47 protein-coding genes, 3 rRNA genes and 3 pseudogenes (1 of these 53 running past the window's edge) are annotated in these 57671 nt (G+C 59.7%); 46 read left to right on the plus strand and 7 right to left on the minus strand.

Going from position 1 to position 57671, the window contains the following annotated elements:
• Positions 1-9: 9 nt before the first annotated feature.
• Positions 10-510 (plus strand): annotated as a pseudogene (locus tag HW450_RS00005) (transposase); the annotation flags it as partial.
• Here the strand turns inward: HW450_RS00005 and HW450_RS00010 are convergent.
• Positions 484-855 (minus strand): hypothetical protein, encoded by a 372-nt coding sequence (locus HW450_RS00010; RefSeq protein ID WP_182386002.1) that lies wholly within the window; start codon positions 853-855, stop codon positions 484-486. The pseudogene HW450_RS00005 and the gene HW450_RS00010 overlap by 27 nt on opposite strands.
• A gap of 96 nt (positions 856-951) precedes the next feature.
• Here HW450_RS00010 and uvrB point away from each other — a divergent pair, with 96 nt between their 5' ends.
• Together uvrB and HW450_RS00020 are read left to right on the plus strand one after the other, a co-directional pair.
• Positions 952-3024 carry an excinuclease ABC subunit UvrB gene (gene uvrB / locus HW450_RS00015; protein ID WP_182386003.1) on the plus strand — a complete coding sequence of 691 codons (2073 nt, stop codon included), beginning with the start codon at positions 952-954 and terminating at the stop codon, positions 3022-3024.
• A gap of 53 nt (positions 3025-3077) precedes the next feature.
• Positions 3078-3521, plus strand: a complete 444-nt coding sequence (locus HW450_RS00020; protein WP_182386004.1) for a universal stress protein — start codon at positions 3078-3080, stop codon at positions 3519-3521.
• Here the strand turns inward: HW450_RS00020 and HW450_RS00025 are convergent.
• Genes HW450_RS00025 through HW450_RS00035 form a run of 3 tightly spaced genes read right to left on the minus strand, consistent with a single transcriptional unit; the run spans position 3518 to position 7111 of the window.
• Positions 3518-5635 (minus strand): HelD family protein, encoded by a 2118-nt coding sequence (locus HW450_RS00025; protein WP_182386005.1) that lies wholly within the window; start codon positions 5633-5635, stop codon positions 3518-3520. The genes HW450_RS00020 and HW450_RS00025 overlap by 4 nt on opposite strands.
• Positions 5636-5693: 58 nt before the next feature.
• Positions 5694-6464, minus strand: coding sequence for a DoxX family protein (locus tag HW450_RS00030; protein WP_182386006.1), 771 nt, complete (start codon positions 6462-6464; stop codon positions 5694-5696).
• A 50-nt stretch (positions 6465-6514) separates the two neighbouring features.
• Complete coding sequence (locus tag HW450_RS00035; RefSeq protein WP_182386007.1) at positions 6515-7111, minus strand: MBL fold metallo-hydrolase; 597 nt, start codon at positions 7109-7111, stop codon at positions 6515-6517.
• Positions 7112-7168: 57 nt separating this feature from the next.
• On the opposite strand from HW450_RS00035, the gene uvrA reads away from it, so the two are divergent.
• On the plus strand, positions 7169-10000 hold the full coding sequence (gene uvrA, locus HW450_RS00040) for an excinuclease ABC subunit UvrA (RefSeq protein ID WP_182386008.1): 2832 nt from the start codon (positions 7169-7171) through the stop codon (positions 9998-10000).
• On the opposite strand, the gene HW450_RS00045 is transcribed toward uvrA, so the two are convergent.
• Positions 9997-11760: a DUF2339 domain-containing protein gene (locus HW450_RS00045; protein WP_182386009.1), complete on the minus strand. Its 1764-nt coding sequence runs from the start codon at positions 11758-11760 to the stop codon at positions 9997-9999. The two genes, uvrA and HW450_RS00045, sit on opposite strands and share 4 nt — an antisense overlap.
• 324 nt (positions 11761-12084) lie before the next feature.
• Here HW450_RS00045 and infC point away from each other — a divergent pair, with 324 nt between their 5' ends.
• From infC to HW450_RS00065, 4 genes are all read left to right on the plus strand, one after another.
• Entirely contained in the window at positions 12085-12588 is a 504-nt protein-coding gene (gene infC, locus HW450_RS00050; protein ID WP_232843397.1) for a translation initiation factor IF-3, read from the plus strand.
• 28 nt (positions 12589-12616) lie between these two features.
• Positions 12617-12811 (plus strand): 50S ribosomal protein L35, encoded by a 195-nt coding sequence (rpmI, locus tag HW450_RS00055; RefSeq protein ID WP_182386010.1) that lies wholly within the window; start codon positions 12617-12619, stop codon positions 12809-12811.
• Between the two features lie 54 nt (positions 12812-12865).
• The gene (rplT, locus tag HW450_RS00060) at positions 12866-13246 is read left to right on the plus strand and encodes a 50S ribosomal protein L20 (RefSeq protein WP_182386011.1); all 381 of its coding nucleotides are present in this window, start codon (positions 12866-12868) and stop codon (positions 13244-13246) included.
• A gap of 214 nt (positions 13247-13460) precedes the next feature.
• Positions 13461-13883, plus strand: coding sequence for an NINE protein (locus HW450_RS00065; RefSeq protein ID WP_232843277.1), 423 nt, complete (start codon positions 13461-13463; stop codon positions 13881-13883).
• A 50-nt stretch (positions 13884-13933) separates the two neighbouring features.
• On the opposite strand, the gene HW450_RS00070 is transcribed toward HW450_RS00065, so the two are convergent.
• On the minus strand, positions 13934-14473 hold the full coding sequence (locus tag HW450_RS00070) for a hypothetical protein (protein ID WP_182386012.1): 540 nt from the start codon (positions 14471-14473) through the stop codon (positions 13934-13936).
• A gap of 174 nt (positions 14474-14647) precedes the next feature.
• Between HW450_RS00070 and HW450_RS00075 the strand changes: the two genes are divergently transcribed.
• The 36 genes and pseudogenes from HW450_RS00075 to HW450_RS00245 all read left to right on the plus strand — a co-directional run bounded on the left by HW450_RS00075 (position 14648) and on the right by HW450_RS00245 (position 53553).
• Positions 14648-15325 carry a YPDG domain-containing protein gene (locus HW450_RS00075; protein WP_182386013.1) on the plus strand — a complete coding sequence of 226 codons (678 nt, stop codon included), beginning with the start codon at positions 14648-14650 and terminating at the stop codon, positions 15323-15325.
• An 18-nt stretch (positions 15326-15343) separates the two neighbouring features.
• Positions 15344-16153, plus strand: coding sequence for a TrmH family RNA methyltransferase (locus HW450_RS00080; protein WP_182386014.1), 810 nt, complete (start codon positions 15344-15346; stop codon positions 16151-16153).
• A complete protein-coding gene (locus HW450_RS00085) occupies positions 16150-17256 on the plus strand; it encodes a pyridoxal phosphate-dependent aminotransferase (RefSeq protein ID WP_182386015.1) in 1107 nt (368 codons plus the stop codon). Before HW450_RS00080 ends, HW450_RS00085 begins: the two co-directional genes overlap by 4 nt.
• 121 nt (positions 17257-17377) lie before the next feature.
• Positions 17378-18799 (plus strand): DUF222 domain-containing protein, encoded by a 1422-nt coding sequence (locus HW450_RS00090; protein ID WP_182386016.1) that lies wholly within the window; start codon positions 17378-17380, stop codon positions 18797-18799.
• Between the two features lie 60 nt (positions 18800-18859).
• Positions 18860-19894 carry a phenylalanine--tRNA ligase subunit alpha gene (gene pheS, locus HW450_RS00095; protein ID WP_182386017.1) on the plus strand — a complete coding sequence of 345 codons (1035 nt, stop codon included), beginning with the start codon at positions 18860-18862 and terminating at the stop codon, positions 19892-19894.
• 16 nt (positions 19895-19910) lie between these two features.
• The gene (gene pheT / locus HW450_RS00100) at positions 19911-22403 is read left to right on the plus strand and encodes a phenylalanine--tRNA ligase subunit beta (RefSeq protein ID WP_182386018.1); all 2493 of its coding nucleotides are present in this window, start codon (positions 19911-19913) and stop codon (positions 22401-22403) included.
• A gap of 40 nt (positions 22404-22443) precedes the next feature.
• Positions 22444-23283 carry a formate/nitrite transporter family protein gene (locus HW450_RS00105; RefSeq protein ID WP_182386019.1) on the plus strand — a complete coding sequence of 280 codons (840 nt, stop codon included), beginning with the start codon at positions 22444-22446 and terminating at the stop codon, positions 23281-23283.
• A gap of 112 nt (positions 23284-23395) precedes the next feature.
• Positions 23396-24430, plus strand: coding sequence for an N-acetyl-gamma-glutamyl-phosphate reductase (gene argC, locus HW450_RS00110; RefSeq protein ID WP_182386020.1), 1035 nt, complete (start codon positions 23396-23398; stop codon positions 24428-24430).
• 11 nt (positions 24431-24441) lie between these two features.
• Positions 24442-25593 (plus strand): bifunctional glutamate N-acetyltransferase/amino-acid acetyltransferase ArgJ, encoded by a 1152-nt coding sequence (argJ, locus tag HW450_RS00115; protein ID WP_182386021.1) that lies wholly within the window; start codon positions 24442-24444, stop codon positions 25591-25593.
• 10 nt (positions 25594-25603) lie between these two features.
• A complete protein-coding gene (gene argB, locus HW450_RS00120; protein ID WP_182386022.1) occupies positions 25604-26533 on the plus strand; it encodes an acetylglutamate kinase in 930 nt (309 codons plus the stop codon).
• Positions 26534-27718: an acetylornithine transaminase gene (locus HW450_RS00125; RefSeq protein WP_182386023.1), complete on the plus strand. Its 1185-nt coding sequence runs from the start codon at positions 26534-26536 to the stop codon at positions 27716-27718.
• Entirely contained in the window at positions 27719-28663 is a 945-nt protein-coding gene (gene argF, locus HW450_RS00130) for an ornithine carbamoyltransferase (RefSeq protein ID WP_182386024.1), read from the plus strand. It abuts the gene before it with no gap.
• The gene (locus HW450_RS00135; protein ID WP_182386025.1) at positions 28656-29135 is read left to right on the plus strand and encodes an arginine repressor; all 480 of its coding nucleotides are present in this window, start codon (positions 28656-28658) and stop codon (positions 29133-29135) included. The genes argF and HW450_RS00135 overlap by 8 nt, the downstream gene beginning before the upstream one ends.
• Positions 29136-29169: 34 nt before the next feature.
• On the plus strand, positions 29170-30366 hold the full coding sequence (locus tag HW450_RS00140; RefSeq protein ID WP_182386026.1) for an argininosuccinate synthase: 1197 nt from the start codon (positions 29170-29172) through the stop codon (positions 30364-30366).
• Positions 30367-31794 (plus strand): argininosuccinate lyase, encoded by a 1428-nt coding sequence (argH, locus tag HW450_RS00145; RefSeq protein WP_182386027.1) that lies wholly within the window; start codon positions 30367-30369, stop codon positions 31792-31794. It begins immediately after the preceding gene.
• Between the two features lie 91 nt (positions 31795-31885).
• Entirely contained in the window at positions 31886-33004 is a 1119-nt protein-coding gene (locus tag HW450_RS00150) for a hypothetical protein (protein ID WP_182386028.1), read from the plus strand.
• Between the two features lie 173 nt (positions 33005-33177).
• Positions 33178-33735: pseudogene (locus tag HW450_RS13015) on the plus strand (VWA domain-containing protein); the annotation flags it as partial.
• Between the two features lie 89 nt (positions 33736-33824).
• Positions 33825-34574 carry a vWA domain-containing protein gene (locus HW450_RS13020; RefSeq protein ID WP_232843279.1) on the plus strand — a complete coding sequence of 250 codons (750 nt, stop codon included), beginning with the start codon at positions 33825-33827 and terminating at the stop codon, positions 34572-34574.
• A 49-nt stretch (positions 34575-34623) separates the two neighbouring features.
• Positions 34624-35166, plus strand: a complete 543-nt coding sequence (locus tag HW450_RS00160) for a hypothetical protein (protein WP_182386030.1) — start codon at positions 34624-34626, stop codon at positions 35164-35166.
• A 39-nt stretch (positions 35167-35205) separates the two neighbouring features.
• A complete protein-coding gene (locus HW450_RS00165) occupies positions 35206-35385 on the plus strand; it encodes a Trm112 family protein (RefSeq protein ID WP_182386031.1) in 180 nt (59 codons plus the stop codon).
• A gap of 11 nt (positions 35386-35396) precedes the next feature.
• Positions 35397-36656 (plus strand): tyrosine--tRNA ligase, encoded by a 1260-nt coding sequence (tyrS, locus tag HW450_RS00170; protein ID WP_182386032.1) that lies wholly within the window; start codon positions 35397-35399, stop codon positions 36654-36656.
• A 437-nt stretch (positions 36657-37093) separates the two neighbouring features.
• Positions 37094-38611, plus strand: a 16S ribosomal RNA gene (locus tag HW450_RS00175).
• 342 nt (positions 38612-38953) lie between these two features.
• Positions 38954-42028: ribosomal RNA gene (locus HW450_RS00180) — 23S ribosomal RNA — on the plus strand.
• Between the two features lie 112 nt (positions 42029-42140).
• Positions 42141-42258, plus strand: a 5S ribosomal RNA gene (rrf, locus tag HW450_RS00185).
• Together the 16S, 23S and 5S rRNA genes form the textbook arrangement of a ribosomal RNA operon.
• Positions 42259-42421: 163 nt before the next feature.
• Positions 42422-43285 (plus strand): annotated as a pseudogene (locus HW450_RS00190) (tetratricopeptide repeat protein); the annotation flags it as partial.
• 33 nt (positions 43286-43318) lie between these two features.
• Positions 43319-44305: an HAD-IIA family hydrolase gene (locus HW450_RS00195; protein ID WP_182386037.1), complete on the plus strand. Its 987-nt coding sequence runs from the start codon at positions 43319-43321 to the stop codon at positions 44303-44305.
• A complete protein-coding gene (locus HW450_RS00200; protein ID WP_182387573.1) occupies positions 44296-44463 on the plus strand; it encodes a hypothetical protein in 168 nt (55 codons plus the stop codon). The genes HW450_RS00195 and HW450_RS00200 overlap by 10 nt, the downstream gene beginning before the upstream one ends.
• A 21-nt stretch (positions 44464-44484) precedes the next feature.
• Positions 44485-45306 (plus strand): TlyA family RNA methyltransferase, encoded by an 822-nt coding sequence (locus HW450_RS00205; RefSeq protein ID WP_182386039.1) that lies wholly within the window; start codon positions 44485-44487, stop codon positions 45304-45306.
• Entirely contained in the window at positions 45303-46205 is a 903-nt protein-coding gene (locus HW450_RS00210) for an NAD kinase (protein WP_182386041.1), read from the plus strand. The genes HW450_RS00205 and HW450_RS00210 overlap by 4 nt, the downstream gene beginning before the upstream one ends.
• 11 nt (positions 46206-46216) lie before the next feature.
• The gene (gene recN / locus HW450_RS00215) at positions 46217-47932 is read left to right on the plus strand and encodes a DNA repair protein RecN (protein WP_182386042.1); all 1716 of its coding nucleotides are present in this window, start codon (positions 46217-46219) and stop codon (positions 47930-47932) included.
• A gap of 51 nt (positions 47933-47983) precedes the next feature.
• Entirely contained in the window at positions 47984-49177 is a 1194-nt protein-coding gene (steA, locus tag HW450_RS00220; protein WP_232843350.1) for a putative cytokinetic ring protein SteA, read from the plus strand.
• A gap of 15 nt (positions 49178-49192) precedes the next feature.
• A complete protein-coding gene (locus HW450_RS00225) occupies positions 49193-50137 on the plus strand; it encodes a copper transporter (RefSeq protein WP_182386044.1) in 945 nt (314 codons plus the stop codon).
• Positions 50138-50139: 2 nt separating this feature from the next.
• On the plus strand, positions 50140-50781 hold the full coding sequence (locus HW450_RS00230) for an NUDIX domain-containing protein (protein WP_182386046.1): 642 nt from the start codon (positions 50140-50142) through the stop codon (positions 50779-50781).
• A complete protein-coding gene (gene xerD / locus HW450_RS00235) occupies positions 50778-51692 on the plus strand; it encodes a site-specific tyrosine recombinase XerD (protein WP_182386047.1) in 915 nt (304 codons plus the stop codon). The genes HW450_RS00230 and xerD overlap by 4 nt, the downstream gene beginning before the upstream one ends.
• 147 nt (positions 51693-51839) lie before the next feature.
• Positions 51840-52727, plus strand: a complete 888-nt coding sequence (locus tag HW450_RS00240; protein ID WP_182386049.1) for a ParA family protein — start codon at positions 51840-51842, stop codon at positions 52725-52727.
• Positions 52711-53553 carry a segregation and condensation protein A gene (locus HW450_RS00245; RefSeq protein WP_407926251.1) on the plus strand — a complete coding sequence of 281 codons (843 nt, stop codon included), beginning with the start codon at positions 52711-52713 and terminating at the stop codon, positions 53551-53553. The genes HW450_RS00240 and HW450_RS00245 overlap by 17 nt, the downstream gene beginning before the upstream one ends.
• 617 nt (positions 53554-54170) lie before the next feature.
• Here HW450_RS00245 and HW450_RS00250 read toward each other — a convergent pair.
• The gene (locus tag HW450_RS00250; RefSeq protein ID WP_182386051.1) at positions 54171-55829 is read right to left on the minus strand and encodes an LGFP repeat-containing protein; all 1659 of its coding nucleotides are present in this window, start codon (positions 55827-55829) and stop codon (positions 54171-54173) included.
• Between the two features lie 192 nt (positions 55830-56021).
• Here HW450_RS00250 and scpB point away from each other — a divergent pair, with 192 nt between their 5' ends.
• Together scpB and HW450_RS00260 are read left to right on the plus strand one after the other, a co-directional pair.
• Entirely contained in the window at positions 56022-56561 is a 540-nt protein-coding gene (gene scpB, locus HW450_RS00255) for an SMC-Scp complex subunit ScpB (RefSeq protein WP_182386052.1), read from the plus strand.
• A 31-nt stretch (positions 56562-56592) separates the two neighbouring features.
• On the plus strand, positions 56593-57671 hold the 5' portion of the coding sequence (locus tag HW450_RS00260) for an adenosylmethionine--8-amino-7-oxononanoate transaminase (RefSeq protein WP_182386053.1). It continues 193 nt past the right edge of the window; the window shows 1079 of its 1272 coding nt (coding positions 1-1079); the start codon lies at positions 56593-56595; its stop codon lies off the right edge, out of view.

Consider the following 57671-nt stretch of genomic DNA (forward strand, 5'->3'; position numbering starts at 1 on the left):
ACCGGGTGCCGGCAACGACTCCAACGAGAGACCACCGGACGCCGCGGACGCAAAGATGATCCGCTGTATAAGTACCGTCGCACCCTGTTGACCAGGACGAACTACCTCACCGAGCGGCAGAAACAACGCCTGGACATGCTGTGGGCCACCGACGATGACTACGTGGCACTCGAGGTCACCTGGATGTTCTACCAGGACCTGATCACAGCATACGGGCACCCGCAGAAATCAGAAGGCAAGAAGTTGTTGGAACGGATCATCACCACCCTGCGCAAAGGCTTGCCGAAAGGTCTGGAGGAGCTGGCTCAACTCGGGAGAACCCTGTGGCGTCGGCGGGAAGATGTGCTCGCCTACTTCGATATCGGGGCGTCCAACGGGCCGGTCGAGGCCATCAACGGCAGGCTCGAGCACCTACGGGGGATCGCCCTGGGATTCCGAAACCTCAACCACTACATCTTGCGGTGCCTGATCCACTCCGGACAACTACAGGACAAGATCAACGCACTCTAAAACCGGAAGAGCCGGTTTGCCATATTCGTTGACGGCGGCGCGGAGGTGGTCTTCGGCTTCGTCGTAGGAGCGGCCACGGACGGCTGCGAGGAGGGTGGGGATGGCTTCGGGCTGCATCTTCTTGGCCCAGCGGGCGACGAGGACGAGGATGTGGACGGGGATTCCGGTGGCGGCGTCGGCGTGGTCTTTGAGGCGTTTGTAGGTGCTCAGGAGGCTACGGATGTAGGTTTCCGACATGCCGGATTGGTGGGCGAGGTCCGAAATGCCGATGAGGCGTGCGTGGCGGGCGCAGTCTTCGAGGATGGCGATGCCTGGGGCATGGGCTGCGGCGAATTCGGAGAACATGGCTGTGAAGGTAGCCGAGCGGGAGGGGAAGTGGGCGTCGTAAAGCGTGGCGCCTGTGGATAACTTCGGTTTTCCACAGAGGGTAGGCTAAACGGCATGGCTTTCCCTGCAGAACATCCTTTGATTCCGGTATCGGAGCATCGGCCCGAGGACATTGAGCGTAGTGATGCGCGGTTTGAGGTTATTTCGGAGTTTGAGCCGAGTGGTGATCAGCCGCAGGCGATTAAGGAGCTGAGTGAGCGGCTGAATCGTGGGGAGCGGGACGTTGTCCTGATGGGCGCCACGGGTACGGGTAAGTCGGCGACGGCGGCGTGGTTGATTGAGAAGATGCAGCGGCCGACGCTCGTGATGGCGCCGAATAAGACGCTGGCGGCGCAGCTGGCGAACGAGTTGCGACAGTTGTTACCGAACAACGCGGTGGAGTATTTCGTGAGTTATTACGACTACTATCAGCCGGAGGCGTATATCGCGTCGAGTGATACGTACATCGAGAAAGACTCGTCGATCAATGAGGATGTGGAGCGGCTGCGGCACTCGGCGACATCGAGCCTGCTGAGCCGTCGCGACGTCGTCGTGGTGAGTTCGGTGTCGTGCATTTACGGCCTGGGCACGCCGCAGTCTTATTTGGACAGGTCGGTTCAGCTGAAAACCGGGGAGGAGATTGAGCGCGACAGGTTCCTCAGACTCCTCGTTGATATCCAGTACGCCCGCAACGACGTCGCATTCACCCGCGGCACGTTCCGCGTGAAAGGCGACACGGTGGACATCATCCCTGCCTACGAGGAACTCGCGGTGCGGGTCGAGTTCTTCGGCGACGAGATCGACACCCTTTACTACATCCACCCGCTGACCGGCGACGTCATTCGCCAGGTCAACGAATTGCGCATCTTCCCTGCAACCCACTACGTGGCCGGCCCGGAGCGGATGGAAAAAGCGATTCAGGCGATTAAGGAGGAACTGGCCGAGCGCCTCGCGGACTTCGAAAACCGCGGGAAACTCCTGGAAGCCCAACGCCTCCGGATGCGCACCGAATATGACATCGAAATGATCGAGCAAGTCGGCTTTACCAGTGGCATCGAGAACTACTCCCGCCACATCGACGGCCGCCCGGCGGGATCCGCACCGGCCACCCTGATTGATTACTTCCCGGAAGACTTCCTCACCATCATAGACGAATCCCACGTCACCGTCCCCCAAATCGGCGCGATGTATGAGGGCGATGCGAGCCGGAAACGAAATCTGGTCGATTTCGGCTTCCGTCTGCCGAGCGCGCTGGATAATAGGCCCCTCACTTGGGAAGAGTTCGACGCGCGCAAAGGCCAGTGCGTGTACATGTCGGCGACCCCGGGCAAGTATGAGCTAGCGGCCACGGGCGGCGAGTTCGTGGAGCAGGTCATCCGCCCGACGGGCCTGGTGGATCCGAAGGTGGTGGTGAAGCCGACGAAGGGCCAGATCGACGACCTCATCCATGAGATTCGGCTGCGGACGGAGAAGGACGAGCGCGTCTTGGTCACCACGCTGACGAAGAAGATGGCCGAGGATCTGACAGAGTACCTGTTGGAAAACGGGGTACGGGTGCGCTACCTGCACTCGGACATCGACACCTTGCAGCGCGTGGAGCTGCTGCGCCAGCTCCGCCTCGGCGAATACGACGTCCTGGTCGGCATCAACCTGCTCCGCGAGGGCCTCGACCTGCCGGAGGTGTCGCTCGTCGCAATTTTGGACGCGGACAAGGAGGGGTTCCTGCGTTCCACCACCTCCCTCATCCAGACGATCGGCCGCGCGGCCCGCAACGTCTCCGGCGAGGTACACATGTATGCAGACCGGATCACGGAGTCGATGCAGTACGCTATCGAGGAGACGGAGCGCCGCCGGGAGAAGCAGATCGCCTACAACACCGAGCACGGTATTGATCCGCAGCCGTTGCGCAAGAAGATCGCGGACATCCTGGAGATGGTCGAGGAGAGCACGGGTGACGCGGCAGTGGTCGTCGAGAAGCGCGACACGTCGTCGATGGCGCAGAGCGAAATTAAGCAGCTTATCGACGACCTGACCGCCCAAATGGGAGCCGCTGCGCGTGAGCTGAAATTCGAGCTCGCGGGCCGGCTACGTGATGAAATTCTCGATCTGAAAAAGGAGCTACGCGGTTTGAATGAAGCCGGAATCTAGTCCGTATGTAAAATCAGTTTAAGTACATTCTCCTATCCGAATGAGGTCAACATATGAGCCAGTACACCAAGATTGTCGTCGGCACTGACGGATCGAAGTCTTCCCTTTTGGCTGTGCAGCGGGCAGCAGCAATCGCCGCCGCATTTGATGCGACGTTGATCATCGGCTGTGCCTACTACGAGACCAAAGAAGACGCCAACAAGACCCTCCGCCAGGATTCCGTCACCGTCCTCGGTAACGACCCTGCGCAGGAAAACCTGAACAAGGCTGCCGAGGCAGCTAAGGAGATCGGCGCGACGAAGATTGAAACTGTCATCAAGCCGGGCACCCCGGTGGAGGCGCTGATGGCGATCGTCACGGACAACGATGCTGACCTGCTGGTCGTCGGCAACCGTGGCATTAACTCCCTGACCGGCCGCCTCCTGGGCTCCGTCCCGGCGGACGTAGCACGTCAGTCGAACTGCGACGTCATGATCGTTCACACGGTCGCCGGCTAAGTAAGCACCGTTAAAGTCTGCGTGGCGCGCGTGAGAGCCACATACAGATTCTGCGTGCCCTGCGTGCCAGCGGCAATGAGGTCTGGATTCACCACGATTACGTGGTCGAACTCCAGGCCTTTAACTTTTTCCACCTCGCCAGGGCGGATCACAGCATAAGACCGGCCATCGGAAGGGAGGTAATCAGCCAAGTCAGCAATAGCCCCGAACCGCACCGGCTCCCCCTCCCGGATCGACGTCGCCGGAGTTCTCGATGGGGCGTATTGGGCCGCATAGTCCGCGATAGCCCGCGGCGTCCGGTAATTCACCGTCAGCTCGCGGCGCACGAACCGGGAGCCGACGAAGGGCTCCAACGTCTCGGCCCAGGAGTCAACGCCCGCGGGTGATCCGGTCTGGGCGGTGTCGCCGACGAGCGTCATCCAACGAGACGGGCAGCGGCGCATGACCATCCGCCACTCCATCGGCGAAAGTTCTTGTGCCTCATCGACGATGACGTGCCCGTACGCCCAGGTGAGGTCTTCGCGGGCGCGCTGTGCGGTGGAGCGGTAGTCGCGGGTGCGCTGCCGGGCGGCGAGGGTTTCGGCGTCGATGACGTCGTGGGCGAGGAGGACTTCGGCGTCGAACCCGTCGTCGATGTCCTGGACGGCGGAACCTTGCAGGATGTCGAGGGCTTCCTGTGCTTCTTCGATCTTGGCGGCCCAGTCGGCGTCGTCGGCATCTTCGGCGGGGAGGCCGATGAGCTGGGTGAGTTCGTCGAGGAGGGCGGCGTCGGTGGGGGTCCAGTCGGGGGTGTCGCGGTAGAGGGCTTGTTGGGTTTCTTCGTCGTATTCGTCGGCGACGGTCGCGATGCGGTCTTTGTCGGTGAGGAGCTCCAGGAGGACGTCGTGAGGGGTGAGGGTGGGCCAGAGGGCGTCGATGAGTTGCTGGATGGCGGGCTCATCGGCAAGTTCGTCGTGGAGCTCAGCGATGTCGCCGGCGGAGAGGAGGTTCTTACCGCCGAGGGGGTCGGCGCCGATGTGGTCGCCGAGGGCGCGGGCGAGGTGATCGAGGAGGGTGTCGGTGAAGATGGGGCGGGCGTCGTTATGCGGGCGTCGGCTGCGGCGGGCGCGGGTGCGGGCCGACTTCATCATCGCGGTAGTGCAGGTGAGGGTGATGCTGCCGATGCGTAGGGGCTGGTCGGGGAGGACTTGCTGGTACTGCTGGACGGCTTTTTTGAGAATATACACCATCTCCAGGCTGCCCTTGACCTCGCGGGCGATGTCGGTGTCGGTGGCGGTGGGGGTGACGCCGGGGAAGAGGTCGCCGATGGTGGACAGAACGACGCCCGTTTCGCCGAGTTCGGGGAGGACGTGTGAGATGTAGTCGAGGAAGACTGGGTTGGGGCCGATGACGAGCACGCCGGTCTTCGCGAGTTGTTCGCGCCAGGTGTAGAGCAGGTAAGCGACGCGGTGCAGCGCCACGGCGGTTTTCCCGGTGCCCGGCCCCCCTTCGACGACCATGACGCCGCGATGCGGGTCGCGGATGATCTCGTCTTGTTCGCGTTGAATCGTCTCCACGATGGAGTTCATGTGGGCGCCTCGCGCCGCGTTCAGGGCCTTGGCCAGCGCTGATTCGCTGGCTACGCCGTGGTCGTCGCCGCCTTCGGTGAGGTCTTCGTCATCGACGGACACGACGGTGCGGCCGGTCGTGCGGATATGTCGCCGCTTCTCGACGCCCAGTGGCTGAGCCGTGGTAGCCAAATAGAATGGCCGTGCCATGGGAGCGCGCCAATCCAGCAGCAACGTCCGGTAGTTGTCCTCCCTGGCATCGATGCCCATGCGCCCGATGTAGCGGCGTTCGAGGTCGGGGCGCCCCGGGACGGGATTCTCGATGTCGTCGGAGGCGATGTCGATCCGGCCAAACACCAGCCCCAACTGCGCGAGCGTCAGCTTGTCCAGTTTGGCGTTCAGGGCGTGATATTCGGTTTCGCGTTCGACGAGGGCTTCGGCGTCGGGTTCGGCGCGGTCGACGCGCAGCATGACTTCTTTGAGCTTGGCGTCGGATTGGGCGACGTCGTCGTCGATGCGCTGGAACAGCTCATCCACATAGCGTTGCTCTGCTGCGATTTCGCTCATGACCTTCCCTTTAAAGCTAAAAGCCGCCCGGGCGGGCGGCTTTAAAAGAGTAAAGCTGTTAGATATCGTACTTCTTCAGCTTCTTCTGCGCCTTCTTCGTCGCCTTTTCTGCCTTCTTCTGGTAGACGGCGGCGGACTTAGCGGCCTTCTTCTGGGCCCTGCCAGCTTCCTCGGCGGCGATCTTCTGCAGCTCGTTGGCCTTCTCTTGTGCAGCTGCGGCTGCTGCGACCAGCTTGTGCTTAGCTACCTCGGAGTTCTTTTGGGCGCGGGCGAGCCAGTCATCCTTGTTGTCGTCGATGTAGTCAACGATGTCGTGGAACTTTTCTGCCAGCTCATTCTGCTCGGACTTCGATGGCAGCGCGGCCTGGATCTTCTTGTTCGCCACCTTGGTGGCGTGTTCTGCGCGCCAGGCCAGGCCAGGCTTGCCCTGGGTGTCGGCGGAGGCAATCATCAGGCCACCGAGCAGGGCGGTGTTGGTGATCAAGCCGTTGCGACGATCCAACTTTTCCTTAGCGTCCTGGGTTTCCCAGAAAGCGTAACGGGACAGCATGGTCGGGACGGTGATCGCGGCGAGCACAGCGGAGGACAAGCGAGGAGCCTTGCCGATGGCCAGTAGGGACGCGGAGGCAGCCTGGGCGCCACCGAGCGCCTTGGTCACAGTGTCCGCATCCTTGGGAAGGTACTTGGCGTACTCGTTTGGCACGACCGCACGCAGCTTAGCCAGCATCTCTTGGGTGCCCTCACGGTGTTCATCGGAGTTCACCACCATGTCGGCGCCGGAAGCGATGAAAGCGGAAGCGAGCATGGGGCGGGCAATTTTTCGAATCATTAGTTGGTTAGCTCCTTTTCTTGTTGCGTGGTCCCCATGATAGCCACGTTTTACCAGCCGCGTTCGGCCCACTCGGCCAGATGTGGGCGTTCAGCGCCGATAGTGGTGTCTGATCCGTGCCCCGGGTGGACGATGGCGTCGTCGGGGAAGGCGTCGAAAAGCCGCGTGGTTACGTCGGTGAACAGCCGCTGAAATTCGTTTTCGTTGTTGGTTTTGCCGACCCCACCGGGGAAGAGGGAGTCGCCGACGAACAGGTGCGTGGCGCCGTCGATGGTGGCGGCGAAGGCGAGGCCACCGGGGGTGTGTCCGCGCAGGATGATGGCGGTGAAGTCGTGGCCGGCGAAGCTAAAGGTGTCTCCGTGGTTGAGCTCGATGTCGGCGGGCGCGGGTAGGGCCGGGGCGTCGAGGAAGGAGGTGATGTGGGTGGCGCCCGTGGCCTCCAGGACGGCTGGCAGGGCTCTGACGTGGTCGGCGTGCCGGTGCGTGGTCACGACGTGGGTGATGCGGGCGCCGTGTTTGTCCGCGAGTGCGAGGAGGGCTGGGGCGTCATCGGCGGCGTCGATGAGCATGGCGTTGGTGCCGTCAACCAGCAGGTAGCAGTTGTTGTCGAAGTCGGAGACGGAGATGCGGTCGAGGATTAGGGTCATGGTTCAACAGGGTACTGTTGGTCTGAGTACTAGACAACGAATGAAGGGTATCCACAAGTGGCTGATCGCCTGATCGTACGCGGCGCGCGGGAACACAACCTCAAGGGCGTCGACATCGACCTTCCTCGGGACAACATGATTGTGTTCACGGGCCTATCGGGTTCGGGGAAGTCTTCGCTTGCGTTCGATACGATCTTCGCGGAGGGACAGCGTCGCTACGTGGAGTCGCTGTCCTCCTACGCCCGCATGTTCCTGGGGCAGATGGACAAGCCGGACGTGGAATTCATCGATGGCCTGTCGCCGGCGGTGTCAATCGATCAGAAGTCGACGAACCGCAACCCCCGCTCGACTGTCGGCACGATCACCGAAGTGTATGACTACCTGCGCCTGCTGTTCTCGCGGGCCGGTACCGCGCACTGCCCGGTGTGCGACGCGACGATTGAGCGGCAGACCCCACAGCAGATCGTGGACCAAGTCATGGCCATGGAGGAGGGGCGGAAATTTCAGGTGCTCGCGCCGGTGGTGCGCACCCGAAAAGGTGAGTTCGTTGACCTGTTCGCGGATCTGGCCGCCCAGGGCTACTCCCGCGTGCGCGTCGATGGTGAGGTGCACCAGCTGTCGAACCCGCCGAAGCTGGAGAAACAGATCAAGCACGATATTGAGGTGGTGGTGGACCGCCTGCAGGTCAAAGCAAGCCAGCAGCAACGCCTCACCGATTCGGTGGAGACGGCACTGCAGCTTGCCGACGGCGTTGTCGCAATCGAGTTCGTCGACACGGGCGAATTCCGTCGCTTCTCTGAGAAAATGTCCTGCCCCAACGGCCACATCCTGACCGTGGACGAGCTGGAGCCTCGCGCGTTCTCCTTCAACTCGCCCTACGGCGCATGCCCGACCTGTGACGGCCTCGGCACCAAGCAGGAGGTGGACATCGAGCTGATCATTCCGGATCCGGACGCCCCGTTGAACTCCGCGATCCAGCCCTGGACCTCCTCGCCTAATTCCAAATACTTCGACAAACTGATCGCAGGGTTCGCTGAGTCCATCGGGGTGGATCCCACGACGCCATATTCGGCGCTCACCGCGGCGCAGCAGAAGAAGGTCCTGCACGGTTCCAAGGACGTGGTGTCGGTGCGGTACAAGAACCGCTACGGTCGGGTCCGCAACTGGTCTGCCCCGTTCGAAGGCGTCATCCCGTTCCTGCACCGCAAGGCGGAGGAAACTGAAAGCGCTTGGTCCAAGGAGCGCTACCAGAGCTATATGCGGGACGTGCCGTGCCCCACCTGTAACGGGGCACGCTTGAAGCCGGAAATTTTGTCCGTCCGCTTGGCCTCTGAGGAAGGGGAAAAATCCATCGCGGGGCTAACGGACCTGTCCATCGCCGACGCCGCCCAGTTCCTGTCCACCCTGCGTTTGAACAAGCGGCAGGAGATTATTGCCGGCGCGGTGCTGAAGGAGATTAATGCCCGGCTGAAGTTCCTGCTGGACGTGGGGCTGGAATATTTGACCCTGTCGCGCTCGGCGGGGACGCTGTCGGGTGGTGAGGCGCAACGCATTCGCCTCGCCACGCAAATCGGTTCCGGACTGGCAGGTGTGCTCTATGTCCTTGACGAGCCCTCCATCGGCCTGCACCAGCGGGATAACCAGCGGCTGATCGCCACGCTGCAGAGGTTGCGCGACATCGGCAACACCCTGATTGTGGTGGAACACGATGAAGACACCATCAAGGCGGCGGATTGGTTGGTCGATATCGGGCCGCGTGCTGGCGAGTATGGCGGAGAGGTCGTCTACCAGGGCGACCCAGAAGGAATTCTCACCTGCGAAGAATCACTCACGGGTGCCTACCTGTCTGGGCGCCGAATCCTCGGGGTTCCCGAGCAGCGGCGCGAGGTGGACCCAGAGCGCATGCTGAAGATTGTGGGGGCGCGGGAAAACAACCTCGATGACATCGACGTCTCCATCCCGCTCGGTGTCCTCACCTGCGTTACTGGCGTGTCCGGCTCCGGAAAATCCACGCTCATCAACCGAATCCTGGCCAAGACCCTCGCTAACGAGCTCAACGGAGCGCGGCAAGTGCCGGGTCGTGCCAAGCGCGTCGAAGGGCTCGAACACCTGGACAAGCTGGTGCAGGTTGACCAGAGTCCGATCGGCCGGACGCCGCGTTCTAACCCGGCGACGTACACGGGCGTATTCGACAAGATCCGCACCCTGTTTGCGGAAACCGCCGAAGCTAAAGTTCGCGGGTACAAGCCGGGCCGGTTCTCCTTCAACACCAAGGGCGGGCGCTGCGAGGCGTGCCACGGCGACGGCACCATCAAGATTGAGATGAACTTCCTGCCCGACGTATACGTGCCGTGTGAGGTGTGCAATGGGGCGCGCTACAACCGCGAAACGCTGGAAGTGCGCTACAAGGGCAAGAACATCGCCGAGGTGTTGGACATGTCAATCTCCGAAGCCGCGGAATTCTTTGAGCCGATCTCGTCCATTCACCGCTACCTGAACACGCTGGTGGATGTGGGGCTGGGATATGTGCGCCTGGGCCAGTCGGCTACCACGTTGTCGGGTGGCGAGGCGCAGCGAGTGAAGCTCGCTTCGGAACTGCAAAAGCGTTCCAAGGGGCGGACGATCTACATCCTGGATGAGCCGACCACCGGCCTGCATTTCGAGGACATTCGCAAGCTCATGCTGGTGATCCAGGGGCTGGTGGATAAGGGCAACTCGGTGGTCATCATCGAGCATAACCTGGACGTGATTAAAGCCGCCGACTGGGTCATTGACATGGGGCCAGAGGGCGGCTCGGGCGGTGGCACAGTGGTGGCCGAAGGAACCCCGGAGGACGTCGCCCAGGTGGAGGGCTCGCACACCGGTAGCTTCCTGAAGGAACTGCTCTAAGCGTTCAAGGATTTCGTTTTCTTTGCCCGCAGCGACGCAATCGCCAGCAGCGCAAGTCCGGAGATCAAGAAGGCGATCACGCGTGGCACGCCCTCCAGGGTGCCCAGGTCGAAGAACACCAGCTTCACGACGGACGCGATCGCCAAGATCAAGCCGACCGCCAGGGACGTGGAACGGCTGAACGCATTGGTGACCACCAGGATGTAGGCTGCGAGCAGCATCCAGGAGATGGATACCAGTGCGTGGCCCACTAGGTAGCCCAGCCACATGCTGTTTTCTCCCAGCAAGCTGAACAGGTAGGTGGTAACGGTGACGATGACGAGGGCACTTAAGTGGAGGCCGGCGATTCCGATGATGACCTGAGCTGCGATGGGGTACCGCTGGAACGCGTGGCGCACCAAGAAGATGGTCACCATGAACACCAGGATTGCGATGGCTTGCACCAGCGCGATGTGATCAGTGAGCCACAGTGGTTTCTTGAAGAGGACGGCTTTGCCAAGTTCGCTGGTCAAAAGGATGCCGATGCCAAACATCGACGCCCACGGGTACCAGTTGTAGTTGTTGTGTCGGGATATCCACCATGCGAGCCCAGAAAAGACCACAAAGTACACAGCCACCAGGGTTGGGCGTTCCAGGATCACCCCAGCGCCGAGAGCTGAGGCACGGGACCACCACAGGAGATATACCAGTGGCAGCATTGTCAGTGGGAATACTGCGTATTTGTTGTAGAACAGCACTGCAAGGATGGTGAAGCCCGCAATGGTGGCCACCATGACGGTGAGTTCGAGGAAGGATTCGGATAACAGGGCACCGATGCCGAGCATCACCATGGGGGAGGTAAACCCAAGGTTGAGGTCGGATGGATCGCCCCACTCGTCGAGGAGAGCCACACTGACAAACACGGCTACGCCGATAATCACGGTCATTGAGAGAGGGAATCCGTCCTGATACAACGCAGCGGGGATAGCCACCGGACCAATCAGCGCAGCGAGGTTTCGGGAGGAAGTCCAACGCTTCTGCATGGAGCACACCGCGATAAACAGTGCTGGTGCGATCACCGGGAATGTGAAGAAATCACCACTGGTGAGGTACAAGAAGAACATGATGAACCCTGAGACGATGGTTATGTTCAACATCATCTCGTCGTCCCAGGCCCTGGCCAGGCTGGAAAACAGCGCCAACAGCACGACGAGCACGCTGGCACCAACTATCGGTGGCCACCACCCCAACATGCTCACGGTAGCCATAGTGGTGAGTGAGCTTGTGAGCAGCGACGCTGTGGTCAGGGCGTACAGACCTTCTTTCGCCAGGCCACGACGCCGCACGACCACAGCGCCACCCAACAGCAGCGCAGCAATCAGCCATGCACCGATGACGCGGCCGAGTGGTCCCAACCACCCGTTTTGGATCGCTAGTGCGATCAGGAGGCTCACACCCGCGAGGGTGATCAGCACACCACCGACAGCGACCGCCCTGATTACGAATTGCTCGTCTTGCCAAAAAGGAGGAGGTGCTTCTTTCGCGACGGGCGCAGGCTTGTCGACGGCCAGTGCCACGGGTTCCGGTTCCGGCTCCGGCTCAGGTGCAAGTTGGGGTTCTGGTTCTGGCTGGACCGGTGGCGCGTTCATTTCCTCTTCAGGCTGTGATGACTCGTACATAGTAAACAGGTCCTTACGGATGTCGTCGAGGGCAGTTTCGGCGTCATTGAGCTTGTCGGCAATGTTGCGCAATCGCTCCTGGTCGGAATCATTAAGTTTCATGAGGGAAAGTTTAAATCAGCTAATGCGAAGCTGCAGTGGAATGATTTGAACTGTTACAAACCACGTGCTAAGTTATGAGAGCTACCGCCTCGCACCCATTCTTGCTTGGGTGCAGGCCGCAAGTGGAGGTCCCTCCCACCAGAAGCCGCCTGACATCAGGTTGGATAATGGTCACAAATGAGCTTTCAGCTCGCGGATCTCCCGCACGACGTTTCAGTCGCGCGGGTATTTGTCGTGAGTGCTCGGGGGAATCGACACTTCAAGCCACGCGGTACCACGTTATTTACTGCTACTTGAGGAGTACACATCAGCGCTGAAGTTCGCATCAACGATCGTATCCGGGTTCCCGAGGTACGTCTTGTAGGTCCAAACGGTGAACAGGTCGGTGTCGTCCGCATTGAGGACGCACGCAAGCTTGCTTACGATGCAGACCTCGATCTCGTCGAGGTTGCACCAAACGCGAAGCCACCTGTGGTCAAGATCATGGACTTTGGCAAGTTCAAGTATGAGCAGGACCAGAAGGCCCGCGAAGCTCGAAAGAACCAGCAGCAGACTGTGGTCAAGGAGCAGAAGCTTCGTCCAAAAATCGACGATCACGATTACGAGACGAAGAAGAATAACGTGATCCGATTCCTGGAAAAGGGATCCAAGGTCAAGGTCACCATCATGTTCCGTGGTCGTGAACAATCCCGACCTGAACTTGGCTTCCGGCTCCTGGAACGTCTGGCCGACGACGTTGCTGAATACGGCACCATCGAGGCTCGGGCGAAGCAGGACGGCCGCAACATGACCATGGTCATCGGCCCACTGCGCAAGGGCAAGAAGTAACCGAATCTTTCTGGTAAGGACAACTTAAATGAAGAACAAGACCCACAAGGGCACCGCTAAGCGTGTGAAGATTTCCGGCTCCGGCAAGCTGCGTCGTGAAAAGGCAAACCGTCGCCACCTGCTCGAAGGCAAGCCGTCCACCCGTACCCGTCGTCTGAAGGGCACCACGGATGTTGCTAAGTCCGACGAAAAGCGCATGAAGCGCCTGCTGGGCATGGCTTAAGCCCAGACCACTTTTCACCCCATACACTTTTTCGACAGTTAAGGAAGTAATTCAATGGCACGTGTCAAGCGGTCAATGAACGCCAAGAAGAAGCGCCGCGAGATCCTGAAGTCCGCCAAGGGCTACCGTGGTCAGCGCTCCCGCCTGTACCGTAAGGCTAAGGAGCAGTGGCTCCACTCCATGACCTACGCTTACCGCGACCGCCGTAAGCGCAAGTCCGAGTTCCGTCGCCTGTGGATCACCCGCATCAACGCAGCTGCACGCATGAACGACATCACCTACAACCGCCTCATCCAGGGCCTGCGCCTTGCTGAGATCGATGTCGACCGCAAGATCCTCGCCGAGCTCGCCGTCAACGACTTCGCTGCATTCTCCGCAATCTGCGAGGCTGCCAAGGCCGCACTGCCTGAGGACGTTAACGCTCCTGCAGCTTAAGCTCGCTAACAAACCCGCCCCGATTCTAACGAGGGCGGGTTTTTCGGGTATAGGTGCGAAATTTGGCGTACGGATGGGACGATCCGAGCGTTGAGAATCCCATCGGTACGCTAAATCCGGGGGCCTACTAATGCCCGGTGGTTTGCCCACTGGGAGGTTGTAAGGTTGAATATCTCTGTCAAAGAAAACATGTAACAGGAAAGTGGTTTAGGTCGTGACTTACCCTCAGAACCCCTTCGATGGCTATGACAAAGACGGGCTGCCGATTCAGAACACGCCCAACCCCTTCCAGCAGCAACAACAATTCCAGCAGCCTGCGGTTCCACAACCGCAGCAATTCCAGCACATGCCGATGCAGGCGCAACAGTACGCCCCAGTGCAGAAGAGCATGTTGGCTGCTGCTCTCCTGGCGTTCTTCCTGGGAGGCCTCGGTGTCCACAACTTCTACTTGGGCTACTCCAGCAGGGGAGTGACTCAGCTGGTCCTGACGCTGATCGGCGTTTTTACTTCCTGGCTCTTGATTGGATTCTTGTTCATCTTCGTGGTTGGGATTTGGGCGTTCATCGAATTCATCCTGATTTTGGTTGGTAACTCGCCCTACGACCGGGATTCCCAAGGGATTCCGCTGAAGCGTTAACAACTACATAAAAATTCGGAAAGCACAGTCTGCTTTCCGATTTTTTGTTGTTAGGCCCGTTTTGTACGTAGAACGAAGAATCCGAGGATGGCTAGGATGACGGCGATCGCGATGAGGCCGACGCCGGCCCAGATGGCGATGGACCCCACGAGCCACCAACCGTAGGCATTGAGCAGGATTCCGCGGAGGGTATCGCCCTTGAAGAGCTGATCGCGGGTGTCGTTCAGTTTCTTGATTTCCTCTTCCGATGCTCCGTTTTTCTTCGCTTCCTTAATGACGTCGCCCATTTCCTGGTAGGTCTTGCCATCGGAGGAGTTCATCATGTGCTGCCAGATGAAGTTGTCGGCGTACACCTTTGCCTGGGGGCCGGTGGACATCATGTCACCCTGGTGTGGCTTGAGTGCTTCCTGTGAAGCCTCGTCTTTGAGGGCGCTGATGGCCTGTTCGCCAGGCATGCTGATCTTTTCTTGGAGCAGCTGATCGGTGACGAAGCCGTGTGCGAACACACCACCGTAGATGGCAGCGATGCCGATGAGGGCTAAGACCACGGTAAACACGCGCGCGAGGACTCCGTACATTTCCTTGACCATGGGCGGTCTTTTCAAATGTTGGCGAAAAACTAATACAACAGTAATCCTGCATTAGTTGACGCGTGAACCTAAAATTCAGTGACGTGAAATACACAGAATATTGCCAGCCTAATGAAAACGAGTTGCAGTAAGGTAGTGTGTGTTCCGACATCAAGACCAGAAAGGACCAGTTATATGTCGAAACTTCACAAGCTTGCTGCAGCTGCACTCGCGCTGGGCATGTCCGCACCGATCACCGGCGGGTTCGTGGCTCCAGCCATGGCCGTCGAAAAGCAGGTGCACTATGAAGACCAGCAGGTTCGCCCTGGTCACTCCGTCTCCGTCGCGCCGGCCACGCCTCTTCCTGAGGATGCGGGTGCCGACTTTGACCAGTCCGGAATTCCCGAAGGTTGGTACGTCTCCATCAACGAGGACAACGGCGAACTCACGGTATCGGCCGCACCGAATGCCAAGAATGGCGACAGCTACACGGCTCGCGTGAAGATTGTTGACATTGACGGTCACGTCGAGTGGACCGAAGTTACCTTCACGGTCTCGGAGGACGGCAACGCCGACTCAGCGCTGCCACCCGCTGACTCCGATGGGCCACAGGTCACCTATGAGGACGCCACCGTGGAGCCGGGACGCTCTGTGCAGGTCAACCCGCAGGGAGACACCAATCCAGACCTCGGCTACGACATTTCCCAAGCCGGTATCCCTAAGGGCTGGTACGTCACCATTGCTGAAAATGGCATCCTCACCGTTAGTGCGGGCGGGGACGCTAAGAGCGGCGACTCCTACACGGTGAAGATCAAGGTCGTGGATGGCGACGGTAAGCTCACCTGGACCGACTCTACGATCACCGTGAAGTAGCCTGCTACCCTGGAGTCCATGAATCTGGACTTTGAGCAGGCGTTCACGGAACGCACTCCGCGCGTCGTAAATGCAGCTAAGTTGCTGAAAACGGCCGGCCGAAAAAAGGCCGGCCTTTTCCTCGTTGAGGGAGAAAACTCCGTCGAAGCAGCAGTCAGTACTGGCGCGGCGCAGGATGTGTTCGTGACGGAAAAAGCCGCCGCGCGTTTTGAGGAACTGCTCACCGCTGCCGGTCACATGAATGTGTACATGCACCCGATTACGGAGCGGGCGGCGAAAGCCCTCGCCGACACTGTCACCACCACTGGAATCTTCGCCGTATGTAAACCCGTGCTGTGGCCAATGAAGGAGGTCATGCGGGGTAAACCGCGCCTGGTGATGGTGCCGGTGCACACCGCGGAACCTGGCAACGCGGGCACGCTGATCCGCGTGGCCGACGCCATGGGGGCCGACGCCGTCCTCTTCGCCGGCGACTCGGTAGACCCACAGGGGCCCAAAGCGGTACGTTCGTCCGCGGGTTCGCTGTTCCACATCCCCGTGATGCGGGAGAATAACTTCCAGGCGATTTTCGACACGCTCAAGGCGCGTGACCTGCAGGTCATCGCTACCTGCGCGGACGGGGAGCTCAGCCTTGACGACGCCCAAGAGATCCTCACTAAGCCCACCGCCTGGCTCTTCGGCAATGAAGCCCACGGCCTGCCGCAAGAAATCTTGGACAAGGCAGACTACCGGGTCCGCATCCCTATCCGCGGTCGTGCTGAATCCCTAAATCTGGCCACCGCAGCCTCGATCTGCATGTACGAATCCGCGAAGGCGCAAGCGCAATGACCGTATCTCGATTGCAACCTTTTGGAGAGACTATTTTCGCCACCATGACAGCCGAAGCTGTCAAACATGGCGCCATCAACCTGGGTCAGGGGTTCCCAGACTCCGACGGGCCGGCTCGCATGCTGGAGATCGCTCGGGAAGAGATCGCGAACGGCAACAATCAATACGCGCCTGGCATGGGGGTGCCTGAGCTGCGTGAAGCGGTAGCCGACGCCAGGGCAGTGGCAGTAAACAACGTCCTGATCACGGTGGGTGCCACCGAAGCGATCACCGCCACCGTGCTCGGGCTGGTGGAGCCGGGCAAAGAAGTGATCGTGCTCGAGCCCTACTACGATGCCTACGCCGCCGCGATTGCGCTGGCAGGAGCCACCCGCGTGGCCGTGCCGCTCGCTGAATCAGGTAACACCTGGATGATTGACGTCGCCGCCGTCGAAGCTGCGATCACCGACAACACTGCGATGATCATCGTGAACTCGCCCCACAACCCAACCGGCGCCGTGCTGGATATGCGGCAGCTTACAGAAGTATGCGTGCGCCATGACCTGCTCGTTCTCTCCGATGAGGTGTACGAAAACCTCGTATTCACCGGCTCCCAGCACACCCGAGTAGCCGAGCTGCCGGGCATGTGGGAACGCACCATCACCGTCTCCTCCGCGGCCAAGTCCTTCAACTGTACGGGATGGAAAACCGGCTGGGCGATAGCGCCAGAGGAACTGTTGGACGGCGTCGTCAAGGCGAAGCAATTCATGTCCTACGTCGGCGCCACGCCGTTCCAGCCCGCCGTCGCCCACGCCCTGCGCGAGGAAGGCGAGTGGGTGCGCGGGATGGTCGCCGACCTGGAGCGCAAACGCACGCTGCTTGCCGACGGCCTGTCCGCCAGCGGATTTCGTGTCTACGATACCGCCGGAACCTACTATGTGGTGGCCGATGTGGGGTGCGACGGCGTGGAATTTTGCATGAATCTACCTGCGAAAACAGGGGTCGCGGCAATCCCGCTCCAGGTGTTCACCGACCACCCAGAGCAGTGGCGCACCAAGGTGCGGTTCGCGTTCTGCAAACAGGACGAGGTGCTGGAAGAAGCGGTGCGGCGGCTCGGAGGTTAATGCATGTTCTAAATCTGGCAGGATTGTTCGAACGAACGGGGGTAGCCGTAAATGGTAGTTTACCAGCAGTGTTCGAATGGATGGGGGTGGCCATGTCTGGGCCTTGCTTTATGTTGAGGTCATGCAGAACGCAACGCAGATGAGTACCTTACTGGGCCAGGCGCGCCACAGCCTGGCCCAGGCACAGGCTCTGCTTTGCGACCAGTCAGCCAGATTCGATGATCTCACGGAGATGCTGCTGGAGCTCCGTCAGATTACGCGGTTGGCGGAGCTGACCACGGTGGGCATGATTAGGCTGCTGCGGGAAGAAGAGACGTTAAAACCTGGAAATCGCAACAGCTTCAATAACTTTATGCATGCCGGTAGGTTCAGTCGTCGTGAGTTGAAAGACGCGGTGAAGCTATCTGAAGAACTGTTTGATACGCCCGCAGGACTAGACAACTCCGATCCGATCACTGCTCGGATGCCGGAGACAGCCCAGGGCTTTGCACAGGCGAGTTTCGGCATGGCCTCGGCTATCGAAATTTCGAAGGTGCTTGACCAGGTTCCAGAACACACGCCGGATGAGTCTGTGGCACAAGTCGAACGGATGCTTGCGCAGCTCGCTGAGACACTCGCACCGGATGACTTGCGCAAAGCGGGTATCAAGGTGCTACAAGGGTTAAACGCAGAGCACCCACCGAGTGATGCGGACCGCCAGCGTCGACGCAATATTAAGGTCTCTCCCCAAAAGGCCGATTTAATGTCCACGCTCAGCGGCGATATCACACCAGAATTAAAGAGCCTGCTTGATCGGCTTTTTGCCGACTATGCGGGGCCGGGCGATTTGCTGCCAGAAGGGGAGAAGGAAGCCGACTCCCGCACCGCTGGCCAACGGCGTCACGACGCCCTAGTGGCAGCACTCAAGACAGCATTGCATCGTAAAGGTGGCATGCCACCTACTCGGGGCTGCTCCACGGTGGTCGCCACTATGACACTCGAACAGCTTCACCGGGCAGCGGGGATCGTGCCGACCGACGTCGGAACGTTGCTGCCTATTCCGGACCTCATTAGGCTCGGCGCGGACTCGAACGCTTTCCTCGCCATCTTGGACGACGGCACCGGGAACCTGATTGAGCTCGGTCGTACCAAACGAGCTGCCGATGTCTACGCATACCTCGGGCTGGTTGCCTCCCAAGGCGGCGACATGACCCCGGGTTCTGATCTCCCGGCCGCGTTGTGCGAGATTCACCATTGGTGGGCGTGGAGCCGTGGGGGACGCTCGACTGCCGCCAACATGGGGTTGCTCGGACACCGTACCCACAGAAACACTGATGACCAGCAGAACAATCCAGGAAAATACTGGACGATCTGCTCCGAGACCGGACACTTGTTGTTCATACCACCGGACAGTGTGGACCCGCAGCGAAGACCGCGGGCGAATTTCAACCCCGCCACCTGGTTCAATCCTGGAAGCATGATCAGGTATGGACTCTTCCAGCCGGATAAGGATCCCCCGTTTTCCGGTTTCGCCTGCCCAGGCTGCGGTCGGTCATCGGCATAATCAGGCTCGCGGTATAGTACTTGGGTTAGCACTTTATTTTTCGAACCAAGGGGATTTTTGGTGAGCGACATCGAGTTGACGGAAAGCAACCTCACAGCCTTAGCTGAGGCCGCTGAAAAGGCATTCCAGCAGGCACAGGACCTGGAGGAGCTCGCGGTGGCTCGCAAGGAGCACCTCGCCGACGACGCACCCATCCCAATGGCGCGTCGCTCCCTGGGGAGCATCCCGAAAGAGCAGCGAAAAGACGCTGGTCGGTTAGTGAACATGGCCCGAGGCCGCATGGAGAAAATCTACGGTGAGGTGAAGGCCAAACTCGAGGAAAAGCGCAACGCAGAGGTGCTGATCGCGGAGCGGGTCGACGTTACCGTCCCAACCACCCGTCGTCAGGGCGCTATGCACCCCATTACCCAGCTGTCGGAGAAGATTGCTGACATCTTCGTCGGCATGGGCTGGGAAATCGCAGAAGGCCCAGAGGTCGAGGCAGAGTACTTCAACTTCGATGCCCTGAACTTCCTCCCGGACCACCCAGCGCGTACTCTGCAGGACACTTTCCATGTTTCTGTCGAGGGTTCTAAGCAGGTGCTGCGTACCCACACTTCTCCAGTGCAGGTCCGCACCCTGCTGTCCCGCGATGTTCCGGTTTACATTGCCTGCCCAGGACGCGTATTTCGCACTGATGAGCTGGACGCCACCCACACCCCGGTGTTCCACCAGATTGAAGGGTTAGCCGTCGATAAGGGCCTGACGCTGGCTCACCTGCGCGGCACCCTGGATCACCTGGCCAAGACCCTCTTCGGCCCAGAAACTCGCACCCGGATGCGTACCAACTACTTCCCGTTCACCGAACCTTCGGCCGAGGTGGATGTGTGGTTCCCGAATAAGAAGGGCGGCGCCGGATGGATTGAGTGGGGCGGCTGTGGCATGGTTAACCCGAACGTGCTGCGTGCCGCGGGTATTGACCCTGAAATCTACACCGGTTTTGCGTTCGGTATGGGGCTAGAGCGCACCCTGCAGTTCCGCAACGGACTGTCCGACATGCGAGACATGGTCGAAGGCGATGTCCGTTTCACCCAGCCATTCGGCGTACAGGCATAAAAGGAGTTTGTGAACAATGTTGCTGTCCCAAAACTGGGTAACCTCCCTGCTGCAGGCTAAGAACCCGGGCTGGTCTGTCACCGCTGAAGAGATGGATGCGGGCTACGTTCGCGTCGGCTTTGAGACTGAAGGCTACGCGCCGATCGAGAAGACCACCGGCCCGCTGGTGCTGGGCATTGTGGAACACATCGAAGAGCTGACCGGGTTTAAGAAGCCGATCCGCTACTGCAAGGTCAACGTCGGCAATCCCGAGCCACAGGGCATCGTGTGTGGCGCCCGGAACTTCGCCGAAGGCGACATGGTAGTGGTGTCATTGCCCGGCGCCGAGCTGCCTGGCGGGTTCAAGATCGCAGCCCGCAAGACCTACGATCACATTTCCGACGGCATGATCTGCTCTGCAGCGGAGCTCGGCATGGCCGACAAGCAGACCAAGGGCATCATCACCCTGCCGAAGGACGCCGGGAAGCCTGGCGACGACGCCCGACCGGTCCTCGGCCTCGACGACACAATCTTTGATGTCAACGTCACCCCGGACCGCGGCTACGCGCTGTCTGCCCGCGGCCTGACCCGCGAGTTGGCCTCCGCCTTCGACTTGCAGTTCGCTGATGTGGCACTGGAACCGTCCATCGCTGGTGTGACCGTTGACGTTCCCGAGGTGTCCGGCGAAGCACTGCCAGTGACCCTTGAACCTGACACCAAGGCCGTCCGCTTCGGCCTGCGTAAAGTCACCGGCATTGACCCAACGGCGAAGACGCCGTTCTGGATGGAACGCGAACTGCTGCTGTCCGGCCAGCGCCTGGTAAACCTGCCGACCGACATCACCAACTTCGTGATGATCCTCCTCGGCCAACCAATGCATGCTTTCGACGCCACCAAGATCCAGGGCTCGCTCACCGTGCGTAACGCAGCAGCAGGGGAGAAGCTCACCACCCTCGACCACGTTGACCGTGAGCTACACGAGGAAGACGTCGTTATCTGCGACGAGCAGGGCATCCAGTCCCTCGCCGGCGTCATGGGAGGCTCCACCTCCGAGATTGCTGACGACACTACAGACGTCTACCTCGAAGCTGCTATTTGGGACCCGATCACCGTGGCCCGCACCTGCCGACGTCACAAGCTGTCCTCCGAGGCTTCCCGCCGGTTCGAACGCGGTGTGGATCCCACCCTGCCGGAAATCGCGCTCGACATCGCCGCATCCTTGCTGGTCCAGTACGGTGGCGGTACCATCGAAGCCGGCCGCACCATGGTTGGTGCCACGCCAGCTGCAGCATCTGTCGTGATGGATGTCGACTTCCCAGGAAAAATCGCGGGCGTTGAGTACCCGCGGGAGAGCGTCGTTAAGCGCTTGCAAGAGGTCGGCTGTGAGGTCTCTGGTGAGGAAATTCTGCAGGTCACTCCGCCCGCGTGGCGCGCTGACCTGACCTACAAGGAAGCGCTCGTGGAGGAGGTGCTGCGTCTGGAGGGGCTGGAGGACATCCCGTCCATCGTCCCGACCGCCCCCGCCGGCCGCGGTCTCACCCCAGCACAGCTGCGCCGTCGCGCGATCACCCACGCGCTGGCCTACAACGGTTACTTGGAAATCCTGCCAACGCCATTCATTGCCAACGACGTGTTCGATGTGTGGGGCCTGGACGCAAACGATCCGCGCCGCCAGGTTGTGAAGGTACAGAACCCGCTGGAATCTGATCATGCGATCCTCGGCACCACGCTGCTGCCGTCCATGCTCGAAGCCATCAAGCGCAACGTTGCCCGCGGCCAGCATGATATCACGCTGTATGGCGTGGAGCAGGTGTCCTTCGCTCGGGGCAAGGGAGTCTCGCCAATGCCGTCGGTCAGCGAACGTCCAGCTGAGGAGACCATCGCCGAGCTCATCGAGTCCTTGCCACACCAGCCACTCCACGTTGCCGTGGTAGGGTGCGGCGCATTGGAGCCGGAAGGCCCATGGGGAGAAGCCCGCGCATACACCTATGCCGACGCTATCGAGGCGGCCCAGGTAGTTGCTCGCGCTGCAGACGTGAAGCTCGAGCTGGAAAATGCCGAGATGCTGCCGTGGCACCCTGGGCGTTGCGCAGCGCTGAAGGTGGACGGGAAGGTAGTCGGTTACGCCGGCGAGCTGCACCCGCAGGTTATGGAGCGCGCCGGACTTCCGGCCCGCACCTGCGCGATGGAGCTCGACATCACCGCGCTGCCGTTCGCGCCAAGCTTCCCTGCACCGGCGCTGTCTGCGTTCCCGGCACTGTTGCAGGACCTCGCTCTGGTCGTTGACGAAGACATTCCGGCCGAGTCCGTGCGCACGGTCGTCGCGGAGGCCGCGGGCGAGCTGCTCGAAAAGGCACAGCTTTTCGACGTCTACCGTTCCGAGCAGCTTGGCGAGGGCAAGAAATCTTTGGCGTTCTCTCTTGTCTTCCGCGCTGCAGACCGCACGCTCACCGACGAAGAATGCAATGAAGCACGCCTGGCCGCTGCCGATGCTGCAGCTCAGGCCTTCGGTGCGCAAATGCGCGCCTAGCAATTGTGGTGTCATGGAACAGACGCGATAAGTTTGTTCCATGACTATGATTGCCTCCCCCGTCGAGACTATCGACGCCGCAAAGCAGGGCCTGCTGAAAAAGGCCCACGCTGATCTAGCCACCATGGTGATTTCGGCGCTGTTTGCTGGCGCGATGATCGCGATGGGGTTCATTTTTTACGTAACCTCGCAGGTCGGTTGGGCTGGATTCCCCACCGGCCTGGCGAAGGTGCTCGGTGGCGTGGTGTTTTCTACCGGCCTGGGTTTGGTCATTATCACCGGCGCTGACCTATTCACATCCACGTCTATGACCACATTCCTGGTCAAAGAAAAAGCCCTCACTGTCGGGGCGATGCTCCGGCACTGGGCCATCGTCTACTTGTCCAACATGATGGGCGCCTTTTTCATGGCCCTGCTGATTTTCTTCGGCGGTGTTGCCCACCAGTCCCACGGTGGCTGGGGAGCGGTGGTGTTGCAGGTTGCGGTGTCAAAGACCTCGCACAGTGCCGTGGAGTCCATCTGCCTGGGGATTCTTTGCAATGTCATGGTGTGCCTGGCGGTGTGGCTCGCCTTCGCCGGTAAGACGCTGGTGGACAAGATTGTTGCTGTCGCATTTCCCATCGCGCTGTTTGTGGCCTCGAGTTTTGAACACTCAGTGGCCAATATGTTCATGATTCCGCTTGCCCTCATGCTGAAGGCACAAGGCGATCCGACGGTGCTGGAAGCAGTGGCTGGGACCGATGTGTCTGGTTTGACCGTGTCTTCGTACCTGTTGCACAACCTGCTGCCGGTGACTGTGGGCAATATTATCGGTGGGTCTGTGGTTGCGCTGGGAATGGCGTACTGGCATCGCAATCGGGTGACCTTGGCGACGCAGTAGCCGGTAGCCAGCGGTTTTCTCCAGCGTCGTTGGTGAAGTGGCGCTCGGGAGAGCTTTCAAAAATTTCCTGCATACCTTTCATTTATGCGCATAATGTGCTATGATGGAGGGTATGACTCTTAACGTAGCTATCGCTGGGGCTTCCGGCTATGCGGGCGGCGAAATCTTGCGCCTGCTGCTGAATCACCCGGCGTATATTTCCGGTGACCTGACCATCGGCGCGCTCACAGGGGGCTCGAACGCGGGCCAGTCCCTGGGGGACTTGATGCCACACCTGCCACAGCTACGTGACCGACGCCTGGTCGATACCAACAAGGATACGCTCGCTGGCCACGACGTGGTGTTCCTCGGCCTGCCACACGGCCACTCGGCTGAGATTGCACAGCAGCTTGGTGAAGACACCGTCATCCTGGATTGCGCCGCCGATTTCCGGCTCCAAAACAGTGCTGACTGGGAGAAATTCTACGGTTCCCCACACGCTGGGATCTGGCCATACGGCATTCCAGAGATGCCAGGCCACCGCGAGCAGATCACAAACGCTAAGCACATTGCTATCCCAGGGTGCTTTCCAACCGGCGCTACGTTAGCCCTTCTCCCGGCCGTACAAGCTGGCCTGATTGAGCCGACGATCAACCTGGTGTCCATCACTGGCGTCTCTGGCGCAGGCAAGAAAGCAAACGTAGCGATGCTCGGCGCGGAAACCATGGGCAACGTCAAGGCCTATAACACCGGCGGCAAGCACCGCCACACCCCAGAAGTAATCCAGAACCTGAAAGAGGTCACGGACCAGGACGTAACCGTCAGCTTCACTCCGGTGCTTGCACCTATGCCACGCGGAATCCTCACCACCGCGACCGCACCCCTGATTTCCGATCAGGATCCACACGAGGTGTACGAGGCGTTTTACCAGAACGAACCATTCGTGGAGGTCCTGCCGGTGGGAGAGCAGCCACAAACCAAGAACGTGGTGGGATCCAACAGCGTCCACATCCAGGTGGAGGCGAACCGTGACGCGGGCGTGCTGCTGGTGACCAGTGCGATCGATAATTTGACCAAGGGCACCGCGGGGGCTGCCGTGCAGTGCATGAACTTGGCAGTTGGCTTTACTGAAACTGCAGGCCTGCCGCTTACCGGCCTGGCACCTTAAGGAGGAACGAGATGTCTATTACCACGCCACAGGGCTTCCTCGCCGCCGGTATTACCGCTGGCATTAAACCATCCGGGAACCCGGACATGGCCCTCGTCGTCAACGAAGGCCCGCACTTCGTCGCCGCCGGCGTCTTCACCCGCAACCGCGTCACGGCCGCCCCGGTCAAGCTGTCAAAGCAGGCGCTTGCCGACGGCCAGCTCCGCGCAATCGTGTACAACTCCGGCAACGCTAATGCCTGCAACGGCGCCCAAGGTGACGCGGACGCCCAGGCCACGGTGGAAGCTGTCGCTCAGCAGCTCGGCGTGCAGGTCACGGACGTTGCAGCGTGCTCTACTGGTTTGATCGGCGAACCAATGCCCATGGATCTGGTGTTGGACGGTGCCCGGAAGCTGTGTGAGAACCTTGGGGACTTCGGTAGCGCCGCGGCTGAGGCCATCATGACCACGGACACGGTGAAGAAGGAAGTGCTGGTCCAACGCGAAGGATGGCAGCTGGGTGGCATGGGCAAGGGCGTCGGTATGATGGCGCCGTCGCTGGCCACCATGCTCGTGTGCCTCACCACCGATGCCCAGGTGGACGCACACACAGCGCAGGATGCGCTGCAGAAAGCGTGCGATCTGACGTTCAATACGCTCGATATCGATGGGTCTACCTCCACCAATGACACCGTTATCTTGCTGGCAAATGGTGCGTCCGGCGTAGCCCCGAATGCGGAGGAATTCGAGCAGGCGGTGCTTGAGGCGTGCGCGGACCTGGCTGATCAGCTGCAGGGAGACGCCGAAGGCGTGACCAAGCGGGTGAATATTACCGTGCAGGGCACCAGCACGAACGACCAAGCGCTCAACGCCGCTCGCACCCTGGGGCGCGACAACCTGTTCAAGTGCGCCATGTTCGGCTCCGACCCGAACTGGGGCCGCGTGCTGGCCGCCGTGGGCATGGCCGACGCGGACATGGACCCAGACAACATTTCTGTGTTCTTCAACGGTGAGGCCGTGTGCGAGAAAACCACCGGCACGCCGGATGCCCGCAACGTCGATCTATCCGGCGCAGACATCGACGTCCTCGTGGACCTTGGCACCGGCGGTCCCGGCACTGCGATGGTGCGTACCACGGACCTGTCCCATGCATACGTTGAAATTAACTCGGCGTATTCGAGCTAGGTGATGTGCGATGACCAAACATTTGACTCCATCTGAGCGGGCCCACGTCCTCGCCGAAGCGCTACCGTGGCTGCAGCACTATCGGGACAAGATCGTGGTGGTCAAGTACGGCGGTAATGCCATGACCGACGAGTCCCTCAAAGCTGCGTTCGCCGCCGACATGGTGTTTCTCCGCACCGTGGGTGTGAAGCCGGTGGTCGTCCATGGCGGGGGACCACAGATCTCCTCGATGCTGAGCCGCCTTGGACTGGATGGCGAGTTCAAGGGCGGTTTCCGCGTCACCACCCCAGAGGTGATGGAAGTGGTACGCATGGTGCTCTTTGGGCAGGTGGGGCGTGACCTGGTCAACCTCATCAACTCGCACGGCCCCTACGCTGTGGGTACTTCGGGGGAAGATGGCGGGCTGTTCCGCGCGGAAAAGCGCCTGGTTGAGGTAGACGGGGAGCTCACGGACATCGGGCTGGTGGGCAACATCACCGAGGTCAATGCAGACACGATCCGGGATATCATCGACGCCGGCCGTATCCCGGTAGTCTCCACCGTTGCCCCCGGCGAGGACGGCGAGGTTTACAACATCAACGCCGACACCGCCGCCGGCGCGTTAGCAGGGGCGCTCGGGGCCGAGCGCCTCGTCATCTTGACCAACGTCGAGGGCCTCTACACGGATTGGCCGAACAAAGACTCGCTGGTGTCCGCGATTAAGTCCTCCAAGCTGCGGGAGATTCTGCCAGAGCTGGACTCGGGCATGATCCCGAAGATGGAGTCCTGCTTGTCTGCCGTTGATATGGGCGTGGTGGCGTCACACGTGATTGACGGACGCATCGCCCACTCAGTGCTGCTCGAACTGCTTACTATGGGCGGCATCGGCACGATGGTGCTGCCTGACGGCTATGACCGTGACAATTACCCCGATGGAACCGTGTTCAGGAAGGATAAATAGATGCCACAGTGGTCACACACCCTGATGGACAATTACGGCACTCCGCCGCTGACCATCGTCTCAGGCAAGGGCGCGCAGCTTACCGACGACCACGGCCGCACCCACATTGACCTCCTCGCCGGCATTGCTGTGAATTCTCTCGGCTACGGCCACCCAGCTCTGGTGGAGGCAGTATCTGACCAGGTGGCAAACCTTGCGCACGTGTCTAACCTCTTCCAGTCCGCGCCGGTGCTCGATCTGGGAGCTGCCCTCATTGAGCGCTTCGCCGCTGGCGACGCCATCCTGGCGGACGACACCCGCGTGTTCTTCTGCAACTCTGGAGCTGAGGCTAACGAAGCTGCTTTCAAGCTTGCTCGCTTGACTGGGAAGCGTCGAATCCTTGCGGCCGAGCACGGCTTCCACGGCCGGACCATGGGCTCTTTGGCCCTCACCGGCCAGCCCGACAAGCGGAAAGCCTTCGAGCCGCTGCCAACCGGAGCGGAGTTCTTCCCCTACGGCGATGTTGATTACCTGCGCAAGCTGGTAGAGATCAACCCGAGCGATGTCGCGGCGATCATCGTGGAGCCGATTCAGGGCGAAACTGGCGTTATCCCGGCCCCGGGCGGCTTTTTGAAGGCGGTGCGCGAGATCTGTGATGAACACGAGATTCTGTTCATCGTCGATGAGGTGCAAACCGGTATTGGCCGCACGGGCGATTTCTTCGCCCACCAGCACGATGGCGTCATCCCCGATGTGGTCACGATGGCCAAAGGCCTCGGTGGTGGCCTGCCAATCGGCGCCTGCCTCGCCCACGGCGCTGCGGCGCAACTGTTCACCCCTGGTTCCCACGGCACCACCTTCGGCGGCAATCCTGTCTCTTGCGCAGCCGGAAACGTGGTGCTGTCCGTGATTGACGACAACTTCTGCGCGGATGTCAAGCGCAAGGGCGCAGCGTTAGCAGGGCAGGTCGCGCAGCTGCCCCAGGTCGATCATGTCCGGGGTCGTGGCCTCATGCTGGGCGTGGTCCTCAAGGGGGAGTGGGCGAAACAAGCCGTGGCGAAATCGCCGGAGTACGGGGTGATTGTGAACGCGCCGTCGGCAAGCGTGCTGCGTTTGACCCCACCGCTGATCATCAGCGACGAAGAAATCGAAGCCGCTGTGCAGCGCATCGGTGAGCTGCTGGCAGACGTTGAAAAGGAGTCCTAGATGGTTCGTCACTTTCTCGCCGACGATGACCTCACCCCAGCAGAGCAGGCGGAAGTCCTGGCCCTCGCGGCTGAGCTTAAACGCGCGCCCTATTCGCGCGACACCTTCGCTGGCCCGCAGTCAGTGGCGGTGCTGTTTGATAAGACGTCGACCCGCACGCGGTTTTCCTTTGATGCGGGTATCGCGCACCTCGGCGGACATGCCATCGTGACCGACTCCGGCAGCTCCCAAATGGGTAAGGGGGAGTCCTACCAGGACACGGGCGCCGTACTTTCTCGCTTTGTGTCTGCGATCGTGTGGCGTACCTACGCCCATTCCAATTTGGAAGCGATGGCCGAGACCGCGGCGGTGCCGATCGTCAACGCACTCTCCGATGACCTGCACCCCTGCCAGATCCTCGCTGATCTGCAAACCTGTATCGAAAACCTCTGCCCAGATGAAGGCCCAGCAGGACTGAAGGGCAAGAAGGCCGTCTACCTTGGCGACGGCGACAACAACATGGCTAACTCCTACCTCATCGGTTTCGCCACCGCAGGCATGGACATCGCCATCTGTGCTCCGCAGGATTTCCAGCCCAAGCCGGAGTTCGTGGAGCGCGCGCAGAAGCGGGCCACTGAGACGGGCGCTACCGTGACCGTCACGGATTCCTTGGACGTGGTCAACGGTGCTGACGTGGTCATCACTGATACCTGGGTATCCATGGGGATGGAAAACGACGGCCTGGATCGGCGCACCCCATTCCTGCCATACCAAGTAAACGAGGACGTGATGCAGCGCGCAAAACAGACTGCGGTATTCTTGCACTGCCTGCCTGCATACCGGGGTAATGAAGTGACCGCTGAGGTCATTGACGGCCCGCAGTCACGCGTTTTCGACGAAGCCGAGAACCGCCTACACGCGCAAAAAGCGCTGTTGGTGTGGCTCATGGAGCATCAACATGACTAATCCTGTAACTCGAACTGCCCGCCAAGCGCGCATCCTGGAGATCCTGGAACGCTACCGTGTCTCCAGTCAGGTGCAGCTATCTGAACTTCTTCTCGACGAAGGCATCGACATCACCCAAGCCACGCTCTCCCGCGACTTGGATGAACTCGGCGCCAAAAAGGTACGCCCGGACGGCGGGCGAGCCTTCTACGCCGTGGGGCTTGTCGACGGCCAACGCATCGAGCAACCCCGTGGCCCACAGGAGAAACTCCGCCGCATGCTCGATGATCTCCTGGTCTCCGTGGATCACACCGGAAACATAGCTGTGCTGCGCACCCCGCCCGGGGCAGCCCAATACCTCGCTAGCTTCATCGACCGCGTGGGCATGAACGAAGTTGTCGGTACCATCGCAGGTGATGACACCGTCTTCGTGTTGGCCCGCGAACCGATGACTGGCAAAGAACTCGGCGAACTGTTCAGCCGCCGCGCATAACGAAAACCACAAACACTTGAGGAGCACTTGTTAAATGTCTAATCGCGTAGTTCTCGCATATTCCGGCGGCCTCGACACCTCTGTCGCGATCCCTTACCTTGCCAAGATGACCGGCGGCGAAGTCATTGCTGTGTCCCTCGACCTCGGCCAGGGCGGCGAGGACATGGAGTCCGTACGTCAGCGCGCCCTGGACTGTGGCGCTGTTGAGTCCATCGTCATTGACGCCAAGGACGAGTTCGCCAACGACTACTGCCTGCCAACCATCAAGGCCAACGGCATGTACATGAAGCAGTACCCACTGGTATCTGCAATTTCCCGCCCGCTGATCGTCAAGCACCTGATCAAGGCTGCCCAGGAGCACGGCGGCACCCACGTCTCCCACGGCTGCACCGGTAAGGGCAATGACCAGGTCCGTTTCGAGGTCGGTTTCCGCGCCCTGGACCCATCCCTGGAAATCATCGCCCCTGCCCGTGACTACGCCTGGACCCGCGACAAGGCCATCGCCTTCGCTGAGGAAATCAACCTGCCCATCGAGCAGTCCAAGAAGTCCCCATTCTCCATCGACCAGAACGTGTGGGGCCGCGCCGTGGAAACCGGCTTCCTGGAGGACCTGTGGAACCCACCAACGAAGGACCTCTACGCTTACACCGAGGATCCAGCGCTCGGCAACGCTCCTGACGAGCTCATCATTTCCTTCGACGGTGGCAAGCCAGTGGCCATCGACGGCCGCCCGGTCACCGTCCTCGAAGCCATCGAAGAGCTGAACCGTCGCGGTGGTGCCCAGGGCGTCGGCCGCCTGGACATGGTCGAGGACCGCCTCGTCGGCATCAAGTCCCGCGAAATTTACGAGGCCCCCGGCGCCATGATCCTCATCGCAGCGCACGAGGCGATGGAGGACGTCACCGTGGAGCGCGAGCTCGGCCGCTACAAGCGCCTTGTCGACGCCCGCTGGTCCGAGGAAGTCTACGACGGCCTGTGGTTCGGCCAGCTGAAGAAGTCCCTGGACGCCTTCATCGAGTCTACCCAGGAACACGTTTCCGGCGACATCCGCGTCGTGCTGCATGCCGGCAAGATTGTGGTCAACGGACGCCGTTCCAACCACTCCTTGTACGACTTCAACCTCGCCACTTACGACACTGGCGACACCTTCGACCAGACCGCGGCTAAGGGCTTCGTCCAGCTGCACGGCCTGTCCACCCAGATCGCTAACAAGCGCGACCGCGAGGCATAAATGGCTGGCACCAACGAAGGCGCCCTCTGGGGAGGCCGCTTCTCCGGCGGTCCCTCTGAGGCGATGTTCGCCCTATCTGTATCCACGCACTTCGACTGGGTGCTGGCGCCCTATGACGTGCTCGCTTCCAAAGCTCACGCGCGAGTGTTGCACAAGGCAGGCTTGCTTTCCGACGCCGACCTGGACACCATGCTCTCCGGTCTGGATCAGCTTGGTGCAGCGGTAGCGTCCGGCGAGTTTAAGCCACTGCCCACCGACGAGGATGTCCACGGTGCGATGGAACGTGGCCTGATCGACATCGTCGGCTCCGAGGTCGGCGGGCGTCTCCGCGCGGGCCGCTCCCGAAACGACCAGGTGGCGACCCTGTTCCGCATGTGGGTGCGCGACGCCATCCGATCCGTGGCCTTCCAGGTCACTGAGTTGGTGGATGCACTCGTGGCTCAAGCTGCCGCGCACCCAACCGCGATCATGCCCGGCAAGACCCACTCCCAGGCGGCGCAGCCGGTCCTGCTGGCACACCAGCTGCTGGCACACGCGCAGCCACTGCTGCGTGATCTGCAGCGCATCCAAGACCTGGACAAGCGCCTGGCAGTGTCGCCTTACGGCTCGGGCGCGTTGGCTGGATCGTCGCTGTCCCTGGACCCAGAGGCTATCGCTGCTGAGCTCGGCTTCGACTCCGCTTGCGACAACTCCATCGATGGCACCTCCTCCCGCGATTTCGCCGCGGAGACCGCCTTCGTGCTGGCTCAGATCGCGGTGGATATGTCTCGCCTGGCCGAGGAGATCATCTACTGGTGCACCCCAGAGTACGGCTACGTCACGCTTGCCGACGCCTGGTCCACCGGTTCCTCCATCATGCCGCAGAAGAAGAACCCGGACGTTGCAGAGCTGACCCGTGGCAAGACGGGTCGCTTGATCGGTAACCTCGCCGGCCTGCTTGCAACGCTCAAGGCGCAGCCGCTGGCCTACAACCGCGACCTGCAGGAGGACAAGGAGCCCATCGTGGACTCCTTCGCGCAGCTCAACCTGCTCCTTCCTGCTATGACGGGGCTGGTGTCCACGCTGACCTTCCACGAGGAGCGGATGCTGGAGCTAGCGCCAGCCGGTTTCACTCTGGCCACCGACCTCGCCGAGTGGATGGTTCGTGAAGGCGTGCCGTTCCGTCAAGCCCATGAGGCTTCTGGCGCTTGTGTGCGCCTGGCGGAGACCCGGGGCGTTGGGCTGGACGAACTGACCGATGAGGAATTGGCATCCGTTGATGTTCGCCTCACCCCGGCAGTGCGATCCGTCCTGACGGTCGAAGGGGCCGTGGCCTCGCGTGCGACGCGTGGCGGGACCGCAGGGGTGCGCGTCGTCGAGCAGCGTGACCGGGTTGCGGCTGCCGCTGCCGACTTTAAGGAGTGGGCGGGAACGCCAGTGCGTAATTAACAGCTCTTGCCCTGCGAACTTGCCAACAGGGATTTAGTATCAATTTATGGTGAGTCGTTTCGATACTAAAAAGCGATCAAGGCTGAATCCCTTGGCAGTGATACTGGCCGTGGTGTTGATCGGTGTGATCGTAGCGGCGGTCATCTTCGGGCGCGGCGGGGCAGAGAAGCTAGACGTTGCTACCGGAAATACCGAGAAGATCCGCGTGATCGCCGGGTCAGAGAAGATGGCGTTCTTCAACGACCCGGCGGTGAAGGCCCGCCTGAAAGAGCTGGGCATGACGCTGGAGGTGACACCGAGCGGCTCCCGCAAGATCTCCACGCGCCAGGATCTGAAAGAGTTCGACGCGGCTTTTCCCTCGTCAGCACCCGCAGCAGAAAAGATCGCTCGGGAAACGAGCCCGCAGGGGATGTATACGCCGTTTCACTCACCGATGGCCATCGCCACGTTCGATACGATCGTGGCTTTCCTGGAAAAACATGCCGTAGTTCAACGCGACGGCGTGTGGTACCTCGACATGGAGAAGTATCTAGCACTCGCATCCAGTGGAAAAGGTTGGCGCGACATCTCAAAGGACTTCCCATCGCCTTTAGGGATACAAATCTCCTCGACCGACGTGCGTAGCTCTAATTCGGCTGCCATGTATCTCTCCATCGCGGCGTGGGTCGCCAACGGTGGAAATGTGCCCGCCACCGACGCGGAAGTAACCAAGGCTGTGGCCAAGGTATCCCCATTGTTTACTCACCAGGGATACACCGGAGGGTCCTCTGCAGGGCCATTCGCCGAGTATCTCTCGCAGGGAATCGGGGCCCGCCCCATGGTGATGATTTACGAATCCCAGTTCCTTGGCCAGCAGATCGCAGACCCGACTGTCATTAGGCCTTCGATGCGGTTGGTCTATCTGGATCCGACGATCGCCTCACAACACACCCTGCTCGCGTATTCAGAAAATGGCGACAAACTTGGCGACGCCCTCGCCAATGACTCGACACTCCAGCGACTGGCTGCCACACACGGTTTCCGACCTAACTTGCACGGTGAATTTGAGCTCACGCTGAGCGATCACGGCATCGACACGCCACCGGCGTATCTGCCGACCGGCAACCCGCCCGACTTTGATCGACTCGAAGAGCTCATTGAAGGCGTGAGCGCGCAGTACTCCTCATCCGAACCACCAGAAGGAGCACCGGAACAATGGTCCTCAGGATGAAAGCCCTGGTTGCGGCGCTGTGTGCCTTAGCCCTCGTGGCCTGTGGCGGGGACATCCCGCAGTCGGTGAAACCAAACAGCAACGAAAAACTCGTGATCGTTGCCGCTACCGAGCTGAGGGATATGGGACCTCTTATTCAGCGCGCTAGCGCCGATCTCGGGTTTGAGATTGAAATGCAGTACCCGGACGGCACGATCGCTAACTCTGTGTCCCTCAAAGAAGGCGCTTTTGACGGAGGTTTCGACGCCACCTGGTTCGCAACCAACAAATATATCGACTTATACGGTGCGGATACCAAGCAAGGGCCGTCGACAAGCGTGGCTACCTCACCCATTGCCTTCGGCGTGCATGCCGCGAAAGCCCGCGAGCTCGGGTGGACCAACAAACAACCAACCTGGGACGACATCACCACCGCGGTTAAGGAAGGGAAATTTAGCTACGGGATGACCGACCCGGCCCGTAGTAACTCCGGGTTCTCCGCACTGGTGTCGGTGGCCACGGCAAATGCGGACACCGGAGCGGCGCTACAACTAACCGATATGCCTGGCCTCCAAGAGCCCCTCCAGTCATTTTTTGAAGGTCAAAAAATGACCGCAGGATCGAGTGGTTGGTTGGAAGATAGTTTCGTCTCGGACCCAGGACATGTGGATGCAATCATCAACTACGAGTCCGTGCTGCTGCAGATGAAGAAACAAGGCAGCACCGATATCGAGGTGGTAGTGCCCGCCGATAGAGTAGTGACCGCGGACTATCCGCTGGCGCCCCTTGCGCAGCCCCGCAGCCCCGCAGCCCGGAAGCAGCGGAGCAGACCTCGCGCCTGGTGGAATGGCTTAAAGAACACAACAAGGACATTGTCACCGACACCATGCGACGCCCCGCGGACCCGGCAGTGCAGCTGCTACCGGAACATCAGAAAAACAACCTCATCGAGCTGCCATTTCCGGCACGGCAGTCAGTGGCGGAAGACCTGTTGGACACCTTCAAAAATGAGCTGCGAGCGCCAGGACGGACCGTGTTCGTGCTTGACAAGTCCGGGTCCATGGAAGGGGATCGGATGGCAAGTCTGCACGGTATCTTGCAAGATCTCGTTGCGGGCACTGCAAAAACTCAGACCGGTCCCGTTGGGTTCCACAACCGCGAACGCATCACTGTCATCGGATTCAATAGCACGATTGATCAGCCGGTCACTACCGAATTCCGCAAAAACGACGCCACCAAGAGCAAAGAGTTAACGAACGCGATCACCAGTCTTAAACCGTACGGACAAACCGCGATTTACGACGCCCTCATCACCGCATACCGCCAATTCCAGGAAGAGCCACCAAAGGACGGCGAGATTCCCTCAATCGTGCTTATGTCCGACGGCGGCTCCAATACTGGAGCGAAATACCAAGACTTTGTCGAGTTTCACCAAACCTTAAGCCCCGAACAGCGTCGGATTCCGGTATTCGTCATTTTGTATGGTGAGGCCAATGCGAAAGAAATGGAGCAGGTGGCCACGCTGACCGGCGGGAAAACCTTCGATGCACAGGGTGGCGACCTCGGCGGTGCCTTTAAGGAGACTCGTTGATACCAGTAACTTTGGGCCAATCCTCAGCTCGCGGCGCAACCTCGTGGGCATGACGATGGCCATCGTCGCCATCGTTGTTCATCTCGTGGTGGGCCTCGGAGCCTTTTGGCCCGTGATCGCCCTGTGCTCGTGGGGGATTGGCGTCGCGCTCACCCCAAGCCCCGCGCCGCCGGCGCTCCCACCACCGCGCACGCTTGTCGACGCCATTATTGAAGCAACTGAGCACTTTCAGGATCTTGAGGTGCATGAGGCGACCGAAAAGCACCTCGGGCAACTCGAATGGACGATGGGCCAGCTCCAACGCCACATGGATGAATTAGCGGCGCAGTCCATCTTGTTGCAGACCGTCAACGAAATTGCGTTCAGCCACGTGCCGACTCTCGAAGCTGCGTACAAAGAAGTACCCGACATTGCCCGCAGAGAAGCGATGCTCGAGCTCGATGCATCCCTCAAACTCCTCAACGATGAGGCAACCAAGATCCTCAACGCCATCGTCGAGCAAAAGTTCAAAGGCCTGGAAGATCAGCGGGCGCTCCTGGAACAGAAATTCTCAGGCGTCACGCTGTACCTGGATGGCCCACAAGAGGGGTAGTGGCCTGCGTCAACTGCGTATATGCGTACAATAATCCGCATGAGTATAGATCCGAAGTTGCTGGAAGTGCTGGTGTGCCCGCAAGACAAAGGGCCACTGACGTATCTGGAGACCGAGCAGATGCTGGTCAATGAGCGACTCGGAGTGGCCTATCGCGTTGACGATGGCATCCCCGTGATGCTCGCAGACGAAGCAGTAACCTGGCCACCCGCTAATTAAGGATCTACAACATGAACATCATTGACGAACTCTCCTGGCGCGGACTCATTAACCAGTCCACCGACATCGATGCGCTCCGCGAGGCGTGCGAACAGCCCATCACCCTGTACTGCGGTTTCGATCCGACCGGTGATTCCCTGCATGCCGGGCACCTGGTGCCCATGATCATGCTGCGCCGTTTCCAGGAGGCCGGCCACCGTCCGCTCACCCTCGCCGGAGGGGCTACTGGGTTCATCGGCGACCCACGAGACGTGGGGGAGCGCACCATGCTCAGCCAGGAAACCATCGAACACAACTTGGAGGCCATTAAGAGCCAGCTCCGCCGATTCGTCTCCTTCGATGGGGATAACCCGGCGATCATGGTGAACAACGCGGACTGGACCATGAACATGTCCGTCATCGACTTCCTGCGCGATGTAGGCAAGAACTTCTCCCTGAACACCATGCTGGATCGTGACACCGTCAAACGACGCCTAGAATCCGATGGCATTTCCTACACCGAGTTCTCTTACATGCTGCTGCAGTCCAATGACTACGTGCAGCTGCGACGCGAATACGACTGCGTGCTGCAGATCGGTGGCGGTGATCAGTGGGGCAACATTGTTTCCGGTGTAGACCTCAACCGTCGCGTGGACGGCGCAAAGGTCCATGGCCTGACCGTGCCACTCGTGACCGACGCCTCTGGGCAAAAGTTCGGCAAATCTACCGGTGGTGGCAAACTGTGGCTCGACGCGGAAAAGACGTCCCCATACTCCTGGTACCAGTACTTCCTCAACGTCGGCGATTCAGTAGTGATCGACTACCTGCGCTGGTTCACCTTCCTCACCCAGGAAGAGATCGCGTTCTACGAAGAAGCTGTGGCAGAGCGCCCATTCAAGCGTGAGGCGCAACGTCGCCTTGCCCAGGAAATGACCACCCTGGTTCACGGGGCTGAGGCAACCGCCGCAGTTGAACTGGCAGCGCAGGCACTGTTCGGGCGAGCTTCGCTCGCTGAACTAGACGAGAAGACGCTCGCTGGCGCACTGTCTGAGACCACAATCTTCGAAGCTCCCGCAGATGCCACGATCGTTGATCTGCTCGTCGGGGCGGGATTGGCGGCATCCAAGGGTGATGCCCGGCGCACCATCAAGGAAGGTGGTGCCTACGTGAACAACGATCGAATTGACTCCGAAGAGTGGGCACCGTCCGACGCAGAATGGATCCACGGACAGTGGTTGGTTCTACGCAAGGGCAAGAAGAACTTTGCCGGAGCGAAGCGGGCTGAGAGTTAGCCCCAAGGTGGCGAGGAATTCCTCGCCACCTTTTGTTTTTATCCGTTTTACCTGCGGATTTGTGTTGTGGCGTGGTTGTGCGTAAATTAATCCGGGTCAGCGAGACAGGGTCTGGCTGAACGAAGTTGACATCCGGGTAAACGGGTGGTTAACTTAGAACTCCAGCCGTTGCGAGGTGATCGCAGTGTGCGTGTGTTGTTTGAGAACTCAATAGTGTGCCAAGTACTTTTATTTTTTGTTTTTTGGTTGTGTGTTGGTGCCGGCAGGCCAGGAGTGGTCTGTGTAAGCGCTTTAATACTCAATTTTTGTGGTTTTTGGTGTCTTCCTCGTCGGATGTACCAGGAACTGTTTTTTGGACAATCATCATTATTTTTGTGCTGGTTGTTTGTTTTGCTAGGTTTTTGGCTTTTCATATGGCTGATTATCATCACATGGTTTTTATGGAGAGTTTGATCCTGGCTCAGGACGAACGCTGGCGGCGTGCTTAACACATGCAAGTCGAACGGAAAGGCCCTGCTTGCAGGGTACTCGAGTGGCGAACGGGTGAGTAACACGTGGGTGATCTGCCCTGCACTTTGGGATAAGCCTGGGAAACTGGGTCTAATACCGAATATGACTCTTCTTTAGTGTGGAGAGTGGAAAGCTTTTGCGGTGTGGGATGAGCCCGCGGCCTATCAGCTTGTTGGTGGGGTAATGGCCTACCAAGGCGTCGACGGGTAGCCGGACTGAGAGGTCGATCGGCCACATTGGGACTGAGACACGGCCCAGACTCCTACGGGAGGCAGCAGTGGGGAATATTGCACAATGGGCGCAAGCCTGATGCAGCGACGCCGCGTGGGGGATGACGGCCTTCGGGTTGTAAACCTCTTTCGCTAGGGACGAAGCGTAAGTGACGGTACCTAGATAAGAAGCACCGGCTAACTACGTGCCAGCAGCCGCGGTAATACGTAGGGTGCGAGCGTTGTCCGGAATTACTGGGCGTAAAGAGCTCGTAGGTGGTTTGTCGCGTCGTCTGTGAAATACCGGGGCTTAACTTCGGAGCTGCAGGCGATACGGGCATAACTTGAGTGCTGTAGGGGAGACTGGAATTCCTGGTGTAGCGGTGAAATGCGCAGATATCAGGAGGAACACCGATGGCGAAGGCAGGTCTCTGGGCAGTAACTGACGCTGAGGAGCGAAAGCATGGGTAGCGAACAGGATTAGATACCCTGGTAGTCCATGCTGTAAACGGTGGGCGCTAGGTGTAGGGGTCTTCCACGACTTCTGTGCCGTAGCTAACGCATTAAGCGCCCCGCCTGGGGAGTACGGCCGCAAGGCTAAAACTCAAAGGAATTGACGGGGGCCCGCACAAGCGGCGGAGCATGTGGATTAATTCGATGCAACGCGAAGAACCTTACCTGGGCTTGACATATACAGGACCGGGCCAGAGATGGTCTTTCCCTTGTGGCTTGTATACAGGTGGTGCATGGTTGTCGTCAGCTCGTGTCGTGAGATGTTGGGTTAAGTCCCGCAACGAGCGCAACCCTTGTCTTATGTTGCCAGCAATTCGGTTGGGGACTCATGAGAGACTGCCGGGGTTAACTCGGAGGAAGGTGGGGATGACGTCAAATCATCATGCCCCTTATGTCCAGGGCTTCACACATGCTACAATGGTCGGTACAACGCGTCGCGAGCCTGTGAGGGTGAGCTAATCGCTGAAAGCCGGCCTCAGTTCGGATTGGGGTCTGCAACTCGACCCCATGAAGTCGGAGTCGCTAGTAATCGCAGATCAGCAACGCTGCGGTGAATACGTTCCCGGGCCTTGTACACACCGCCCGTCACGTCATGAAAGTCGGTAACACCCGAAGCCAGTGGCCCAACCTTTGTGGGGGGAGCTGTCGAAGGTGGGATCGGTGATTGGGACGAAGTCGTAACAAGGTAGCCGTACCGGAAGGTGCGGCTGGATCACCTCCTTTCTAAGGAGCTTATTTTTGTGACACGCAGTTGCGTGTTTGTGCCAGCTGAGTCGCCGTGTGTGTGGCTGTTGGTTTTATTTATCGGGTGGACGCCAGCTAGCCATCGATATGGTGGTGGTCGGCATGATCGAAAAACAGATAATTAGTGTTGGGTGTTTGGTGCGCTGTTGGGTGTCTGGGGCAGCATGTGTTGTTCCTTTTTCTGGCCTGGTGTGCTGCCACTGTTGTGGTGGTGGCTGGTGGGTTGGGTGTGTTGTGTGAGAACTGTATAGTGGACGCGAGCAATTTTTTTCATCTTTATTTTTTGTTTAGTGTTTTAGTATTGTGTGCCTTGTTTATGGTGTTTTTGTTACTTAAGGGCGCACGGTGGATGCCTTGGCAATCCAAGCCGATGAAGGACGTGTAAGGCTGCGATAAGCCTCGGGGAGTTGCCAATAGAGCGTTGATCCGAGGGTGTCCGAATGGGGAAACCTGGCTACAGTGATGTGTAGTTACCTGCCCATGAATTCATAGTGGGTTTGGGGGTTACGCGGGGAAGTGAAACATCTCAGTACCCGTAGGAGAAGAAAACAAGAGTGATTCTGCTAGTAGCGGCGAGCGAACGTGGATTTTTGGCTAAACTGCATGCGTGTGATACTCGGCAGGGGTTGCGTGTGTGGGGTTGTGGGGATGAACTTTTTCCAATACTGCCGTGTTGGTCGTGTGTTTGTGTGTGTTAGGGGAAGTGGTGTGGAAATGCCTGCCGTAGACGGTGATAGCCCGGTACCTGAAAATGCATGCTGCGTGCGTGTTTGTTTCCCGAGTAGCAGCGGGCTCGTGGAATCTGCTGTGAATCTGCCGGGACCACCCGGTAAGCCTGAATACTTGGATTGACCGATAGCGGATGAGTACCGTGAGGGAATGGTGAAAAGTACCCCGGGAGGGGAGTGAAATAGTACCTGAAACCGTGTGCTTACAATCCGTCAGAGCCTTTTTTAAGGTGATGGCGTGCCTTTTGAAGAATGAGCCTGCGAGTCAGCGGCATGTCGCGAGGTTAACCCGTGTGGGGTAGTCGTAGCGAAAGCGAATACTAACGAGTGTGTTTAGTGGCATGTCTTGGACCCGAAGCGGGGTGATCTACCCATGGCCAGTGTGAAGCAGCTGTAAGAGGTTGTGGAGGCGCGAACCCACTTAGGTTGAAAACTGAGGGGATGAGTTGTGGGTAGGGGTGAAAGGCCAATCAAACTCCGTGATAGCTGGTTCTCCCCGAAATGCATTTAGGTGCAGCGTTGTGTGTTGCTTGCTGGAGGTAGAGCTACTGGTTGGTTTAGCGGGACTATCATCTTAGCGACGTCAGCCAAACTCCGAATGCCGGTTTAAGTTAGCGCAGCAGTGAGACTGCGGGGGATAAGCTTCGTAGTCGAGAGGGAAACAGCCCAGATCGCCGGTTAAGGTCCCTAAGAGTGTACTAAGTGGAAAAGGATGTGGGATCGCTTAGACAGCCAGGAGGTTGGCTTAGAAGCAGCCATCCTTGAAAGAGTGCGTAATAGCTCACTGGTCGAGTGGTTCTGCGCCGACAATGTAGTGGGGCTCAAGTACACCACCGAAGCCGCGGCAAGCAATGTTTGTTGTTTGGGTAGGGGAGCGTCGTGCACGTGTGGAAGCGCCCGGGTGACCGTGGTGTGGAGTGTGTGCGAGTGAGAATGCAGGCATGAGTAACGATTGATAAGTGAGAATCTTATCCGCCGGATGACTAAGGGTTCCTGGGTCAAGTTCGTCTTCCCAGGGTGAGTCGGGGCCTAAGGCGAGGCCGACAGGCGTAGTCGATGGATAACGGGTTGATATTCCCGTACCCGAGTGTGTGCGACCATGGTGAATCAGTGATACTAACCGCCCTGATCGTCGTCTGCGTCCTTTGGGATGTGGTTGGTGTGATGCGTGGGGCCTGATCTGGTAGTAGCTAAGTGATGGGGTGACGCAGTGAGGTAGCCGAGCCACTTATTGGATTGTGGTGTAAGCGTGTAGCCTGTGGCCTAGGTAAATCCGGGACCACGTTTTGGGTGAGGCGTGATGCGTAGACCTTTGTTGGTTGATGTTGGTGATCCTGTGCTGTCGAGAAAAGCCTCTAGCGATGTGCATATTCGGCCCGTACCCGAAACCGACACAGGTAGTCAGGTAGAGAATACTAAGGCGTTCGGGTGAACTGTGGTTAAGGAACTCGGCAAAATGCCCCCGTAACTTCGGGAGAAGGGGGGCCATGGCTGGTGATCGTCTTTTCGGTGTGAGCTGGTTGTGGTCGCAGAGAATAGAGGGAAGCGACTGTTTATTAAAAACACAGGTCCGTGCGAAGACGGTGAAGTCGATGTATACGGACTGACGCCTGCCCGGTGCTGGAAGGTTAAGAGGACCTGTTAGGTAGTAATACCGAAGCGGAGAATTTAAGCCCCAGTAAACGGCGGTGGTAACTATAACCATCCTAAGGTAGCGAAATTCCTTGTCGGGTAAGTTCCGACCTGCACGAATGGCGTAACGACTTCCCTGCTGTCTCAACCACAGGCCCGGTGAAATTGCAGTACGAGTAAAGATGCTCGTTACGCGCGGCAGGACGAAAAGACCCCGGGACCTTCACTATAGCTTGGTATTGGTGTTTGGTGCGGTTTGTGTAGGATAGGTGGGAGACTGTGATGCAGCGTCGCTAGGTGTTGTTGAGTCGTTGTTGAAATACCACTCTGATCGTAGTAGATACCTTGAACCTCGGCCCATGATCTGGGTTAGGGACAGTGCCTGGTGGGTAGTTTAACTGGGGCGGTTGCCTCCTAAAGAGTAACGGAGGCGCCCAAAGGTTCCCTCAGCCTGGTTGGCAATCAGGTGGTGAGTGTAAGTGCACAAGGGAGCTTGACTGTGAGACTGACAGGTCGAGCAGGGACGAAAGTCGGGACTAGTGATCCGGCACCTACTTGTGGATGTGGTGTCGCTCAACGGATAAAAGGTACCCCGGGGATAACAGGCTGATCTTCCCCAAGAGTCCATATCGACGGGATGGTTTGGCACCTCGATGTCGGCTCGTCGCATCCTGGGGCTGGAGTAGGTCCCAAGGGTTGGGCTGTTCGCCCATTAAAGCGGCACGCGAGCTGGGTTTAGAACGTCGTGAGACAGTTCGGTCTCTATCCGCCGCGCGCGTGGAAACTTGAGAAAGGCTGTCCCTAGTACGAGAGGACCGGGACGGACGTACCTCTGGTGTGCCAGTTGTACCGCCAGGTGCATGGCTGGTTGGCTACGTACGGAAGGGATAACCGCTGAAAGCATCTAAGCGGGAAGCCTGTTTTGAGATAAGGTTTCTTTTGAGGTTCCCTCTAGATTAGGGGGTTGATAGGCCAGATCTGGAAGCGCTGTAAGGTGTGGAGGTGACTGGTACTAATTGGCCGATAATGAAAACACCTGCCTTTGGGTGCACATGTAGTGCTAAACGTTGGGTGGAAATTAAGTGTTGTTCGTGTTCATTGTGCAGTGTCTGACGCAGCACACGGTGTGTGTTTGTGTTGTTGGTTGTGTCGGTGGTTGTTAGCGTGAGGGAAACGCCCGGTCCCATTCCGAACCCGGAAGCTAAGCCTTGCTGCGCCGATGGTACTGCACCTGGGAGGGTGTGGGAGAGTAGGTCACTGCCGGCCTAAAAACTTCAAACTTATCAGGGGTGTGCTTGGAACAATTTAGGTTCCCAGCACACCCCTGATTTTTGCATTGCGTAACAAACTAGAGTTTTATAGTTCATAGTGAATTTCGTAACAGACGATATAAAGAGGTCTTCACATGGTCGAAAATAATCGCAACGGTGGCCACAAACGCGGTGAAGGCCCACGCCGCGGCAACGGGAAAATCAAACCCCGCGGCGACAAGAAGTGGAACAATGAGCGTCGGGAAGGCGGGCACGGCAAGCGTCGCCACTCGCAACGTGGCGGAGCCGGCCGGAATGACGGCAAGTTCCACGCTGGCCCTAACCGTGCTGGTTTCCGCGAAGAACGCATGGAAAGTCGGCAACAGCACCCGGACATCCCGAGTGACATCGACGTTCACGACCTGGACCCCTCCGTGCTGCAGGATCTGCGGAGCCTCGCGAAGGATAACGCCGACGCCGTAGCCAAGCACATGATCATGGCGGCTACGTGGATGGCCGACGATCCGAAACTTGCGCTTCGGCACGCCCGCGCCGCCAAAGACCGTGGCGGTCGCGTTTCTGTCGTACGGGAAACCGCCGGCATCGCCGCTTACCACGCTGGTGAGTGGAAAGAAGCCCTTGCCGAGCTCCGCGCCGCCAAGCGGATGAGCGGTGGCCCTGGTCTGGTCGCAGTGATGGCTGACTGTGAACGCGCACTCGGAAAGCCAGAAAAAGCCCTCGAACTGGCGCGCGAAGTTAATCCTCAGGAACTCGATGAGGAAACCCGTATCGAACTCGCTATTGTCGCAGCTGGTGCACGCCATGACCTAGGCCAGCACGAAGCGGCCTTCGTGGAGCTGTCCAAGGTGGATCCACGCGCCGATGCGGAGGGCATGAGCGCTTCCCGCCTCATGTACGCCTACGCCGACGCGCTGCTGGCAGTGGGGCGGAAAGACGAGGCCAAGCAGTGGTTTGAGCATGCGCAACGCGCAGATGTCGACGGATTCCTAGACACTAAGGATCGTCTCAAGGAGCTGTCGTAACTTCGTCCCGCCCTGTGCGTTAAAGTTGGTGGCATGACTGTTGCCACCGCGTACGACGCCCTACTGCTTGACCTCGACGGCACCATCTGGGAAGGGGGCCGGGCGATTCCCGGCGCCGTTGAAGCTGTCTCCGCTTGCGGGCTACCGGCCATGTACGTGACCAACAACGCCTCTAAAGCGCCGAAGGTGGTAGCGAACCAACTCACTGCGCTAGGCCTGGCAGCAACCGCTGACGCGGTGATGACCTCCGCCCAAGCAGCGGTCCTCATGGCACAGCAGTGCTGCGAACCAGGGGCCACCGTGCTAGTGCTGGGCACCACCTCGTTCCAGGAACTCGCCCGCGAAGCAGGTTTCACCGTGACCACCACCGCAGATGATCGCCCGGTGGCGGTATTACACGGGCATAACCCGGAAACCGGGTGGGCTGAGCTTTCCGAAGCTGCGCTCGCCATTCGAGGCGGCGCCACCTACCTTGCCTCTAACCTGGACAGCACTCTTCCCATGGAGCGGGGGCTTCATGTCGGCAACGGCTCCATGGTCGCCGCCGTCGTGAACGCTACTGGGGTATCGCCACGTTCCGCCGGAAAACCGGAACCAGAGATGTTCCATCTGGCTGCAGAAAAGCTGCAGGCTCAGCGTCCACTGGCGGTCGGTGACCGCCTCGACACCGACATCGCTGGTGGCATCGCCGCAGGGATGGATACGCTCCAGGTCATCACGGGTGTGAGCGGACACCGCGATATTCTCAACGCCCCGCCCGCGCAGCGCGCCACAATGATTGCCGAAGACATGACCGCCCTGTTCGCGGCAGCCGATACGCTGCGGCCTGGCCCACAAGGCGGGTTCCACGCCGAACTTAGCGGGACCACCCTCACGGTAAGCGGCGGAGCCGAAGATAGTACCTCCATCCAGGCGTTTCGCGCCGCCCTGTCCGCAGCGTGGGCTGCTCAAGACACGCTCGTGGACGAGATTGTGGCGGTCGGGGACGTCGCTAAGCAGGCGGTGGCACAGTGGCGGTAGGAGCCCCTATCCCGCGCGACCCGCGGCAACCAAAAATCACCCCGGCGCAGCTTGACGACGCGGTGGCCGAAGTCCTCAGCGAACCCGCCGCTACAGTGCAAGAGGAAGCAGAGCAGCTAGCCCGCGCTCACGACATCGTGCACGAAGCACTCCAATAACGGCCCAATAAGGAAAGACAGATGGTAGCTCGACGACGCCTCGACGCTGAACTAGTGCGTCGGAAAATTGCTCGTTCCCGCGAACACGCCACGGAGCTGATCCGGGGGCGCCACGTATACGTGGCGGGGATACTCGCGGTGAAGCCGGCGACAGTGGTGGAGCCCGACGTCTCTATCCGCGTCGATGACTCCGTTACCGACGACTGGGCGTCCCGGGGCGCTCACAAACTCCTCGGTGCTTTGGAAGCATTCGAGCCGCTTGGGCTGTCTCTCAAAGGGAAAAAGGTTCTCGATGCGGGCGCGTCGACCGGTGGTTTTACCGACGTGTGCCTGCGGCGCGACGCCCGCGAGGTCGTGTCCGTGGACGTCGGCTACGGGCAGCTCATTTGGCGACTCCAAAACGACGACCGTGTCCGTGTCGTCGATCGGACCAACATCAGACATGTGACGTTGGAACACACCGACGGCCCGTGCGATGCCATGGTCGGGGATTTGTCCTTCATTTCGCTTAACTTGGTGCTTCCCGCCATCGTCGCGGTCTTGGAGGACGGCGCCGATCTGCTGCCCATGGTGAAACCGCAGTTTGAGGTGGGCAAAGACCGGCTCGGCAACGGCGGTGTGGTGAAAAGCCCGGAGCTGCGCGCCGAAGTCACCCAAGAAGTAGCGCTTGCTGCACAGCAGTTGGGGCTGAGCTTGAAAGGCGTGGTGGCCTCACCACTTCCTGGCCCGTCGGGCAACGTGGAGTACTTCTTGTGGCTCGTGAAAGACGGCGGTGGCGCCGCTAAGACCGCTGCGGAAGTCGCCGAGCTGGTGGCAACCGCGGTGCAGGAGGGACCACAATGACGCTGCGCGAAGTCTTACTCGTGCCACACACTGGGCGCCGAGCGAACCTGGAATCAGCGGCGTTTGCAGCCCAGCAGCTGTCCGACGCCGGTATCGGGGTCCGATTGATTACTGGGCATGATGAAACCGCGATCCGCAACCACCCTGTCCTGAGCACATTTCCGGCGTTCGGGCACGTAGAGGCCGCAACTTTAGGGGTGGAGCTGGTGCTGGTGCTGGGTGGCGATGGGACGTTCCTCCGCGCTGCGGACCTGGCCTATGCTGCGGACCTGCCGGTGTTGGGCATCAACCTGGGGCACGTGGGATTCCTCGCAGAGTGGGAATCCGATTCCATGGCGGAAGCGATCAGCCGGGTAATCTCCCAGGACTACCGGGTGGAGGACCGCATGACCTTGAAGGTGATCGTCCGGGATGAAGATCGGAGCGTGCTGTCTCGTGGATGGGCCCTGAATGAGGTCAGCGTGGAAAACACCAACCGACGTGGTGTCCTGGACGCCACCTTGGAGGTCGATTCCCGCCCGGTGAGCAGCTTCGGTTGCGACGGCGTGTTGATTTCCACCCCGACCGGTTCCACCGCTTACGCGTTTTCCGCCGGTGGTCCGGTACTGTGGCCGGAGCTGGACGCGATTTTGGTGGTGCCAAACAATGCGCACGCACTGTTCGCAAAACCCCTGGTGGTGAGCCCTCAATCCCGGGTGGCTGTCGAGTCCCATAACGCCCCTGCGGTCGCGATCATGGATGGGTTCCGCACCTTCCAGGTCCCACCGGGCGGCCGTGTTGAGGTACTGCGTGGGGAGCCCCCCGTGCGGTGGGTTCGCCTCGATGATGTGCCGTTCACGGACCGGCTCGTGCGTAAGTTCCGATTGCCGGTCGACGGCTGGCGTGGCCCGAACGTGTAGGTTTGGGAATTATGCTCGGAGATATTGCGATCGAGAACCTGGGCGTGATCACGTCTTCCGCCCTGGAATTTTCCCCAGGACTTACGGTGCTCACCGGCGAAACTGGCGCGGGTAAAACCATGGTGGTTACGGGCCTGCGGCTGCTCAGCGGTGGTCGCGCCGATGCGTCACGAGTGCGCACCGGGGCAGACCACGCCGTGGTGGAGGGCCGGTTTTATGTGGACGAGGTCGACCCGACGACGCGCGAGCAGGTGGCCGCAGTGCTTGACGACGCCGGTGCCCGCGCCGACGAATCCGGAGAAATAATCGCCACCCGCGTGGTCAACTCAACTGGGCGGTCAAAGGCTCACCTAGGTGGGCGCGCAGTTCCAGCAGCGACCCTGCAAGATTTCGCTTCCGGAGTGTTGACCATCCACGGCCAAAACGATCAACTTCGGTTGCTCAGCCCCGCCGCGCAACTAGAAGCCCTGGACCGCAGCGCGGAGGGCCTCATTACGCTGCGGGACACGTACACCGCGGCGTACCGGACCTGGAAAAAACTCGCCCGAGATCTGAAAGAGCGCACCGAAAAACGCCGGGAGTTAGCGCAGGAAATCGACCGCCTGCGCTTCGCCCTGGATGAAATCGCGGCGGTGGCCCCGGAACCAGGGGAAGACGCTGACCTGGTGCAGCTGATTCGGCGGCTGCAGGACGTCGATACGCTGCGCGAAGCAGCCACCATCGCCCTGACCTCCATCGACGGCGCTGACGAAGGGGAGACCCCGGGCGCCGCCGACCTGCTGGGCGTCGCCCACGCCGCGCTCGGGGGCTGCGATGATCCCGAGCTGACAGAGATGGGGGAGCGCCTGGGTGCGATCACCAGCGAGCTGAGTGACCTGTCGCGTGAACTCGGTAGCTATCTCGAAGGGCTGCCTGCTGACCCGGCAGCGCTCGAGGAGAGTTTGCAGCGACAGCAGGAGCTCAAAACCCTCACCCGCAAGTATGCGCCGGACATTGACGGGGTGCTTACCTGGCGGGATAATGCGGAGGTGAAGTTGCGCAGCATTGACGTCTCCTCCGAGGCGCTCGACGATCTGAAAGCCCAGGTCGCTACCGCGCAGCGGGCAATGCTCGCAGCGGGCTCAGAACTGTCAGCTGCCCGCCGGAACGCGGCGGAGGAGTTGGGAGCCAAGGTCACCGAGGAAATCCATGGTTTGGCGATGCCGAAGGCACGCTTTGAGGTTGCGCTCACCGAGGCTAAACCCAGCTCCACTGGGCTCGATGAGGTGGAGTTCCGCCTGGCTGGCGCGCCAGAACTTGACGCGCGGCCACTAGCGACGTCGGCTTCCGGTGGCGAGCTCTCCCGCGTGATGCTGGCGCTGGAAGTGATCCTTTCCGCTGGGGTATCGGGCGTGACTTTGGTGTTTGATGAGGTGGATGCCGGAGTGGGAGGCCGGGCTGCAGTGGAGATCGGGCGTCGATTAGCGCGGCTCGCCACGCAGTGTCAGGTAATCGTGGTGACGCACCTGCCACAGGTCGCAGCCTATGCGGATACGCATCTGCACGTGTCCAAGGAGGTGTCGGATGCTGCCCAGAAGTCCGGGGTCGAGCGCCTCAGCGAGGAACGTCGGGTGGCAGAGCTGTCCCGCATGCTCGCCGGTTTGGAGGACACGGAGACGGGGCGCGCACATGCACAAGAACTGCTTGACCGGGCGCGAAAAGACCGCGAGGCGTTGCGACAAAAATAATCGCGGTCGCCTCCGCGCGCCTGCCCCACCACATGAGTCACACCCAGCACAATAAGGCGCATGAGTCTGTTTTCTCACAACTCCGACCTGCCCGGACTGACCGCCACCTTGCGTGATTGCACGCAGGGCGCAAAAGGACTGAAGAAACTCAGCCAGGGAGACATCGCGCTGATCAACGCCCCGGATCTCGCCCGAGCATTGGCGCAGCAGCTCGTCGATGCTAAGCCCGCCGCCATCATCAACATGGCGCAATTCACCACCGGGGCAATGCCGAACTTTGGCCCACAGATCCTGCTCGATGCGTCGATCACGCTCGTGGAGGGCGTCGGCGAGAACATCCGCGAAGGCGTGAAAGACGGCAAAAAAGTCCGCCTCACGGACGACGGTCATGTGTACGTGGGGGAGCGACAGGTCGCGTCGGGCACGGTAGTGACCCAGGAGAGCGCGGAAGCAGCGTTCACCGAGGCACAGCAATCCCTCGTTGACCACATGGAAGCGTACTTCGGCAACACGATTCAGTTCCTGCACTCGGAGGCGCCGCTGCTCATCGACGGCCTGGGGATCCCAGACACGGGCATCACCTTCGCGGACCGCAAGACGCTTGTGCTGAGCCCAGGGCAGGGGCACCGCGAGCAGCTCAAGCGGTTGCGGAACTTCATTCGCGAGTACGAGCCAGTGCTGATCGGTGTCGAGGGGGCGGCAGATACCTTGGTCGAGTCCGGCTACACCCCAGACTTGATCGTCGGCGACCCCGCCAATATCGGTAACGATGCGCTGCGGTCGGGCGCCCGCGTGGTCCTGCCTGCGGGGCCGGATGGCCACGCACCGGGCCTGGAGCGGATCCAGGACCTGGGCATTGGAGCGATGACGTTCCCGGCGGCTTCCGACTCGGCGACGGACTTGGCGCTGCTGCTGGCCGACTACCACGGTGCCTCCACCATCGTCGCTGCGGGTTCCAAGCTGGATCTGTCCGAGATTTTCAGTGGCGCGTCCTACGCCACGCCGTCGGCCCTGCTCACCCGCACCAAGCTTGGAGGCAAGCTTATCGACGGCGATGCCGTTGCCGATCTCTACACCATCAAGACCTCCGGCGGAGCTGGCTGGGTCTGGGCACTGCTCGGCATCCTGGTGGCCGTTGCGGTGATCGTTGCGATCGCGGGGCTGAGTGGCAGTGGCGCATTCGTAGACAACCTTATCGATACGTGGAACAACATCGCGCTGTGGTTCCAGGGCTTGTTTAAGTAAAGGGGAATGCTGCATATGGCTAAGAAGAAGCGTCGTACCGGGACCGCGGTAGCGGGCCTGGCGTTCGGTGTCGCACTGGGAACCCTGTTTGGTACGTACATCCTTTCCCCGAACCTTCCTGGCGGCGCGAACGAATCCAGCAATAAGGCCGTTGCCGAGCTGGCCGCAGCGAAGTCCGAGGCCGCGATCAATGGCGCGCAGGCAGGGGCTGCAGATTCCTATATCGCTGCCACCGCCGGGGATGCAGTGCACGATGCGCTGAAGGATCGCCCGGTGTTGATTTTCCGCACCGCTGATGCCGCCGACGAAGACGTCACCGCGGTTGCTGACCTCCGTGATAAGTCGGGGGCGAAGGACGCCGGCACGATCACGCTCACGGAGAAGTTCTTTGCTCAGGATGGGGCGGACACGTTGAAGTCCATCGTGGCTAACACATTGCCAGCGGGTGCGCAGCTATCCACCAACCAACTGGATCCAGGCACTCACGCTGGTGAAGCGCTGGGCGCGGCGTTGCTGCTCAACAAAGATAACGGTGAGCCGCTGGCACAAACCGAGGAACGCGCGTTGCTGCTAAAAGCGCTGCGGGATTCGGGGTACATCGAATACCAAGACGGCACTATTCTTCCAGCTCAGCTCGTCATCGTGATCACCGGCGACGCTGATGGCACGGGAGAAACGAACTTCGCGGCGGTGCACCAGGCGACCTTTGCGAAGGCGCTGGATAAACTCGCGAACGGCGTTGTAGTCTCCGGCCGGGTGCAGACCGCTGGTGCCAATGGCGTCATCGGTCAGCTGCGCAAGGATGCCGAGTCCGGGGTGTCCACTGTCGATTCGGTTGACCGCGCGTTCGGGCAGATCGCCACGATCCTGGCGGGCCGGGAACAGCTGGATGGCAAGCAGGGGGATTACGGCACAGCGGATGATGTCGACGCGGTCTCGCCGGGCAAGCCTAAGGAATAGCGATGCACAATTTCGAGGTCACCCGCTCTGAGCTGCTGCTCGATTCTCCGATCATCGCGGTGCGACGCGACGGCGTTGTGATGCCTGGCGGTGAGGTGGCTAACCGGGAGATCGTCGAGCACTTCGGCGCGGTGGCTATTGTGGCCTGGGATGGGGAGAAGATCCCCCTGGTGCGCCAGTACCGGCACTGTGTGAAGCAGCGCCTGTGGGAACTTCCGGCGGGGATTCTTGATGTGGCCGACGAAGATCCACTGGAGTGCGCCCGCCGCGAGTTGCAGGAAGAAACCGGTTTGGCGGCCGCCGAGTGGTCGCTGATCGTGGATTTGGTGAGCAGCCCCGGATTTTGCGAGGAAGCAATCCGCGTATACCTGGCCACCGGGCTGACAAGGGTCGAACGCCCCGAACCGGAGTATGAAGAAGCGGACATGGCGCTCGAGTGGTTCACCCTGGATGAGGCCGTGTCGATGGTGCTGCGCGGTGAGATCGTCAATGGGATTGCTATCGCGGCGATCATGACGGGGCACCATATTCTTACTCACGGTCTGTCTGGGCGGGAAGCAACCGAGCCGTTTGCGTTGCGTCCGGATTCGATGGCGCGGCGTCGTAAAGCAGCGGGCTTGCACGCCGACATGAAGCGGATATGACCTCGCCGGCGGAGCTTGCCTCGGAGTGGCTGAGTCATCTCGCGGTTGAGCGGGGCGCGTCGGCAAATACTCTCAGCAATTATCGGCGCGACGTACAGCGTTACCTATCGTGGCTGGACGCGGCCGGTATCCGGGATTTGTCGGCGATGACTGCGCAGGACCTGGAAAATTACGTGGCTGATTTGCGGCGCGGCGATCCGAGCGTGAGGCGTCGGCCCCTGGCGGCGTCGTCGAGTGGGCGGGCGCTCGTGGTGGCGCGCGGCCTGCACAAGTTCGCCGTCGCGGAAGGAAAGCTCGCCGTTGATGTGGCCGCTGAGGTGTCGCCGCCAGCAGCGGGCAAGCACCTGCCGGACACGCTCACGGTGGAACAGGTCGCCGCGCTTATCGACGCCACGTCCCGCGAATCCGTGGTGGGCTTACGCGACCGCGCGCTGCTGGAACTGCTGTATGGCACTGGCGCCCGCATTTCGGAGATCACGGCGCTCACGGTGGATGATGTTGCCGCGGGAGAGGGCATGATCCAGGTGACGGGTAAGGGCGACAAGCAGCGCCTGGTTCCGTTCGGCTCCCTCGCGCAGCAAGCCGTTTCGGAGTATCTGGTGCGCGGTCGACCGGCCCTGTCGAAGGGGAAGACTCACGCGCTGCTGCTCAATAAGCGCGGTGGCGCACTATCGCGGCAAAGTGCGTGGGGGATTATTAAGGATGCGGCGGCTCGTGCCGGATTGGACGTAGACATTTCGCCGCATACGTTGCGACACTCCTTCGCCACGCACCTGCTGGAGGGCGGGGCCGATGTACGCGTGGTGCAGGAGTTACTGGGGCATTCCTCTGTGACAACAACGCAGATCTACACCCATATTACTGCTGCGAATCTGCGGGAGGTATGGAACACCGCCCACCCCCGGGCCTAAGGTCAAGTGCTTGACCTTAACTCTTATAAAAGGCGCGTCAGAGTGACGATTTTTCGCCCTGCCCTGTATTCTTGAAACGACAGGAATGTAATTAGGAGTCGCTTTATGGCTTCACTAGCAGCCAAGTCAAGGAAGAAGGGTTGATTCATGGCGAAATCGAATCAGGGTGGGACCTCCGCGCTGTTCGACACAGCAGCGCCCGAACTGGGGCTGACTGGCCGCCCGATCCGTGAACTTCCGGAACCGGCACCCTTGGACACGCATGGGCCGGCAACGATCATCGCGATGTGCAACCAAAAAGGTGGCGTGGGCAAAACGACGTCCACCATCAACCTCGGCGCGTGTCTGGCTGAGGCAGGCCGCAAGGTGCTGCTGGTGGATCTGGACCCGCAGGGTGCATTGTCTGCAGGTCTCGGCGTGCCACACGATGAGCTGGATCTGACCATTTACAACTTGCTGGTGGACTCGCACACCTCGATCTTCCACGCGATCCACAAAACCAATGTGTCCGGACTTGACCTGGTTCCGGCGAACATTGATCTGTCTGCAGCTGAGATTCAGTTGGTGAACGAAGTCGGCCGCGAACAAACCCTCGCCCGGGTGCTGCGGCCAGTGATGAAGGACTATGATTTCATCATTTTGGACTGCCAGCCATCCCTCGGTCTGCTCACCGTGAACGCGCTGGCCTGTGCCCAGGGCGTCATCATCCCCATGGAATGCGAATACTTCTCCCTGCGTGGTCTGGCGCTGCTCACCGACACCGTGGAAAAAGTCCGCGACCGGCTGAACTTCGATCTGGACATTCTTGGCATCCTGGTCACCATGTTTGACCGTCGCACCTCCCATGCCCGCGAGGTCATGAGCCGGGTGGTGGAAGTGTTTGGTGACCAGGTCTTTGATACCGTCATTACCCGCACTGTGCGGTTCCCGGAGACCTCCGTTGCCGGGGAGCCTATCATCACGTGGGCGCCGAAGTCGCAGGGCGCCGAACAGTATCGCAACCTCGCGCGCGAAGTCATTGAGCGTACGTCCTAGGCTGTCGCCGCCGCTTCCCGACGGCGCATCCGAGCAACCCGAGATCACCGGTTTCCAGGTTGCCCTAAAAAACTTTGAGGGACCGTTCGACCTGCTCCTCCAGCTGATCTCGGCGAAAAAGTTGGACGTCACCGAGGTAGCGCTGTCCCAAGTCACCGACGAGTTCATCGCCTACACTCGAGCTTTAGGTGAGACCGCCGACTTGGACGAGGTAACCGAGTTCCTGCTGGTCGCATCCACGTTGCTGGACCTCAAAGCCGCCCGGTTGATCCCGCGCGGTGAGGTGGAAGACGCTGAGGACTTGGCGCTACTTGAGACCCGCGATCTGCTCTTCGCTCGCCTGCTCCAGTACAAGGCGTACAAGCAGGTTGCGGACATGTTTGCCCAGTGGCAGCGCCGCGCCCAGCGACGTTACCCGCGCGCCGTGGCGATGGAAGAGCAATTTGTGGACCTGCTGCCACCGGTGACCATTGGAAAGTCCCTGGCCGAATTCGCCCAGATCGCCGCCGGTGCGTTTCGCCCCAAGGCTCCGGAACTCGTAGGCACCGCCCACATCCACCAGGTGGCAGTATCGGTCCCGGAGCAGGCAGGGCGGGTGTTAGACATTCTCCGTCTGGCTGGCAAAGACACCTGGCTCAGCTTTGCCACTTTGACCAGGGACTGCACCATTTCTATGGAAAAAATCGGCCGCTTTCTCGCCCTGCTCGAACTGTACAAGGCGCGCGCGGTGGGCGTGTCCCAAGAGGAATCACTCGGGGATTTGCACGTCGCGTGGACCGGCGTTGACGTGGACCCGGCTGTGGTAGCGGCGGCGAACTGGGAGTAGGGGGTGGCCCCGCTAGTAGTTCGTTGCGAACAATTCGCGATTGTTCCCGGTATGTCAACCTGTCTACTTTTTGTGCGAATGACTCACAATCAGGCAGGCATTCGGGAGGAGTTAGCAAGAAAATAGTTCACCGGCATATCTGATAGTGGATTTCGCTCCCAAAGCTGTAACAATCTACAGCGAAAAGGTTCTTGTGACTGTGATTCCTGAAGTAGTTGTCGATATATTCGGAATTTTCTCTGTAAAGCTTGACTAGCCCCAATAGTAGAATTGTAAACCATAAATGGATTGCTGCTGATAATTCATAATGGAACCGCTCGGTAGTTAAATTTTCCCATGTGTCGTGTGTTTCGTCTGGACCCCAAAGGCTGAAGTAACCTGGTGGCATTGAAATTAACTCTTCAATGAGAGGTTTGAAATGAAAGTCGACCGAAAAAGAAAATTGGTCAGAGAAACCCACATTTGAAATTGATCCGAAATGGTTTTCGGCAGTGTGGAAGATTTTCTTAAAAGAAATAATTCCATTAAAAACCATCGCATTATTATCAATGGTAAAACCGGAATCATGAAGGCATCGGGTTGTTAACAGGGTGAATTGATCTGGGGAAATGTTTTTTCTAATGCCCTGCACATCGATCACCTGGGAATGCTGTGATGATTCTTGCATTATTGGCTGATGCGATGATGGATGGGAAAATGACCATGGCCAATTCGTTGGTACGTCGATCTATTAAATAAACGGGGCTGGTGTAGCACGTTTTTCCTGTAGCCTCTTGATGTTTCCAATATTCTGCGTTTGTGAGCGATTTGGTAATTGCGAGGTCGGCCAGTTCTTCCCAACTTGTCATGCGTTGATCAAGCGTATATAAATATTCCCATTGGTTGTGGGTTGTATGTTCTCGCTTGATGTGTCGATAACCGAACTTCGCCCCTTTCCAATCCCCGCATTCTAACTTTACGGTTTTACCAGCAAGAAGTCCGAATCTTGCAGTCCAGGTGCGGATGACTTTGTATGCATCGTCGAAAACACCGCAGGTATTCCATGGTCGCTTTATGCTAAGTGGAGTCGCAGACGAGGGTCGCTGATTAAATTGTAGTGCAGTGGAAAAAGGATCCGATGTCCATTGAAGATTGGGGATATCAGAACGCAATACTCCGTTGTGTGTCAATAGTTCGATTACAAAAGAGTTAAATTCCTTCCCGTCGATTAGTTCTGTGCCGACATTAGTGAACAGTTCAAGCGGATTTAATGAGCCACCTTCGAAGTCCTGCGTACTCTCGTATTCATTGATATGGAAGGGGGCGCCGGTCGGGTACCCGAATCTACTACGTTCAAACCCTAAGGTCTTCCAAATTTCAAGAATTGAGCCCTGTATCGGATGTGCTCCGTGCTTAGGATGCCAATAGATCATGCCGCGGGCGAAGCGGTTGAACCGGCCCACACCGTCAGGGGTGCCCTCTTCATCGGTAGTCGGGTACCCGAGGGGCCCTTTTTCTTCACCCGTTTCGATCCACTTTTCTAAGATCTTGCCTTCGATAGAGACCACACCGGACAGGGAAGTGTAGATGCGGCCACGTTGGAACATTTGCTTGCGTCCGACCCCGTCGCCGGTGCCGATCTCATCGGAGGTGGGGTAGCCTAGGCGTCCTTGTTCCCAGCCGTTGCGTGCCCAGACGATGGAGTTGTGGGTGGTGACTGACCAGGCTCCGGTATCGGGGTGCCAGTAGATGAACCCGTTGTCGAATTCGGTGCGTTTGCCCACGCCGTCGGGGTTGGTCAGTTCCCCTGATTTGGGTAGCCCTAGGAAGGAGAGGGGTGTTTGTCCTGCCCAGGCGACGGCGAGGGATTCGTATTTGGCTTTAATGGCGCCGCAGACTTGGTGGGGGCGGGGCCAGTAGGTGCGGCAGTTATCTGCTGTCATGGCCCGCAGCTGGGGTTGCTGCTCTTTGGCTTCCATTACTTCGGCTTGGTCGGCTTCGTGTTTGGTGACGGTGCCTGGGAGGGCGATGCGATCCGAGCGCATCTGTCCGTCAATGATCTCTGGTTGTGGTTCGCCGAGGTCGGTGGGGAGGGCGTGTTCGTAGTAGTGGTTGTCGATGTTGTTTTTGTTCATGCCGGGCTCGCTAAAGTCCCAGTCGGAAGTGTCAACATCGTAGATGTCACGCTCTGCAGGGTGGCGCAGCTGCGAAATGTCGGCTGTGACTGTTTCGTTGGCTGATTGATCGATCTCTTGCCCGTGTGTGGGGATCGGGTTAAGGCAAACGGTGGCGAGCACGGCTAGCGTGGCTCCGAGTTTTTTTTATGGTTGTTGTCATGAGATGATCCTGGTCGGTTGTGATGAATTGTTGGCGTATTGACATTGCACGCTAATCGTAACACGTAATATTATAATCTTTAACAGGCTATTGGGTAGCGGTTTTTACGTCTTTCCCTGTCCTGCGCTGCTGTGTGGCTACACTGCTTACCTATGACTCCGATTTCCCAGCTGCGCTCCCAGGTTGAATCGATCTTGCTTGTGGTCGATTCGCCGATCGCTGCTGCCGTGCTCGCGCGCGTGCTCGAGGTCGAAGAATTGGCCGTCGTTACGGTGCTTCGGCAATGGGCAGAAGAACTGAACCAGCGGGGTAGCGGTATTGACCTGAGGGAAACGCAAGAGGGGTGGCGGCTGTATACCCGTAAGGAGAATGCTGGGGTCGTCGAAAAGCTTGTGCTTGATGGCAGCCAGACAAAGCTGTCCCGCGCCGCGTTGGAGACGCTCGCCGTTATTGCTTACCGGCAGCCGGTGACGCGTGCGCAGGTCGCTGCGGTGCGCGGGGTGAACGTGGATGGTGTGATGCGCACGCTGGAGCTGCGCGGACTGATCCGGGAGGTGGAATCCGAGGGGCTCGCGCGCCAGTACGAGACCTCGGAGTTGTTCCTGGAGCTGTTGGGTATTGATGGGCTGCATCGCTTGCCGGATTTAGCCCCGTTGCTACCCGATGTGGATTCGATTGACGAGGAATACTAGACTTGAACACCGTTTAAGAAACGGAGTTTTCATGCAAGCAGCAGAAATCATCGACTTCGACCAGGCCCATCTGTGGCACCCCTACGCCCCCACGCCTGCGCCGATGGATCCGCTGCCGGTGGCGTCGGCAAGCGGCGTGCGCCTCACACTTACCGACGGGCGCGTGCTTATCGACGCCATGAGCTCCTGGTGGGCCGCCGCTCACGGCCATTCTCATCCAGCACTCGTCGCTGCAGCGAAGGATCAGATTGACCGGATGAGCCACGTGATGTTCGGTGGGCTCACCCACGAACCGGCGGTAAAACTGGGGGAGCGCTTGGTCCGGTTGACTGGCCTGGACAAGGTGTTTTATGCCGATTCCGGGTCGGTGTCGGTGGAAGTTGCGGTCAAGATGGCGCTGCAATTCCAGCGAGGAATCGGACACCCAGAACGGAACAAGCTGCTGACCTGGCGGGGTGGCTATCACGGCGATACCTTTGCACCGATGTCGGTGTGTGATCCAGAAGGCGGGATGCACGCGCTGTGGCGGGGCGTGCTCGCAGAGCAGAAGTTCGTGTCGGCGCCGCCTAGTGGGGATGATTTTAGCGCTTATGCCCAGGAACTGGACGCGGCGATCGATGACACTATCGCTGCGATCATCATCGAGCCGGTCGTGCAGGGAGCTGGGGGAATGCGGTTCCATTCGCCTCGCCTTGTGGCTGAGATCCGCAGGCTCTGTACCGAACGCGGCATCTTGTTCATAGCTGATGAAATCGCCACCGGGTTCGGGCGCACCGGAAGCTTGTTTGCGTGCCAGGCTGCAGGCGTGAAACCGGACATTATGTGCGTGGGCAAGGCCCTGACCGGAGGGTTTATGACGCTCGCGGCCACGCTCGCCACACATGAGGTGGCAAGAGCTATCCAAACGACCGAGGGCGGCGGCGCTCTCATGCACGGCCCGACCTTCATGGGCAACCCGCTGGCCTGCGCGGTGGCGGATGCCGCGGTCGGGCTGATCGAGGCAGGGGACTGGAAATCCCAAGTACCGCGAATCGAAGCGGAGCTCAAGGCTGGGCTAACTCCTTTGAAGAGTGACCCTCGCGTCCACGACGTCCGCGTTCTCGGTGCCAT

Source organism: Corynebacterium hindlerae, from assembly GCF_014117265.1.
In the GTDB taxonomy this organism is placed as follows: domain Bacteria; phylum Actinomycetota; class Actinomycetes; order Mycobacteriales; family Mycobacteriaceae; genus Corynebacterium; species Corynebacterium hindlerae.

Excerpts from the sequence above, each read along its gene's own strand:
- argC (WP_182386020.1), top strand. The coding sequence starts at position 23,396 with ATGACTCTTAACGTAGCTATCGCTGGGGCTTCCGGCTATGCGGGCGGC.
- HW450_RS00210 (WP_182386041.1), top strand. The coding sequence starts at position 45,303 with ATGACGCTGCGCGAAGTCTTACTCGTGCCACACACTGGGCGCCGAGCG.
- xerD (WP_182386047.1), top strand. The coding sequence starts at position 50,778 with ATGACCTCGCCGGCGGAGCTTGCCTCGGAGTGGCTGAGTCATCTCGCG.
- HW450_RS00070 (WP_182386012.1), bottom strand. The coding sequence starts at position 14,473 with ATGGTCAAGGAAATGTACGGAGTCCTCGCGCGCGTGTTTACCGTGGTC.
- argH (WP_182386027.1), top strand. The coding sequence starts at position 30,367 with ATGGCTGGCACCAACGAAGGCGCCCTCTGGGGAGGCCGCTTCTCCGGC.
- HW450_RS00205 (WP_182386039.1), top strand. The coding sequence starts at position 44,485 with ATGGTAGCTCGACGACGCCTCGACGCTGAACTAGTGCGTCGGAAAATT.
- HW450_RS00045 (WP_182386009.1), bottom strand. The coding sequence starts at position 11,760 with ATGAAACTTAATGATTCCGACCAGGAGCGATTGCGCAACATTGCCGAC.
- rpmI (WP_182386010.1), top strand. The coding sequence starts at position 12,617 with ATGAAGAACAAGACCCACAAGGGCACCGCTAAGCGTGTGAAGATTTCC.
- uvrB (WP_182386003.1), top strand. The coding sequence starts at position 952 with ATGGCTTTCCCTGCAGAACATCCTTTGATTCCGGTATCGGAGCATCGG.
- argF (WP_182386024.1), top strand. The coding sequence starts at position 27,719 with ATGGTTCGTCACTTTCTCGCCGACGATGACCTCACCCCAGCAGAGCAG.
- HW450_RS00230 (WP_182386046.1), top strand. The coding sequence starts at position 50,140 with ATGCACAATTTCGAGGTCACCCGCTCTGAGCTGCTGCTCGATTCTCCG.
- HW450_RS00135 (WP_182386025.1), top strand. The coding sequence starts at position 28,656 with ATGACTAATCCTGTAACTCGAACTGCCCGCCAAGCGCGCATCCTGGAG.
- HW450_RS00225 (WP_182386044.1), top strand. The coding sequence starts at position 49,193 with ATGGCTAAGAAGAAGCGTCGTACCGGGACCGCGGTAGCGGGCCTGGCG.
- HW450_RS00030 (WP_182386006.1), bottom strand. The coding sequence starts at position 6,464 with ATGATTCGAAAAATTGCCCGCCCCATGCTCGCTTCCGCTTTCATCGCT.
- scpB (WP_182386052.1), top strand. The coding sequence starts at position 56,022 with ATGACTCCGATTTCCCAGCTGCGCTCCCAGGTTGAATCGATCTTGCTT.
- HW450_RS00010 (WP_182386002.1), bottom strand. The coding sequence starts at position 855 with ATGTTCTCCGAATTCGCCGCAGCCCATGCCCCAGGCATCGCCATCCTC.
- HW450_RS00240 (WP_182386049.1), top strand. The coding sequence starts at position 51,840 with ATGGCGAAATCGAATCAGGGTGGGACCTCCGCGCTGTTCGACACAGCA.
- HW450_RS00035 (WP_182386007.1), bottom strand. The coding sequence starts at position 7,111 with ATGACCCTAATCCTCGACCGCATCTCCGTCTCCGACTTCGACAACAAC.
- HW450_RS00165 (WP_182386031.1), top strand. The coding sequence starts at position 35,206 with ATGAGTATAGATCCGAAGTTGCTGGAAGTGCTGGTGTGCCCGCAAGAC.
- HW450_RS00195 (WP_182386037.1), top strand. The coding sequence starts at position 43,319 with ATGACTGTTGCCACCGCGTACGACGCCCTACTGCTTGACCTCGACGGC.
- HW450_RS00125 (WP_182386023.1), top strand. The coding sequence starts at position 26,534 with ATGCCACAGTGGTCACACACCCTGATGGACAATTACGGCACTCCGCCG.
- recN (WP_182386042.1), top strand. The coding sequence starts at position 46,217 with ATGCTCGGAGATATTGCGATCGAGAACCTGGGCGTGATCACGTCTTCC.
- HW450_RS00020 (WP_182386004.1), top strand. The coding sequence starts at position 3,078 with ATGAGCCAGTACACCAAGATTGTCGTCGGCACTGACGGATCGAAGTCT.
- pheT (WP_182386018.1), top strand. The coding sequence starts at position 19,911 with ATGTTGCTGTCCCAAAACTGGGTAACCTCCCTGCTGCAGGCTAAGAAC.
- HW450_RS00105 (WP_182386019.1), top strand. The coding sequence starts at position 22,444 with ATGACTATGATTGCCTCCCCCGTCGAGACTATCGACGCCGCAAAGCAG.
- HW450_RS00140 (WP_182386026.1), top strand. The coding sequence starts at position 29,170 with ATGTCTAATCGCGTAGTTCTCGCATATTCCGGCGGCCTCGACACCTCT.
- HW450_RS00085 (WP_182386015.1), top strand. The coding sequence starts at position 16,150 with ATGACCGTATCTCGATTGCAACCTTTTGGAGAGACTATTTTCGCCACC.
- rplT (WP_182386011.1), top strand. The coding sequence starts at position 12,866 with ATGGCACGTGTCAAGCGGTCAATGAACGCCAAGAAGAAGCGCCGCGAG.
- HW450_RS00090 (WP_182386016.1), top strand. The coding sequence starts at position 17,378 with ATGCAGAACGCAACGCAGATGAGTACCTTACTGGGCCAGGCGCGCCAC.
- HW450_RS00025 (WP_182386005.1), bottom strand. The coding sequence starts at position 5,635 with ATGAGCGAAATCGCAGCAGAGCAACGCTATGTGGATGAGCTGTTCCAG.
- argJ (WP_182386021.1), top strand. The coding sequence starts at position 24,442 with ATGTCTATTACCACGCCACAGGGCTTCCTCGCCGCCGGTATTACCGCT.
- HW450_RS00075 (WP_182386013.1), top strand. The coding sequence starts at position 14,648 with ATGTCGAAACTTCACAAGCTTGCTGCAGCTGCACTCGCGCTGGGCATG.
- HW450_RS00080 (WP_182386014.1), top strand. The coding sequence starts at position 15,344 with ATGAATCTGGACTTTGAGCAGGCGTTCACGGAACGCACTCCGCGCGTC.
- argB (WP_182386022.1), top strand. The coding sequence starts at position 25,604 with ATGACCAAACATTTGACTCCATCTGAGCGGGCCCACGTCCTCGCCGAA.
- tyrS (WP_182386032.1), top strand. The coding sequence starts at position 35,397 with ATGAACATCATTGACGAACTCTCCTGGCGCGGACTCATTAACCAGTCC.
- HW450_RS00160 (WP_182386030.1), top strand. The coding sequence starts at position 34,624 with ATGACGATGGCCATCGTCGCCATCGTTGTTCATCTCGTGGTGGGCCTC.